Consider the following 45,499-nt stretch of genomic DNA (forward strand, 5'->3'; position numbering starts at 1 on the left):
CCAGGCAGCGGCTGTTCTTCTCGCTGGTGCTGATCACCAACCTCGGCCTGCAAGGGGCCCTGCTGGCCCGCAACGGCCTGCTGTTCGTGATCGCCTTTGAGCTGATCTTGGTCCCCACCACCCTGCTGATTGCCATCTGGGGCCATGAGCGCAGCCGCCAGGCGGCCATTCGCTATCTGCTCTTCGGCGCTGTGTCTGGGGTGGTCCTGCTGGCGGCCGTGCTCGCCCTGGACCTGCTCAACGCCAACGGCTTCAGCCTCGCCTACGACGACATGGCCACAGCTGTGCTCCCTGAGGGCTCCAAGGTCTGGATCCTGGGACTGCTGGTGCTGGCCTTTGGCCTGAAATTACCCGCGGTTCCCCTGCATGGCTGGCAGCCCCTGGCCTACAGCGAAGCCTCCTCACCGGTGGCGATGCTGTTGGCCGGTGCCGTCTCCAAGCTCGGGGCCTATGGCCTGCTGCGCTTCGGAGTGGGCTTCATGGGGGACACCTGGGAGGCCTGGGCACCGCTGATCGCCGTGGCGGGCACCGCCGGTGCGGTCTATGGAGCGCTCAACGCCATCGCCCAGACCGACATGCGCCGGCTGGTGGCCTACAGCTCCCTGGGGCACATGGGTCTGCTGCTGCTGGCCCTGGCCGCCGCCACACCCCTGAGCCTTCAGGGGGCCGTCGCCCAGGTGCTGGCCCACGGGGTGATCTCCTCGCTGCTGTTCTGCGTGGTGGGCCTGATCGAAGCCAAGACGGGTACCACCGAAATCGCCGAACTCTCCGGCCTGCTCAACCCCCTGCGCGGACTGCCCTTCACCCTGGGCATGTTCCTGCTGGCCCTGATAGCAGCGGCCGGTCTGCCCGGCATGGTGGGTTTCGTGGCCGAACTGGTGGTGTTCCAGGGCAGCTGGACTGTGTTCCCCCTGCCCACCCTCGGCTGCCTGTTCGCCTCCGGTCTCACGGCGGTCTACGCGATCCGCCTGTTCAACCGGGTGGGCTTCGGCAAACTCGACAACGCCAAGGCCTTCTACCCCGCCACCACCTGGGGCGAGCGGTTGCCGGCCCTGGTGCTCTCCGCTCTGGTGCTGGTGGGAGGCCTCTGGCCGCCCCTCACCCTGGGCTGGAGTGAATCGGTCACCGCGACCCTGGCTCGTCACCAACCCCTGATCGCCTCCCTTCCCGCCCCCTCCATCCTTCAGGAGCTCCCCTCATGACGGTGCTGACCGCGAAGCTCACAGCTCTCCCCCCCTCCACCCACCCCTTCGCTGAAGTGGTGCAGCGGCTGGAAGCCGGTGGCTCGATGCTGCCTGACAGCCCGGAAAATCTGATGCAGATCATCGGCATCTACAAGGCCTATGCCGTGCCGATGGACTTCTATTGGCGTGATCTGCTTTACATCGCCGAGCGGGTGTTTCTCAATCCCCTGCCAGCCTTCAAGTATTTCCCCAGCCAGGAGTATCTCGATCTTCCTAATTCCTATGCCGGAGAGACCGCCGACCTGCGCATCTGGCGGGGAGAGGCCGGGGCGCACCCCGAGTTGCTGGAGTTCATGGAGAAGGGGGAGACGCGGCGGATGCCCAAGCTGCTCCACCACCTCTGGCACGATCGCATCAACATGGAGTTCGCGGAGGCCTGCATGGATGCCATGTTCTGGCACCAGGGCATGGGCGGACGCTTCTACGACTACCTGGAGAGCGACACCTACAAGGCCAACGCCGATCGGGCCATCAAGGCCTACTTCAAGGGCAACCCCCTGATGCTGGGGCTGCACAAGCTCTTTCCGGAAATGTTCCTGGAGCAGGTGCGCAAACTCAGCTACTACGCCAACCTGGGCCTGTTCTGGGAGGTGATGGCACCGGTCTTCTTTGAGATGAGCGACATCTACGACGAAGGAGGCTTTTCCGGCGTGCCCGCCGCGATGGACTTCCTGGTGAATGGCATCTTCGCAGTGGCCGGTCGGCCGATCTATCACCACGTTTACATCAACGGAGAGTGCCTGGAGATCATCCCTAAGTCAGAGGGTTTCACCTGGCTCTACGAAGCTGCTCTGCCCTATGTGGAGGCAGTCTTCTATCGCACAGCACCCTTTCGCGGCACCAAGTCGTACAACGCTCAGGCGGGTCAGGTGCCGGCGGATCAGGCGGATTTTCACTACGGCATTCTCTATGCCGATGTGTTCCCGGTGGGCTCAGCCGGCATCCCCCCCACCCTGCTGATGCAGGACATGGTTCATTTCCTGCCTCCCTATCTCAAGGAGATCTATCTCCAGCACCGCCGTGGCGAGGAGGATCAGTTGATTCAGCTGGGCATCACCTTCCAGCGCTCCATGTACAACGTGACCTCGGCGGTGATCCAGGCCCTCAGGGCTGCGCTGTTCTATCCACTCGATGATCCTGACCCGGAGCATCTTCTGGCCAATCGCCGTTTCTTCGAAAGCCAGATGGATCGCTTCCTCCGGCCCGAAGCTCGCCTGCGCGATGTGCAGACCCAGGACTACCGCTGAGCTGATTCACCGCCCCTCTGCCCACCATCCCCGTGCCTGACATTCTCGATACTGCCCGTGCGGCCGGCTGCTTTCAGACCCTGCTGGCGGCTGTTGAAGCCGGCGGGTTGCTGGAGGCCCTCGCCAGCCCTGGCCCCTTCACGGTCTTCGCCCCGGTGGACGATGCCTTTGCGGCGCTGCCGGCTGGCACCGTTCAGACCCTCGTGCAGAACCCGCCGCAACTGGCGCGAATCCTCAAATATCACGTGCTCTCTGGCCACTACACCCGCGAGCAACTGATCGCTCAGGCGGAGTGGACCACACTGGAGGGGGCACCGCTGCCGATCCGTCGCTTCGATCCCTTCGAGGTGAAGAACGCCAGCGTGAATGCCGCCGATGTGATCTGCGACAACGGCATCGTGCACGTGATCAACCGGGTGATGCTGCCAGGCTGAATTCCCCACTCAGAGCGGTGCGGCTCCCTGCATCAGCCAGAGCCCGTGCAGGCCCTCCCAGACCAGATAGGCGCTGATCAGCAGCGCCAGAACACCCACAACCCATTCGCCGTGGTGCTCCATCCAGCCCTCGAGGCGGCTGAGGGGCGTACGGATGCCACCTCCGGTGGCCATCCAGGCCAGCGGTGGCAGCAGCAGCAGGGAACTGGCCACCAGTACAAACACCCCAGTGAGTTCCAGATCCGTGCCCACTCCTGGCTGGTTGATCAACAACAAGCCGGCCTCCTTGAGATAGAAGACCAGATTCTCGGGGGTGAGCAGGGCACTGACTGCTCCAATCAGCACCAACATCGGTGCGCTGAAGTCGGGCAACTGGCCGATCAGACGCATCGCCATGCCCTGCTCGTCGATGGCAGCGGCAGGGGTGAGCTGATAGAGGCCAAGGCCCATCAACACGGCCGCTCCCACCAGGTCGATCATCACCTGCCCGCGCTCTCCATGGTTAAGACCGAGGGCGAGGCGGTCACCCACCGCCATCAGGGCCACGATCGCCAATCCATTGGCACTGGCCCAACCGCTCACAAAGGCCAGGGCACGCCTGAGCGGCGATTGTCCGAGCAGAAGAAGCACCACCACAGCAATATGCAGTGGACTGAAGGCGATGCCGAACCCGAACAGGGACGTCTGACTGAAAAGTGCCGCAGAGCTGAGGTGCGGAGCTGGACCGAGCAGTTCAAGGCTGGGCACGGGATCGCCGGTACCGTTGTGGTCTCAGAGACCGTAATGGTCCGGCAATGCCCTGTGCGAGGGGTGGTTTCGGCTCAGAGAGCGATGGTGCCCGTTTCCGAGGTGCGGATGCGCACGGCTTTCTCCACGGTCGTCACGAAGATCTTGCCGTCTCCGATCTCGCCGGTGCGGGAAGGGCCGGCAATGGCTTCGATGGCGGCATCCACCTTGTCATCGTCGACGACCACTTCCACTTTCACCTTGTTGATGAATTCGACGGTGAATTCAGTGCCGCGATAACGCTCAACCTGTCCCTTCTGGCGACCGAAGCCCCGGCAATCCGTAATGGTCATGCCGATAATGCCGGCATCGACAAGAGCCGTCTTGACATCGTCGAGCTTGATTGGGCGGATGATGGCTTCAACCTTTTTCATGATGAAAGATGGTGGGACAACAACGTGAGTGTGATGGAAGCACGGACGGGGTTCGCCGTTCGTGCGGGCAGTCCTGCGAACAATGCGGGTCAGGCCCGCTCTGCTCTGTAGCTGTCGAAACAGAATGCCCCGCTTGGGGCTGTTTGGGGTGAATCGGACGCTCCGCACGGCTGCTGAGGCCATCCCGGCCCACCAGCTGGATCTGTGGGTGTGAGAGCTGCTGGTGCTGGGCTCAGAGAATCTGGGCCAGAAACTGGCGGCTGCGTTCGTGCTGGGGGTTGGTGAAGAAGGTCTCCGGAGGAGCCTCCTCAACGATCTGCCCCTCCGACATCAGCACCACCCGGTGGGCCACCTCGCGGGCGAAGCCCATCTCATGGGTCACCACCACCATCGTCATGCCATCGGCAGCCAGGTTGCGCATCACCTCCAGCACCTCGCCCACCATCTCCGGATCGAGGGCACTGGTGGGCTCATCGAAGAGCAGGATGCGCGGCTCCATGCAGAGCGAGCGGGCGATGGCCACCCGCTGCTGCTGGCCGCCCGAGAGCTGGCCCGGATATTTACGGGCCTGCTCGGCGATGCCCACCCGCTCCAGCAGAGCCATGGCCTGGGCTTCCACCTCGCTGCGCCGGCGCTTGCGCACCACCACCGGCGCCAGGCTGAGGTTCTCCAGCACCGTGAGGTGGGGAAAGAGATTGAACTGCTGAAACACCATGCCGGTGTCGCAGCGGATCGCATCGATGTTGCGCAGGTCGTTGGAGAGGACGATCCCATCGACGCTGATGCTGCCCTCCTGGAACTCCTCGAGGGCGTTGAAGGTGCGGATGAAGGTGCTCTTGCCGGAGCCCGATGGGCCCATGATCACCACCACCTCGCCCTTGCTCACGCTCAGGTCGACGCCACGGAGGGCATGAAAGCCATTGGGATACCACTTCTGCACCCCGCAGGCCTCGATCATCGGCTGGGTGGACGGCATGGTTCAGGCGGGGGAATGGGTGGGATCGAGGCGACGCTCCAGGGCCCGGCTGCCCAGCCCGAGGGCGGCGCAGCAGCACCAGAACAGCACAGCCAGGGTGAGATACACCTCAGCGTTCTTGCCCAGGAACTCGGGATTGGCCATCACGGTACGGGCCGTGCCGAGCAGGTCGAGCAGGCCGATCAGTGACAGCAGTGTGGTGTCCTGCAGCAGCGAGATGAATTGCCCCACCGCCGCCGGCAGGGCGATGCGCAGGGCCTGGGGCAACACCACCCGCTGCAGGGCCTGGGGCATCGAGAGCCCCAGGGAACGGGCGGCCTCCAGCTGGCCGGGGGGGACAGCGGAGAGGCCGGCGCGCACCGCCTCGGCCAGGTAGGCCCCGCAGAAGAAGGTGAGCACCCAGGCGGCCCGCCAGACCCGATCCGGCGCCCAGCCGCCGGGGAGCATGTAGCCAAGAATGTTCTGGCCCAGGAACAGCAGGGTGATCAGCGGTGCACCGCGGATGAACTCGATGTAGAGCACCGAGCTCCAGCGCAGCAACGGCAGGTCGCTGCGGCGCCCGAGCGCCACCACCACGCCGATCGGAAAGCTCAGCAGGATCGCGAAGCTGGCCATCAACAGGGTGAGCAGCAGGCCGCCCCAGTTGGAGGGGGACACCTGGGACATCCCCAGGCCGCCAGCGATCAGCACCATGCCCAGCAGGTAGAGCAGCGGCCAGCTGAGGGGCACCAGCTTCAGCAGCCGCGGCGGCCAGCTGCGGCCCCAGTGGCCGGCGATCCAGCGCATGGCCACCAGCAGGCCGGTGATCGCCCACCAGCGCACCTGCAGGGGGAAGCCCAGGGCCAGGGCCGCCGGCAGCCAGGCCGCCAGGAAGCCGAGCAGCGCCACCGCCAGGCGGTCGTTGAAGGGCCAGAGCTCACCGCTGCGATCCGCCCGTGGGAAAGCCCGCAGCAGACCCCAGCTCAGGCCGCTGAGGGCCGCCACCAGCACCACCAGCAGCCAGAGGCGCCACTGCTGCTCGATGGGGTAACGGCCGACGGCGAAGAGGGTGGTGTTGACCTGGATCACGGCCCACTGGGCCTGGCCGAAGGCCCAGCGCAGCAGACCCACTGCCGAGGCCAGGATCAACAGGATCAGCAGCGCCGAGACCAGACCGTCGCCGCGGCTGGCGAACAGTTCCTGGCGCAGGACACCGGCCCAGCTGCGCTGAACCGATGGCGGTGCCGGACTGGCAGGCCGCAGGGGCGGGGTGGTGGCGGAGCCGGGGGGTAGGGCGGTCACCGGCTCAGCGCTCCCGGATCTGCACCAGCTGGTTCACACCGTTCATCACAGCGGAGATCAGCAGATCGATGATCAGGTAGGAGCCCAGCAGCAGCAGGAACACCTCGAGGGCCCGGCCGGTCTGGTTGAGGGTGGTTTCTGAAACGGAGTACAGATCCACGTAGCCCACCGCCACGGCCAGGGCGGAATTCTTGGCCAGGGAGATGTACTGGCTGTTGAGGCCGGGCACGATCACCCTCAGGGCCTGGGGCAGCACCACCGAGCGCATGCTCGCGCTCCAGTGCAGGCCCAGGGAGGTGGCCGCCTCCCACTGACCCTGCGGCACCGAGGCGATGCCACCCCGCACCACTTCAGCGATGAACGCACCGCTGTAGGTGATCAGGCCAGTGAGCAGGGCTGTGAACTCCACCGACAGGCGCAGGGGGGCCTGCCAGACCCCATTGACCAGCTCCGGGCCCTGCCAACTGAAGCCCTGGGCGAACCAGGCCAGGTACAACCCCGATTTCGAGACGACGACGCCGGGCAGCTGAAAGGCGGCGGTGCCGTTGGGCAGAGCCAGAAACACCACGAAGTACCAGAACAGCAGTTGGAGGAGCAGGGGGATGTTTCGGATCACCTCCACATAGACCCGGGCCAGCCGCCGCAGCAGCCCATTGCTGCTGAAGGAGGCCATGCCCACCGCCGTGCCCAGCAGAGTGGCCCCCACCAGACCCACCACAATCACCCGCAGGCTGTTCACCAGCCCCACCAGCAGGGCACGCCAGTAGGGCATCGAGGCGTCGAAGGGAATCAGGCTCTCGGCCACATCGAAACTGGCCGGCTGGCCCAGCCAGCGCCAGCTCAGCAACAGCCCGGCGCCGGTGAGGTTGCGCACCAGGTTGCCCACCAGCAGGCTGATCACCAGCAGCAGCACCAGGCCCACCACCGCCTGGACGATCCAGGGCACCACCCGGCGATCACGCCACCAGGGAATTCGCTCGAAGGTGCCGCTCAACGGAAGGGAGGCGAATAGATCAGGCCGCCCTCGGTCCAGAGGCGGTTCTCAGCCCGCTCCAGCTTGAGTGGCGAGCCGGTGCCCACGTTGCGCTCGAAGATTTCGCCGTAGTTGCCCACCGCCGCGATCGTCTTGGGAACGAAATCGGCCGGCAGACCCAGTTGCTTGCCGAAATCACCCTCCACCCCCAGGAAGCGACGCAGGTCGGCCTGGTTGGTGTTGGCCTTGGCTTCGGCCACCTTGGCGGCCACATTGGCCTTGGTGATACCCAGCTCTTCGGCCTGGAAGAGGGCGAAGACCGTCCAGCGCATGGCATCGGCCCAGGCGGGGTCGCCATTGACGCTGGCGGGGGTGAGCGGTTCCTTGCTCATCACCACCGGCAGGAGGGTGTGCTGATCGGGGTTCGGGAAGCTGCTGCGCTTGGCCGCCAGCTGGGAGCGGTCGCTGGTGACGGCCACGCAACGGCCCCCCAGGTAGGCCGCATAGGTCTGGTCACCGGTCTGGAACTTGAGCGGGGTGTAGGAGATGCCCTGCTCGCGCATGCGGTCGGCCAGGTTGAGCTCGGTGGTGGTGCCGCTCTCCACGCAGATCGGCTTGCCGTCGAGATCCTGGAGGGTGGTGGCACCACTGGCCACCGGCACCATCACCCCCTGACCGTCGTAGAAGGTGGTTGGACCGAAGGAAATGCCGTTGCCGCCGGCCGAATCGCGGCTGAGGGTCATGGTGGTGTTGCGGGCCAGCATGTCCACTTCCCCGCTGGCCAGGGCGGCGAAGCGCTCACTGGAGTTGAGGTCGCGGAATTCCACCTTGGCCGGGTCGCCCAGCACCGCCGCCGCCACGGCGCGGCAGGTGTCGGCATCGAGGCCGCTGTAGGTGCCATCGGGGCCGAGGAAGCTGAAGCCGGGCAGCTTGCCGTCCACCCCACAGACCAGTTTGCCGCGGCCACGGATGGTGGAGAGCTTGACGCTCTGGACACCGCCGCCGCTGCCGCTGTCATCGGCGCAACCACCGAGGGCGAAGGCCAGCAGCAGGGGCAGGGCGAGGAGCCAGCGGGGCGAGGGTTGCATCTACAGGAGCCGAGCAGTGGGCGCAGTTTGCCAGCTCTGCCACGGACATGCCGCTAACCCGGGCTGATAATGATGCGACTCCGGAATCGATGGGTGCCAGGCAGCGCCAGTTCCCCCTCCAGGCCATCCACCCCCGCCCCCACCAACCCCATCCGTGAACTGCTGGAGCCCTTCCAGCAACGCTGGACACGGCTGACGGTGCCCCAGTTCACGGTGCTCACCGGCCTGCTGGTGATCGCCGTGGGCACCCTGCTGATGGCCCTGCCCGTGTTCTCCTCCGAACGCGTCGGTCTCTGGGAAGCGCTGTTCACGGTGATCTCCGCCATCACGGTGACCGGGCTGACGGTGGTGGATGTGGGTCAGGAGCTCACCTTCCCCGGGCAGGTGCTGCTGGCCCTGCTGATCCTCACCGGCGGCCTGGGGTTGATGGCCATCACCACCTTTCTGCAGGGTTTCGTGCAGCGGGGCTCGAGGTTGCGGCGGCGGCTGGATCGCGGCCGCGCCATGGACGAGTTCGGCGTGGGTGGCATCGGCAGCACCTTCCACTCGATCCTGATCACCGCCGCCTGGGTGATCGGCATCGGCACCCTGGTGCTCTACACCATCGGTTTCCGCGACATTCCCCTGCCGCGGGAGCGGCTGTGGGCGGCGCTGTTCCACTGCATCAGCGCCTACAACAACGCCGGCTTCGGGCTCTGGAGCGACAGCCTGATGGGCTACAGCGCCAACCCGGTGGTGAACCTGGTGATCATGGTGATGATCGTCTCGGGCGGGATCGGCTACCGGGTCACCAACGACCTCTGGCAGAACCGCTTCAAGGTGCGCATGATCCGCAGCTTCAGCCTGCACACCCGCCTGGTGCTGCGCTGCACGATCGCTCTGATCCTGATCGGCGCCGCGGGGTTGCTGTTCACCGAGCACTTCACCCGCTCCAGCGGACTGACGCCGCTGCCCTGGTGGCAGGAAGTGCAAGTGGTGTTCTTTCAGTCGGTGAGCACCCGCACCGCCGGCTTCAACACCGTGCACATCTCCGTGGAGGGAATCTCGGAAGCAGGCCTGCTGTTGATGATGACGTTGATGTTCATCGGCGCCAGCCCCGGCGGGACCGGCGGCGGCATCAAGACCACCACCTTCGCCAGCCTGGTGGCGGCCACCCGCTCCACCCTGCGGGGGGAGGACACGGTGGTGATCCGGCGCCGCACCATCTCCGACAAGGTGGTGCTGCGGGCGGTGGGGGTCACCCTGGCCTCGCTGCTGTTCGTCTTGCTGATGGCCCTGGTGCTGGGCCTGGATCGCGGCGTGAGCACCGAGGGGCAGGCGTTCTCCTTCCTGCAGAAGTTGTTCACCTGCATCTCCGCCTTCGCCACCGTGGGCCTGGATCTGGGGGTGACCGCCGAGCTGAACCGCTGGGGCCAGCTGGTGCTGATGGTGGGCATGTTCGTGGGGCGGATCGGCATCCTGCTGCTGCTCTCGGCGATCTTCGGCAGCCACCCCACGTCGAAGATTTCGTATCAGCACGAGGAGCTCTACCTCTAAGAGCACCTGCTCCGAGCTGTTGGAGCTCCAGGGAGGCCGAGCGCCGGGGCTGAGAATGGGTCCATCTCTGCGCGAGCGCGGCTCCATGGCGGCCATTCCCCAGCAACTGCTGATCCGCCGCCCCGACGACTGGCATGTGCATCTGCGCGATGGCGCCATGCTGCGGGCCGTGGCGCCGGAAACAGCCCGGGTGTTCCGGCGGGCGATCGTGATGCCCAATCTGCTGCCACCGATCACCACTGCTGCTGCGGCAGCGGCCTACCGGCAGCGCATCCTGGCGGCGGTGGACGCCAGCACTGGCTTCGAGCCCCTGATGACGGCCTATCTCACCGACACGATCGCGGCGAGTGAGCTGGAGCGGGGCTTCGCCGAGGGGGTGTTCACGGCCGCCAAGCTCTATCCGGCCCGGGCCACCACCAACGCCGAGGCCGGGGTCAGTGATCTGGCGCGCATCACGCCGGTGCTGGAGGCGATGGAGCGGATCGGCATGCCGCTGCTGATCCACGGCGAGGTGACCGATCCCGACGTGGATGTTTTCGACCGGGAGGCCGTGTTCATCGAGCGCCATCTTGAGCCTCTGCTGCAGCGCCACCAGGGGCTGAAGGTGGTGTTCGAGCACATCACCACCTCCGAAGCCGTGGCCTTCGTGGCAGCGGGGCCCCCCACCCTGGCCGCCACGATCACGCCCCACCACCTGCAGATCAACCGCAACGCCATGTTCCAGGGCGGGTTGCGGCCAGACGCCTACTGCCTGCCGGTGGCCAAGCGGGAACTGCACCGCATCGCCCTGCGCGGGGCTGCCACCTCAGGAGAGCCGCGCTTCTTCCTGGGCACCGATTCGGCGCCCCACTCGCGCCAGGCGAAAGAGTCGGCCTGCGGCTGCGCCGGCATCTTCAATGCCCCCCACGCCCTTGAGAGCTACGCCCAGGTGTTCGAGCAGGAGGGCGCCCTGGAGCGGCTGGAGGCCTTCGCCTCGGAGTTCGGGCCCCGCTTCTACGGCCTGCCGCTCAACGAGGACAGGATCGAACTGGTGCGCCAGCCCCTGGAGGTTCCCCTGAAGCTGGAGCTGGGGGGCCAGGGGGAGGTGGGGCAGCCTCTGGTGCCGTTTCAGGCCGGCGAGACCCTGTCCTGGCAGATCAAATTCACCAGCGATTGATCTGGCGCAGGGGCTCAGGCGATTGGGCCCAGGCGATCCGGTTCAGGGGATCAGGCTGGTCTGGGCCGCCGGGCTGGGCACCAGGCCCAGGGCCCGGGCGAGGTGGGGCAGGCTGATGCCCTGGATGAACAGGTTGACCACCACCACGATGAAGATGATGCTCTCGGCGTTGCGGCTGAGTTCGTCGATGATGGCGGGGTCGATGCCACGGATTCTGGGGATCGCCAGGCTGAGGTCATGGGCGAGGGCGAGGGGAACAGCGCCACGCAGGCCACACCACGACACCAGCATCGATTCCTTGAAGCTGAAGGGGGAGAATGGCTGAAACATCAGCACACTGATGGGGCGTGCCACCAGCATCAGCCCCAGGGCCGCAAGGATGCCGATCGGCAGGGCGTCGATCAGATCGGGGGGATAGACCAGCAGACCGAAAACCAGGAAGATCGTGATCTCCGTCATCGTGTTGAAGGGGAGCAGCACCTCCTGAATCGTGATGTGATTGATCCCAGGCGAACGGTAGGTCGTGTTGGTGAGAAACAGCCCGGTCACGTAGATGGCAATGAATCCGGAACCCCCGAGCAAACTGGTCACGCCGTAGACCACAAACGCCACTGACATGGCCACCACCAGCAGCTGAGAGCGATCCTCCACCAGGTAGTTCACAACGAAGCGAGCCAGGTAGCCGAAGATGAAGCCCACCACCAGGCCGGCACCGATCTGCTGCAGAAAGAGCCTGATCTGAGTGAGCACCGTGCTCTCCAGGCTGGTGGTCCCGGCGGCGGCCCCGGCGCTCACGAAGATGCCCACCACCAGCCCGTAGAAAAGCAGGGCAGAGGGATCATTCACCGAAGATTCGAATTCCAGCAGGTGCTGCAGCCGCAGGGGAACCTGGCGCCGCACCGATCGCAGCACACTCAAGGTGGCTCCCGCATCGGTGGAGCCCAGGCAGGCGGCGATCAGCATCGCGGCGCCGATCGGAATGGCTTCGACGCCCCCCAGGGTGAGGGAGTTGGCCCCGGGGGAGGCCAGGAACCAGATCACCCCACCCAGCAGCAGTGAAGACACCACCACCCCACCGATGGCCAGGATGATCCCGTATTCGAAGAATCCCCGGATTGCCGCCAGATCAGTCTTAAGCCCGGCGTAGAAGAGCAGCAGGGCCAGGCCCAGCAACTGAAAGTTCGCCGCCTGGGCATGGGTGATGCTGAGGCTGCTGACATTGATCGAGAGGCCCAGCAGCAGCACCCCGAGAATGGCTGGGATGCCGATCTTGGGTGAGAAGCGGCTGATGGCCAGAGTGCCGAGAAACAGAACTCCGATGAACAGCAGATGCGCCTGAATGGGGAATTCCAGTGCATTGGGCTGCTCCGTGGCAGCGCCAAGCAGGATCTGGCTCAGGCTGAGGGTTGGGGCAAGAAGCATCCGCGAATCAACGGCAGGGCAAGGTGGATTGGGTGGGGGCCGCCAGCAGATCGGCCTGGTCCTGGCTGAGGCGATTGGCCGCACGCAGGGAACTGGTGATGCGCTCGATGCCCACCACCGCATGGCAGGCATAGCCCTGGGCCTCCAGACGGGCGATGGCCTGGCCGCCGTGGTCGATGAACACCACCACATCGCGCACCTTCAGGCCCGACGACTCCAGCTTGGCGATGCCCTCCAGCACGCTGCCACCGGTGATCAGAATGTCATCGACGACCACGACGGTTTCGCCCTCCTCGAAATCCCCTTCGATCAGGCGGCGGGCCCCGTGGGCCTTGACCTCCTTGCGCGGATAGATCAAGGGCACATGCAGTTGCAGCGACAGTCCTGTGGCGGTGGGCAGGGATCCATAGGGGATACCGGCGATGCGGTCGAATTGCAGCTGGGCCAGGGGCTGGGCATAGGCATGCAGCACCCGGTGAAACAAATTGGGATCAGAGATGATCCGGCGCAGATCAATGTAGTAATTGAAGACGGCACCGGAGGCCTGCACGTACTCTCCGAAGAGCAGGCAGCCGATATCAAACAGATCCACCAGCAGCTCATCGAGGCGCTGGTCGTCCAGGCGCTGATCTTCGAGCCGCCCCAGCTCAAGGACCTCGGCAGCGGAGGGTGCGCTGGCAGTGGTCGTTGGCGCCGCTGATCCGCCGCGGGGCGTCGGCAGCCAGAGATCACAGCGATCGGCCGTGCCGCCGTCCCAGTTCGCCCGCATCGTCTCGATCTGCTGGCGCAGGGCCCTGGTGCCCGCCGCCATGCCCTCCTCCACCAGCAGGTGCTGGGGGAGCGGCAGCAGCAGGCCATCGGCTGAACTGTTGAGGCCCGCCTGCAGCAGGGCCTCCAGCCGCTCTTCCTCGCCCCAGAGGCTGCGCAGGATCAAGAAGCGCTCCGGGGCTTCCCGCCGCACCCGTGCCAGCACGGCCGGATCGCTGGTGCCCACCTCCAGCAGCAGGTGCTCCGGGGTGCCCCAGAGCTGGGTCTCCCGCACGATCGTGATGTAGAGGGGGTCGTCTTCGTTGGGGTGGTGCTGCACCACCCGGGCCCCGGGATTGGAACTGTGGCAGGTGAGCACCACCGCCCGGTCGGGATAGAGCAGAAAGGGGGCGGCGATGTCCTGCCCCGCCAGCGGCGAGAGGGTGACCGCATCGACGCCGAGGTCACGGAAGAGGTAGTGGGCCAGGGCCGAGGAGCTGTTCAGATCGCCATGCTTGGCATCGAGAATCAGCGGCAGCTCCAGCGGCACCAGCTCACGCACCTCCCGCAGCAGCTCCAGGCCGATGGGCCCCAGGGCCTGGTAGAAACCCAGGCTCGGCTTGTAGGCGCAGACGCTGTCGGAGGTGGCTTCGATCACCGCCTTGATCCAGCGGCGGGCCTGGGCCAGGAACGAGCCGCTGCCGGCGTTGTGGCGCGTCCAGGTCTGAAGCATCTCCGGGTTGGGATCCAAGCCGGTGATGAGCAGCGACTGGCGGCTGGCCATCGCTTCGGTGAGTTTGACGAAAAAGCTCATGGCCCCTGCCCCTGGGTCAGCATGGCAGTGCAGGCCACCCCCCGGCCGCTCAACCCCGCGCCAGGTGGTTCATGCGGCTGATCAAGCTGGAGGGAATCTCCTTCGGGCAGACGGCTGAGCACTCCAGCTGGTTGCCGCAGGTGCCAAAGCCCTCCGCCACCATCTGCTCGCGCAGGCGCAGGGAGCGCTGCTGGGCCTCGGGCTGACCCTGGGGCAGCAGCTCGAGATGGGCCAGCTTGGCCGCCACGAACAGGCTGGCCGAAGCATTGGGACAGGCCGCCACGCAGGCGCCGCAGCCAATGCAGCTGGCGGCCTCAAAGGCCTGGGCGGCCTGCTCCCGAGCCACGGGCAGGGCATTGGCCTCCGGCGCGCTGCCGATGTTCACCGACAGGTAGCCCCCGGCCATCAGCAACCGATCGAAGGCAGAGCGGTCCACCACCAGGTCCTGGATCAGGGGGAAGGCGCGGGCCCGCCAGGGCTCGAGGGTGAGGGTCTGGCCATCGCTGAAGTCGCGTAGATAGAGCTGGCAGACGGCGGTGCCGCTGCGGGGCCCGTGGGCCTGGCCGTTGATCAGGAAGCCGCAGGACCCGCAGATGCCCTCGCGGCAGTCGTGGTCGAAGGACACCGGCCGCTCGCCCGCCAGCAGCAGCTGTTGGTTGAGCCGATCGAGGGCCTCCAGCAGGGAAAGGTCGGGGCTCAGGTCCTTGAGCGGATAGGTGAGAAAGCCGCCGCCGGGCTGATCCTGACGCTGTCGCCAGATCCGCAGGCGCAGGTTGATGCTGGTGGGGCCACTCATCGGTAACTCCGGGCCGTGGGGCTGATCGATCGGAACTGCAGCGGTTCTTGATGGCGGATCGGTGCTCCATCCGCCTGCCACTGCCAGGCGGCGATGTGGCTGAACTGGTCGTCGCGGCGCAGGGCCTCACCGCTCGGGCTCTGGTGTTCCTCGCGGAAATGGGCTCCGCACGACTCCTCGCGCGCCAGGGCATCGCGCAGCATCAGATCCGCCAGCTCGAGGTAATCCTGCAGCTGCAGGGCCTTCTCCAGCTCGGGATCCAGGGGTGTGCCGGGATCGACCAGCAGCAGATCCCGATCGAAGCTGGCCCGCAGGGCCGCCACCTCCTCGAGGCCTGAGCGCAGCCCCTGGGCCGAGCGGCTGATGCCGCAGCTCTCGATCAGCAGGGCCCCCAGCTGACGGCGCAGGACTTCCGCCGGCTGGCGGCCGCCGATGGAGCGCAACGCGGCGATGCGCGCTCGCACGCCCTCCGCGGCCTCGCGGCAGGCGGGATGGCGTTCGTCGAGCTCGGGGTGGGGATGTTCGGCCAGCCAGGCCGGCACCGTGGCCGGGGCGATGAACAGCCCATCGGCGAGGCCCTGCATCAGGGCGCTGGCCCCCAGGCGGTTGGCGCCATGCTCGGAGAAATTCGCCTCGCCGAGCACGAACAGACCCGGAATTGTGCTCATCAGGTGATAGTCCACCCACAGACCCCCCATCGTGTAGTGGGGAGCGGGATAGATGCGCATTGGCTCCCGGTAGGGGTCGCTGCCGCTGATGCGCTCGTACATGGCGAACAGATTGCCGTAGCGCTCTTCGATCACCCCGCGGCCCTCGCGCTCGATCGCCTCCTCGAAATCCAGATAGATCGAGCGGCCGGCGGGCCCCACCCCATGGCCTGCCACGCAGAGTTCGCGGGCACGCCTGGAGGCCACATCGCGGGGCACCATGTTTCCGTAGCTGGGGTAGAGCCGCTCCAGGAAGTAATCCCGTTCCGCCTCCGGCACCTGGTCGGGGCGACGCTGATCCCCCGGCCGCCGCGGCAGCCAGACCCGCCCGTCGTTGCGCAGGCTCTCGCTCATCAAGGTGAGCTTGCTCTGGTCGGGGTCGCCGCTGGGGATGCAGGTGGGATGGATCTGGGTGAAGCAGGGATTCGCCATCAGGGCGCCGCGGCGGTGGGCGCGCCAGAGGGCGCTGGCGTTGGAGCGCACCGCGTTGGTGGAGCGGTGGAAGACGTTGCTGTAGCCACCGCTGGCCAGCAGCACGGCATGGGCCGTGTGGGTTTCGAGGGCACCACTGAGCCGGTGACGGCAGATGGCGCCGCGGGCCACGCCGTCGAGGCAGATCAGATCCAGCAGGTCGCGCTGGGGGCAGAGCTCCACCCGGCCCGCCGCCACCTGGCGCAACAGGGCCTGAACCACGCCGTAGAGGAGCTGCTGGCCCGTCTGGCCGCGGGCGTAGAACGTGCGGCTCACCTGCGAGCCCCCGAAACTGCGGTTGCAGAGGCTGCCGCCGTACTCACGGGCGAAGGGCACCCCCAGGGCCACGCACTGGTCGATGATCGATCCACTGATCTCGGCCAGCCGGTGGCAGCCGGCCTCCCGGGCGCGAAAATCTCCGCCGCGCACGGTGTCGCGAAACAGACGCTCAACGCTGTCGCCGTCGTTCTGATAGTTGCGGGCGGCGTTGATGCCCCCCTGGGCCGCCACGGAATGGGCCCGCCTGGGGCTGTCGTGGTGCGTGACCAGCCTCACGTGATACCCCTGCTCGGCCAGGCTGGCGGCGGCCGAGGCGCCCGCCAGGCCACTGCCCACCACCAGCACCCGGAAGTGGCGCCGGTTGGAGGGCGCCACCAGGGATAAATCCTGGCGGCGCCGGCTCCAGGCCTCAGCCAGCGGACCCGATGGCAGCTGGGGATCGAGCCGCATCAGATCCCAGCGACCTCCAGGGCGACTGCGGATCGCAGCATCAGGGGCAGCAGGGCGAAGCCACCCCCGACCACGGCCGCCAGGGTGCGGCCGGCCAGGCGCAGCCCCGTGGCGTTGTGCTCGTCGAGCCAGCCGAAGCTGCGGCTGAGGCTCTCGGCACCATGGAACAGGTGCAGGCCCAGGGCCACCCCCGCCAGCACGTAGAGGAGCAGGGCCCAGGGGGAGGCCAGCGCCAGGTCCAGGGCCTGCCGCTCCAGCCCATCCCCAGGCCGGGGCCAGCGCAGCTGAGCGAGGTGCACCACCAGAAACAACAGCAGCAGAGCCCCACTGACGGGCGCCATGCGGCCGGAGAGGGCCGCCAGGGGCTGCCCACGCCTGCTGCGCCACTGGCTGTAGGCCACCATGCCCCGGGCCCGGCGGTTGGCGACCAGCCGTTGAACGCTGAGCCCCAGGTGGCCGAGGGCGACCAGCGCCAGGCTGATCTCCAGGGGCAGCAGCCAGGGGGCGTGATGCAGGGCTGTGGCGTAGCGCTCGAAGGCCGCTGGATTCAGCAACGCCAGACCCGCCCCCAACCCATGGCCCAGCACGAACAGAATCAGAATTGTTGCTGTGATCGGAATCAACTGGGCCATGCCGCTGCTTGAACTCCAGCCCACGCCATGGCCATTATTGGCCCTCAGGAGGCTGAGCGGAGGCACCTCCAGGGACCGTTTGCCGTCAGGCGCCGGGCTGCTGGCAGCGCTGATCCTGGCTGTGGCCCCTGGATGCTCCTGGGCGAGGCCAGAGGCCCCGGTCGCTGAAGCCGCAGTCAACGAGGGCGGCGTGCGCCGCACGGTGCTGGTGCGCGGCCTGGAGCATCCCTGGGGCCTGGCCTGGCTGCCCGCTGGCGACCTGCTGATCACTGAGCGCCCCGGTCGGCTGCGGCTGGTGCGTCAGGGCGTGCTCGACCCCAGACCGATCGCCGGACTGCCGCCGCTGCTGGCCATGGGCCAGGGCGGCCTGCTGGATGTGGCCGTGCACCCGCGCTTTGCCCGCAATCAGCTCGTGTACCTCACCTTCTCGGCGGGTGAGGCCCAGGCGAATCAGACCCGCCTGGTCCGGGCACGGCTGGTGGATCACCGCCTCGAAGATCTGACGCTGCTCTACGCGGTGACGCCGCTCAAGCCCGGCAGCCAGCACTTCGGCTCGCGCCTGCTCTGGCTGCCCGATGGCACCCTGCTGCTGTCGGTGGGGGATGGGGGCAACCCGCCGATCGAGCTGGAGGGCCAGGCGATCCGGCTCAAGGCCCAGTCGAAGGCCAGCGGTCTCGGCAAGGTGCTGCGGCTCAACGATGATGGCTCCATCCCCGCCGACAATCCCTTTCGCTCGGATCCGGACGCCGATCCAGCCCTGTGGAGTCTGGGTCATCGCAACATTCAGGGTCTGGCCCACGACCCGCTGCAGGGGCGGATCTGGTCGAGCGAGCACGGGGCCCGTGGCGGCGACGAGCTCAATCTGCTGGTGGCGGCGGGGAACTACGGCTGGCCGGCGGTGAGCCACAGCCGGGAGTACTCGGGCCCTGAGATCACTCCGCTCAGGAGCGCACCGGGTTTTGTCGATCCGCGCTTGGTCTGGACGCCGGCCATCGCCCCCTCGGGTCTGGCGGTGGGCAGCGGCCGGGCCGTGGCCGCCTGGAAGGGCAACCTGTTTGCCGGCGGCCTCGTTTCAAGGGACGTGCGCCGCATCGAGCTGGGTCCCGGCGGAGAGGTGCTGAGGCAGAGCGTCCTGCCGGTGGGGCAGCGCGTGCGCGATGTGCGCGAAGGACCCGATGGCCACTTGCACGTGCTCACCGATGGGGCCGGCGATGGAGCCCTGATCCGGCTGGAGCCGGCGGAATCGGCTCTGCCTACATTGCCAACAGGCTTGCGGCAGACAAGGTGAACGAAACGGCAGGTGATGGTCCGGCCCGCTCCTATCCGGTTCCCCCGGATGAAGCGCTGCGGCTGCGCGAGCTGCAGCGCCATCAACTGCTGGATCAGCCCGGCGATCTTCACTTCGATCGGATCGTCAAGCTGGCGAGCGCGATCTTCGACATGCCCATCGCCCTGATCTCCCTGGTGGATCACGACCGGCAGTGGTTCCTCTCCAGGGAGGGGCTGGAGGTGAGCGAAACCCCGCGGGAGGTGGCCTTCTGTGCCCACGCCATCACCAACGACGAGGTGATGGTGGTGCCCGATGCCCTTGAGGACGAGCGCTTCAGCGAGAACCCCTTGGTGCTCTCAGCCCCTGGCATCCGTTTTTACGCCGGGGCTCCCCTGCGCACCAAGGACGGCCACAACCTGGGCACGCTCTGCGTGATCGATCAGAAACCGCGGCAATTCAGCCTGGAGCAGAGGCAGCAGCTGCGCCTGCTGGCCGATGTGGTGATGCGCGAGATCGAATGGCGCCACGACTCCAGCCTCTGTCCCGTGACAGGGCTCTCCAACCGCGGTGCCCTGTTCAGCGTGGGGCAACGGGAACTGGAGAACGCCCGGGAAACCGCTGAACCGATGGCCCTGATCTGCCTCGACATCGACAACTTTCGTCAGATCAACAACCGCTGGGGGCATCCCGCCGGCGACCGGGTCCTGCTGGATTTCAGTGGGCTCTGCAGGGGTTTCCTGCGGGAGCAGGATTTCATCGCCCGCCTGGGGGATGAGGAGATCGTGATCCTGCTGATCGGCCAGAGCGGCGCAGTGGCTCTGCAGATGGCTGAACGGATCCGGGACGCCACCAGCCGGATGAACGGAGTGTTCTCGCGCTCCGGCTACCACCTGAGCATCAGCGGCGGGGTGTCAGCGCTTGCCCACGACGACACCAGTTTCAGTGACCTGGTGCAACGGGCCGAACGGGCCCTGGAGCTGGCCAAGACCAATGGTCGCAACCAGATCGCCTCACTGCTCAGGTCATGACGGCATGCAACCGGCCCAGCACCTGATCAGCTGATGGGGTTATGTTGTTTGAGTCAGGCCGAAGCCGGCGAGCCGCGCAGCTCGCACAGGGTCTGATCCAGCACCGCGCCAGTCCCTTGCTTCCCGGGACGGCCATCAGGTTCCCAACGCCACCCGCCATGCCGGTCCCCCCAGGATCTGCGAGTGGCACCCGGTGCAGAAACCATATCCAGATCACACTTGATTTCTCCATGACCATTTCCTTGTCCTCGGCAGGCCTTGCGGCCACCGAACGCCCCAGCCTTCGCTCCAACCTCCGCTCCAGTCTTCGCAGCAGCAGTCAGCGCAGTGGCCGCCAATCCCCAGGCTCCCAGCATCCGACTCCCCCCAGCTGGGAAGACCTGCTCGGCCGCCGCTGATTCACCCAGCGGAATTCCCCAGCCCGCGTCATCACCGGCATGCTGTTCGAGATTCACCACTCCATCCGCTTCCGCTACGAGCGGCCGGTCTTTCTTGAGCCGATGACGGTGCGGCTCAGTCCCCGCCAGGACGTGACCCAGCGGCTGATCTCCCATGAACTGACGGTGAGTGAGCCTCCAGCAGGCCACAGCTTGATTCTCGAGCCCGATGGCAACGATGCGCGGGTGCTCTGGTTCGACGACAAGCGCGAACAGCTGCACCTGCAGGTGAGTTCGGTGGTGGAGACCCTGCGCTCCAATCCCTTCGACTGGATCCTCACCCACCCCCAGGCCCAGCGGCTGCCGGCGGCCTACCCAGCCGCTGAGGCGCGATCCCTCGCACCCAGCTGCTCCAGAGCGGGCACCAGCGATCCAGGCTCCGGTCCGGTGGGCCTTTGGGCCGCTGGCCTCGCCGCCCGGGTGGAGCACTCCACCCCAGACTTCCTGATGCAGCTGGCCGATGACATCCACCACGGCTTCCACCACATCGGCCGGCTCGATGGCGAACCCTTCAGCCCGGAGGAGACCCTCTCGGGCCGCACCGGGGCCTGCCGCGACACGGCGATGCTCTATGTGATGGCCTGCCGCAGCCAGGGTCTGGCGGCGCGATTCGTGAGCGGCTACTCCATGCATCACCCGCCGGAGGTGAGTGAGCACGAACTGCACGCCTGGGCGGAGGTGTATCTGCCGGGCGGTGGCTGGCGGGGCTACGACCCCAGCCTGGGGCTGGCGGTGGCCGATGGCCATGTGGCCCTGGCGGCCTCCCCTGACCACCTGATGGCGGCTCCCACCACCGGCACCTACCGCGGCACGGATGTGGGTTCGCAGCTGAGCTACGTCATTGAGCTCAAGGTTTCAGGCCCAGGCTCCGATGCCGGCGAAGCGGCGGCATAGCCGCCGTAGGGGGTGGCCGGCGCTGCTGCGCTGATGGCATCGAGTTTGGCCGCCAGCACTGCATCCGCCCGGGTGAGACCATCCACCTTGTGGGTGTAGATCACGGCCTCGGCCCGTCCCCAGCCCAGGGAAAAGTCGGCATGGTGGCCCGCCGCCTCACAGACCGCTCCGGCCCGGTTGATCCAGTCGAGGGCGGATTGAAAATCAGCAAATGACCATTGCTTGTGGAAATGGTGGTGGTCGACCACCTGCCAGCCGCTCAGGCTGGGCAGCAGGGCATCCAGCTCCTCGCTGGTGAGGGTGGGGGCGCCATCGCGGCAGGGTACACAGCGCTCGTTGCTCAGGTCCATGGCGGTGCGGATCGGGACACCAAGTCTGGCGAAAGAGGCTCAACAGTGCCTCGCTAGGTATTTTTCCTCAGGAATGGAGCCCGTTTTGACTGACTCCAGTGACGATATCTTTCAACCCTTGGCCATTGGCGTGGCCGAACCCTTTTCTCCAGAGACTGACTTGACTGAATTGCCCCCAGATCGCGGCAAAAGTTTGCTCAGAGCAAGCACCCGCACCAGCGGAGGTTTAGGCTGATGTGTATCCGTGAGCTGCTGAACGCCGGATCGATCTCGGCCCACGGATGATCGGATCGACCCAGTCTCCAGACCAGGATCCCAACGATCCAATCCCCTTGAAAACCGGTTCTGAATGGCCATGACTGAAGCAGCCTCCCTGACGGTCGGCGAGCTTGAGGCGAATTATCACCTCTACTGCAAAGCCATGAAAATGTTGATCAAGGAGGAGAGAACCTCCCAGGAGATCCAGCGCACCGTGTGCTGGAGTCGGCTGGAAACACTTCATAATTGTCTACCCAGCATGTACAAAGCTCCCGACTACCTGTTCACGCTGTTGCGGCGTGAGCATCTGCAGAAGAAGGAAGCGAAATAGGCGGCGGCCGGCAGCGGCTTGCCAGCGTGCCCGCACTGCTACAGGCTGAGGAGCCCTACCTCAGCCTTGAGCGGATGAACCTTGGAGCCCTCAGCAGAATTGCGGTGTCACTGCGCTCCTCGGGCGTATCCCCCCGAATCGGTGTCGTCCTGCTGGCATTGATGGCCCTCGCTGGCCTCGGCCAGGCCGCTGCCTTGGCCGAGGACGAGGCCGCCCAACCCGTTGAAGCCACGGGTACTCCGGCGAAGGAGGCCGGCCCGGAGGCGGCTGAAGCCCCCACCGCCAGGGAGAAGGAACTGCTGGAGCAGATCCGCCGTTTGAAGGCACCCCGCTGGCGCAGCTTCGGGGCCTGCCAATACGACTGGACCACATGGCGTCTCAGTGCCAAAGGGGTGCGCACCACCACGTTCCGTTGCGGTGAGCCGCCGATCACGGGCAATGTGGCGGTGTTCTGCCCCAGCCTGCGCATCAGCCGCCAGGTGGCCGATGCCCAGTGGGAATCGTGGCGCCTGCCGCTGAGTGCGGGCGAATCGGCCGCCACCGGTGGCGAAGACCAGATGGTGGCCAGTCTCTGCGCCAACGCCCGGCCAGCCCCGAATGCCGCCACAGAAGCGCCGGCCCAGCCAGGCGCCGTCAACAAGCCGAAAGCCAGCCCAGACCCAGCCAAACCTGCCACGAAACCAGCGGCCAAGCCAAGCGCCACACCCAAGCCCGCCCCCCAGCAAGCGCCCTGAAACCCAGGCCATTTCAGGGACAGCGGAGGGTTGCCAGCAAAGTGACAGCCATCGCCGACTCATGGGGTGGCCTACCAATGCTCTCAACTGATCATGTCGAGAACAGGCAGGCTGAAAGTCTTGTCGAAGAATGGCCATAAAGGTGCATGCATACAGCCGGAAACAGACGAAACCAACCCGTCCTCGCCGGCCAGTTTTCAGGAAATTTCTCTCACAGCCTGCTGGGCCGCTAGTGCCGACATAGAGATTGATGCTTCCATTGCTGTTGAAGTCCAGACCGGACAGCATGCTATCAATGCTGACATCGCGCAATTCGGCGCCTCCATTGTCATAGGGGCGACGGGTATTTTCGCTATACAGAATCAACGCCCAGAGCTGGCCAGCCGGCACATCTTTGGCCACAGTTAATCGATAGGTACAATCAGCCTGAAACAGGCAGCCTCGGCTGTCCCATTTTGTCGTCATATTAACTCTTGATTAGGTAGCTAGCGCTGAGGTGGTCTGGGTTTTCTAGACAGGGCCCATCGGTAACCTTTGAGGCGGGGCACCGCCCCGAGTTCAAGGCCAGGGTCGCCATGGAGGCGATCAGTGGTCGCAAGACGCTCCAGGAGATTGCCGCTGACCACGCGGTGCACCCGATCCAGGTTGAGGTGGGTCCCTTTTATTGAACAGTTTCGGCCCCTGACATCCGGGGTCCAGCAAGAAGGGCGCGAGAACGGCTTCAGCGAGGCCGGGCTGCGGGCCCGGTGATGTCGATCCAGAGGCTGGTGTCGAGCAGCAGGGTCACGAGGCGAGCTCCTGATCCCGCTGGCACTCGCCGCTGGGGAAGCGCTGCTGCAGGGCCTCCTCCATCAGGCGGCGGATGGCAGGGCCCTTCTTGCGCTCACCCGTGAGATCCAGAATTTCAGCCATCTCCTTTCCTGACAATTCGACAGTCACTTTCATGCTTTCAAGGCTGCACTCTCAGACTTTGAGCCAGCATGACAGCTGCGCACGATATCGAGCGGGCTATGGAGATCGGGCTGAGTGGTCATCAGCGCTTGGCAGCCGCCCTTCAAGCGCCCTCGGCAGGTGGGCCCAGATCCGGCAGCCCCTCGATCCAGCGATCGACGATTTCGCGGGTGCGGCCCAGGCGTTGCATCCGCACCAGGGCCACATCGAGGGGGCGCTCCAGGGAGCTGCCGCTGGGAATCACGATTCCGTAGGGTTCCGTGGCCAGGCTGAATGGCGCCAGTTTCAGTCGCTGCTCTTGATTCCGCAGCAGGTGATATTTCAGGGCCGGCCGATCGAAGATCACTCCCTCCACCCGGTTGGCGCGCAGCAGGCTGATCGCCTCCTCGAGGGAGTCGGCCTGGGTGAGCTGGGCGCCGTACTGGGTTCCCCATTTCACGCTGGTGGTGCCGCGCACCACCGCCACCGGAGCTCCGCTCAGGTCGGAGGGCTCCGACAGCCGGGTTCCCCCCAGCCGGGCCAGGGAGATCGTGAAGGCCGAGGCCAGGCCGGCGGTGATCGAAGACACCGCGATCAACGAAACCACCATCCAGACCCCACTGATCCAGCGACCGACGCCGGTCACCGGGGCCCGGTCGCCGTAGCCCACGGTGGTAAGGGTGACGAGGGCGAACCACATGCCGTTCCCCACCCCGCGCAGGTAATGACGGGGGAAATGGTCGGGGTTGGTGCGGTGCTCCGCCAGCCAGATCAGATTCCCCACCGTGAACAGGCAGATCAGCAGCACTCCGGCCGAGGAGAGGGCTGCCCAGCCGAAGAACGGGCGAATGCGCCGCCACAGGCCCGGTGAGCTGTCGGACACGAGCAGGCCCACATGACTGATGAAGTAGGGCTGGGTGAATTCGACGCCCTCGATCATCAGCCGATCCGGCGTGATGCTGATCGGGCCGATCGCCACATCCAGGTCTCCGGTGGCCACGTTCTCGATGCTGGCTGCGGTGGAGATCTGGGGCAGCAGCTCATAGGGCAGCCCTTCAGCTGAGGCGAAATCCCTCCAGACGTCCACGCTGATGCCCTGGGTGGAGGGCCCCTGGGAGATCACGAAGGGGGCCGAGCCGCTGACGCCCACCCGCAGGGTGCGCGCGGCTGCCCTGGAGCCCCCCGCGCTGAACCCGAAGGGAAGCCCCCCCCAGGTCACGCTCAGGCCGACCAGCCCAAAGACAAGACGGAGGAGCGGACGGCTGCAGGAGAACGGCAAGGGCATCCAACAAAAGCTGTGCGGCGGACGATCTGGAGCGATGGGGGCAGGGGGACTTGAACCCCCACAACGTCGCCGTCTGCGGATTTTAAGTCCGCTGCGTCTACCAATTTCGCCATGCCCCCGGCAAGGAGATCCTAGATTTGCGTCACCTTGCCTCCACGGTCGTGCCGTTCCCCGGGTTGCTGAGCTCCTTGACGATGGACCTTGGGTTGATCTCCACTGACACTCTGCTGGTGCTGGGTGCCTATCTGGTGCTGGGCGGTGCCTACCTGGTGGTGGTGCCCCTGGCCCTCTACGCCTGGATGCACAAGCGCTGGACCGTGATGGGCAAAATCGAGCGCACGTCGGTCTACGGGCTGGTGTTCCTGTTCTTCCCCGGGCTGATCCTGTTCGCTCCCTTCCTGAATCTGCGCATGGCGGGTCAGGGGGAATGAAGCGGGGTCAGGCGCTGCTGATCGGGCTGGGGGTCTTCCTGGCAGGTGGCCTGGGCTACGTGGGCTTCAAGGCCGCCGGCTTCGAGGGTTTTTCGGCCGGCATCGCCGCCGAAGCTGTGCTGATTCTCGGGGTGATCGGCTGGACGGGCTCCTACCTGCTGCGGGTGGTTACCGGCAAGATGAGCTTCATGGAGCAGCGCCGTCGCTACCGCGCTGCCTTCGATGCCCTCACCACCGAGGAGCTGCAGAAGGAATTCGACGCCCTCTCCCCCGCCGAGCAGGAGAAGCTGCTGCGGGAGATCGGCCAATGGCAGGACGACGCCGCAGCCTGACCCCATAGGCTCAGGGCTTGCCCGCCTCCGCCACACGGCTCCGATGAGCGCCGCTCCCGCCACCCTCGCCAGCACTCCGATCCAGCGGCGCTTCGCTGGGCTCCAGCAGCAGGGGCGCTGCGCCCTGATGCCCTTCCTGATGGCGGGCGATCCCGATCTGGCCACCACCCGCGCCACCCTGCTGGCCCTGGAGGCCGAAGGCAGTGACCTGATCGAGCTGGGGATCCCCTACAGCGATCCGCTGGCCGACGGGCCGGTGATCCAGGCCGCCGCCAGCCGGGCCCTCGGCGCCGGCACCACTCCCGGCGCCGTGCTGGAGATGCTCGCCAGCTTGAAGGGTGAGCTGAGCCTGCCCGTGGTGCTCTTCACCTACACCAACCCGCTGCTCAACCGCGGTCTCGAGGCCTTCTGCCGCGACGCCGCCGCCGCCGGTGCCGCCGGGCTGGTGGTGCCCGACCTGCCGCTGGAGGAAGCGGAGCGCCTCTCGCCGATTGCCACCAGCCACGGCCTTGACCTGGTGCTGCTGGTGGCACCCACCACCCCCGCCGAGCGGATGGCGCGGATTGCTGAGGCCAGCCGTGGCTTCACCTATCTGGTGAGTGTCACGGGAGTCACCGGTGTGCGCACCAGCCTGGAGAGCCGGGTGGGTGATCTGGTGCAGCAGCTCAAGGGCCTCGGCCCCAGGCCGGTGGCGGTGGGCTTCGGCATCTCGGGTCCCGAGCAGGCCCGGCAGGTGCGTGACTGGGGCGCCGATGGAGCGATCGTCGGCAGTGCCCTGGTGAAGGTGATGGCAGCAGCCCACCAGCAGGGCTCCGATCCCGCCGCCGCCGCCGCTGCATTCATCGCCGGCCTACGCCGGGCCCTCGACGCCTGAAACAGCCCATGGCACCAGACGACTCGCCCATGGCTCTGCCCTTCTCCGAGACCTGCGAACGCAACAAGGAACCGATCCTGGAGGCGCTGCGCCAGTGGTTGGAGGAGGGACAGCGGGTGCTGGAGGTGGGCTCCGGCACCGGCCAGCACGCCGTGCACCTCTGCCGCCACCTCAAGGTGGTGTGGCAGCCCAGCGACCGGGCCATCAACCTGGCTGATCTGCGCCGCCGCTGCCAGCTCGAGGGTCAGGCCAGCGGCCAGCTGGGGTGGCTGCTGGCCCCCGCTGAGCTGGATGTGCTCCAGCCCCACTGGCCCGCAGGCCCCTTCGATGCGGTCTTCAGCGCCAACACGGCGCACATCATGCCCTGGAGTGCCGTGCCCTCCTTGCTCGAGGGCAGCGCCAGGGTGCTGAAGCCTTCGGGGCTGCTGCTGCTCTACGGCCCCTTCCATGAGGGCGGCCGTCACACCAGTGCCAGCAACGCCGCCTTCGACCAACACCTGCGCAGCCTTGATCCCGCCATGGGTGTGCGCGATGTCCGGGAGCTCAGCGAGCTGGCCGCCGGCTGCGGATTGCAGGCCATTGATGATCGGCCCATGCCCGCCAACAACCGGCTCCTGGTGTTCCGCCGCAAGGCCGCAGCGGAGCCTGATCCCCGACCATGAGCAGCGCCACGGCGGTGCAGGTGGCCCTGCTGGGGATGCCCAACACCGGCAAGTCGACGCTGTACAACAAGCTCACCGGCGGCCACGCCCGAGTGGCCAACTGGCCTGGGCTCACGGTGGATCTGCTGCGCGGATCCCTGCCCACCGACAGCAGCGGCCGCCCCTTCGACCTGATCGACCTGCCCGGCATCCACGACCTGCGCGGCAGCAGTGAGGATGAAGCGGTGGTGCGCCGCTTCCTCAGCGCCACCCGCCCGGATCTGGCGGTGGTGGTGCTCAATGCCAGCCAGGCCGACACCCAGCTGCGGCTGGCCCTGGAGTTGCAGGCCACCGGACTGCCCCTGATCCTGGCGTTGAACATGGGCGATGAGGCCCGGCGCTTCGGCGTGCGCATCGACCACCAGCGCCTGGCCGCCGACCTGGGCTTGCCGGTGCTGGTGATCAGTGCCCGCCAGAGCCAGGGACTCGACACACTGCTGGAGCGCATCCACGGCTTTGCCCAGCTGGTGCCGGCCCCCACCAGGCTGCTGCCTGAGCAGGAGCTGGAGGAGCATCAGGCCTGGCTGGTGGCGGGCTGCATCGCCGGCCACGACCAACCCCTCTCGGATCCAGGACGGGACCGCCTCGATCGGCTGTTGCTGCACCCCCTGCTGGGGCTGCTCAGTTTCTTTGTGGTGATGCTGGCGGTGTTCCAGCTGATCTATGCCGTGGGCGGGCCGATCCAGGCCTGGCTGGGCAACCTGTTCGACGGCCTCGAGGCCCAGCTGCTGCAACCGGCCCTGCAAAACCTGGGCCTGCCCGATTTCTTCAGCCGGCTGCTCAGCGAGGGCCTGTGGATGGGCGCCACAACGGTGATCAGCTTCATGCCGATCATTTTTCTTTTCTACATGATGATCGCCCTGATCGAAGATTCGGGCTATCTGGCCCGCTCGGCCTTTCTGATGGATGGGGTGATGCACTGGCTGGGCCTCGATGGCCGCAGCTTCGTGCTGCAGATCATGGGCTTCGGTTGCAATGTGCCGGCGATCATGGGCACCCGGGTGATTCGCGACCGGCCCCAGCGCTGGCTGGCGATGCTGATGATTCCGTTTTCGCTCTGTCAGGCCAGGCTGACGGTGTTCGTGTTCATGGCCGGCGCCTTCTTCCCCAGGCCCTGGTGGGCAGCGGGGACGGTGATCTTCGGCTTTTATGTGGTCAGCTTCGGCGCCGCTGTGCTCACGGCCCTGTTGTTCAAGCGGGTGTTCCCCAGCCAGGGGGGCTTTGTCCTGGAGTTGCCCCCATACCGGGCCCCCAGCCTGGCCACGGTGTTCAGCCGCGCCTGGCGCGAGATGGTGACGTTCTTCTTCACCACCCGGCGCTTCATCATCCTGGGGGTGATCGCCATCTGGCTGCTCAACAACCTGCCCCCCGGGGTGGATCACCTCTCCGGCCAGTCACTGGCGGGCCAGATCGGCCGGCTGGTGCAGCCGCTGCTGGGGCCGATCGGCATGAACCCTGAGCTGACGATCTCGCTGATCTTCGGCTTCATCGCCAAGGAAATCCTGCTGGGGGCCATGGCGGTGATCTATGTCACCCGCGAGAGCGCCCTGGCCAGCGCGGTGGTGGGGGCGATCCGGCCGCTGCAGGCCCTCAGTTTCATGATGTTCACCCTCCTGTACACCCCCTGCCTCTCGACGGTGGCGGTGCAGCTGAGGGAAAGCCGCAGCGGCCGCTTCGTGGCGTTGTCGCTGCTGTGGTCCTTCAGCCTGGCCTGGGTGATGGCCTTCCTCCTGTACCAGGGAGGGCTTCGTCTCGGTCTGGGCTGAGGCTGAGGGGCAGCGCCTCCATCTCGGCGCCATCCGAGCGGCGCAGCATGAAATCGAGCAGACCCATGCGCAGATGCAGGATCCCCCCGGGGCTGCCCCGGCGCATCACCAGCAGCTGGCAGCCCGGCTTCACCCCCATGGCCCGCAGTCGGGCCTCCAGGCCGGGACGGCTGGGAAGAGTGAGCAGCTCCAGGGGCTGAGCGAGGGGCGCGTCGGCCAGGTTCATGTCCTGGTTCAGAGCTGGTTCAGGGCCGGGTGCACTTAAGCAGTGCGGTGATCAGAGAAGGCTGTGGAGCAGCAGCTCGCCGAGGCTGGCCGTGAGCACCCCCAGCAGCAGCAGGCGGGTGCTGCCGCCCAGCAGGCGGGAGCAGATCAGGAAACGGATGGGAATCACAACGGGGTCTCCCTGGAGTTGACAGTCAGGTGCCGGTGCAGCGCAGGTCCTGCTCAGCGGCGGCGGATTGATCAGACGCTGGCGGGCTCAAGCTGCTGGAGTTGATCCAGCGCCAGGGCAAAGGGTGGCGAGCCATGGCGGGAGAGGGGCCAGCGGCGCACCCAGCAGGTGCTGGCGTCGGCGTCGATGCTGATCACTTGATAGGTGTGCTCAGGGCTGCCGCTGAGCCGGACCATCTGGCCTTGGTGAAGAGTCATGGGAAACAACGAGTGTTCTGGATTGGCTGGGCCTCCAGTGCCTTGAAGCCGCAGAGGCTTGAACCGGAGTGTGACGGCGGCCCGGGGCAGACCCGGAAGCCCTGCCAACGTAAAGGAGTATTTCAGCAGCTTGACAGCCAGTTGCTTTTCAGTAATCACTGTTGGCAGATGAACACGCCAGGCTGTCCGGTGATGCATCAGGCTGGTTTCACGATTAGCCACAGCCATGCCCCAGACCCTGCGCAAACCTGTCTCTCCACTGGCCCGTGCCCGACCCGTTGAGCAGGAGCCGCGCAAGGGATTCGGATCCGGCCCAGCCCCTCGCTCCAGCGGCGGCCGCGCCAAAGGCCAGGCCAGGGGCGGCAAGAAACGCAATCCAGCCCTGAGCAAGGCCGATTGGGGTCCCCTCGGCAAGCACCCCGACCTGGAGGCCATCGTGGCCCGACAACGGCTGCACCTGCCCCGTTGCGGCCGCATCACCGCCACCGCTGTGACCCGAGCCTGGAAACTGGCCGCCGCCGAACACCATCCCGACCGTGGCGGCCAGCACGACACCATGCAGCTGGTCAACGGTGCCCGCGACCTGCTCCTCGGCCGGGGCGTCGAGAGCTGAGGGGTTGAGCGGTGCAGGTCCTGCCGTCAGAGTGCTGGACAGATCGATCAGCGACTGACCATGGCCAGATTCGTTCTCTGGGGCACCTACAGCCCTGACGTCCTTGAGCGCCGGGGCCCCTTCCGTGAGGAGCATCTGGCCGGGCTGCAGCAGCAGAAGGAGCAGGGGCTGCTGATCACCCTCGGCCCCACCGCCTGCACCACGAGGGTGTTCGGCCTCTATGAAGCCGAGAGCCAGGAGCAGGTGGAGGCCCTGGTGAAGGGGGATGTGTACTGGCGCCAGGGGATCTGGACCAGCGTGGAGGTCTACCCCTGGATTCAGGCCTTCTGAGCTGCAATCCAGTTGAGCTGAGCCTGCTGCCACACCCAGTCGGCCACGGCCTCCGCTCCCCCTGGCCCCAGCACCTCCCCGTAGCCCGACATCTGGCCGAGACCGGCTGAGGCAATGGCGGCGATGGCCTCGGGGCCGCTGATGCCGTTGCGCTCCAGGGCCTTGAGCTTGAGGGTCTTGCCGCGACGCAGGATGTTGCCGCCGTTGATGTGGCAGCCAGCGCAATGGTTGGCGAACAGGCTCTCGCCGGACGCGCCCCAGGCCGGCCGGGGCCACCAGAGCAGCAGCACCAGGCCGATCAGGACCAGGAACCCCAGCCAGCGGCGCCAGGCCGGGGGGCTGCAGGGGAGTGATTGAAGTGAAGACATCCGGGTGCTGGGGCGCCAGGCGCTTCAGTCTGCTGGTTGTTCAGCCTTCAGGGCGCGCAGGTAACGGGCGTAGAGATCCTGCGGTGAGCGGTAGCGCTGGGGCAGCGAGCTGTGCAGGGCGCTGAGGTGATGCCAGCAGAGGGTGCGCTCGATGCGCTCCAGGCTGCGGCCTTCGGCCACCAAGCGGCGCAGGGCCTGGCAATAGGCCGAAAAGCCCGCCTCCAGTTCCCCGATGCTGAGCGGTCGTGAGCCTGTCATGGCGATCCCCGGCGCTCTCCGTGCGGACACGGCCAAACGCTGAACCTGATTCCACGCTATGCAGCAGGCCCTGCGCCACTGGCCCATCGGCAGGGGCTGAAACAATGTTGTTTCAAATCGCTGGGCCGGCCCGATACCCTCCCTGCAGTCAGCCAGGTGTCAGCCGATGCCAAGCCTGCGCCCCCTCGCCCTCCAGGATCTTGAAGCGGTACGCGAGGTGTACCGCGATGCGGTGCTCAGCCTGGCCCCTCAGCTGTACAGCCCCGAGCAGGTGAAGGCCTGGGCTGAGGTGGGGCTCCAGGGCTCCACCCTCGAAACGATCCTGCAGCAGGGGATTGGCCTGGCCAGCTGCTCCGGCGCCGGTGAGGTGATCGAGGCCTTTGCGGTGCTGGAGCCGGCCGATCGCATCTCGCTGCTCTACTGCCGCGGCAGGGCCAGCCGCCAGGGCCGCTGCACGGCCTTACTCCGGGCCCTCGAGGCCTTGGCGCGGGGCTACGGCAGCCGCCGCCTGCGCACCGAAGCCAGCTTTCTCTCGCGACCCCTCTTCGAGCGGGAGGGCTGGAGCGTCGACTGGATCGAGGAGCTCAGCATCGGCTCGGTGCCGTTTCGCCGCTTCCGTATGGTCAAAGATCTTCCTTCCGGCTGAGACCCCGCCATGGCCGAGGAGCAGCTGCAGGCCTTCCTCGAGAAAGTGCGCCAGCTCAACGCCTTCGTGGCCCAGAGCGAGGCGCAGTCGGAGCTGCGTGCGGCCCTCGCCGCCTGCTCCAGTCACCACCAGGTGGTGGCCCTGGCCCGGGCCCAGGGCTATGACATCGGCAAGCGCTGGGGCGAACCCATCGCAGCGGCACAACCGGGGCCGAGCGCGGGACCCGGAAACCTGCTGGACAGCCCCTGCCCGCCGGCGGGGGAGGAGCGGCTGGACCTGCTGCTGCAGAGCCCTGGCCTGCGCCTGGAGCGGATTCACTCCTGCGCCCACAGCACAACCAGCGGCCTGTGGTACGACCAGCCGCAGAGCGAATGGGTGCTGCTGCTGCGCGGCAGTGCCCGCCTGCGCTTCGAGGACGAAGCTCAGGCTCGGGAGCTGTCCATGGGCGACAGCCTGTTGATCGCCCCCCGACGCCGCCACCGGGTGGTGGCTACTGATCCGGATCCCGGAACACTTTGGCTCGCCCTCTTCTGGACACCTTCTCCATCAGGGTGGAGGAACGCACCAGCCAGTACCCCGCCGACAGGCTCACCACCGTGATCCCCAGTCCCACCAGCAGCAGGGGTTTGTCCTCCGCACCCGGCTGGAGCACGATCACCTTCCGCGCCACGGCGGTGAGGGCGGTGAGCAGCACCAGCTCGATCTGCACCACGTGGTGGCGCAGGTAGGCGGTGACGTTCTGCAGCACCTCCAGGGCAATCAACACGGTGAGCACATCACCGAGGATTTTGATCAGATCGTTGCCCAGCCAACCGGTGCTGGGGTTGAAGAATTCCTGCCACACCTGAATGATCAGCTGGGTGGTGGCAGCGATCAGCACCACGCAGAGCAGGATGGAGAGCGCCTTGGCCAGCTGGCGCTCGAAGCGATCGACGAGAGCGAGGAACGCTTCGTCATCAAACAGGCCGGAGAAGCGGCTCATCAATTGCTGAAGGGCTCGAAGCTGGGTCGGGCGGGGGTGTCGCCCGGTGGGTTCACCAGCTTGGTGCCGCAGGTGACCGAGCCATCGGTGGGATCGGTGACGCAATCAGTGGGCTCCACCTGGGTGGGAACTCCCACGCGACTGCCCGGGCCGAGGTTGTAACGCAGGCTCTGGGCCCGCAGCACCGATGGCACCAGTGCCAGAAGGGCGACAGCCAGCAGCAGCAGGTGCGCGGCTGAAGCTGAAATCAGGCCTGGGCTCGCCAGGGTCTTGGGGGTCGGGGGTGCCATGGAGGGCAGCGTGGCTCCTGCCACTCTGCCTTCCGGCGGCTAAACGCGCCGGTCTTGTCGGATCTCCTCAAGGAGGAGATCCAGCTGACTCTGGGAAATCTCCTGGGTCCCGCTCGAATCGCCCATCTCCCCTGCGTCCTGTTGCCAGAGGTCCTCGATGCCGCAGAGCCGGGCGGCCAGCGCACTGAGGCCGCCCTGGGCGTGCAGTTGTTGGAGGGTGTCCAGCAAGACCGGCATGCGGATCGACTCAGCCCGCAGGGCCCGGCGCAGGTCGGCCTGGGTACGCCCCTGGTGACGCAACCAGTCTTTGAGGAAGGTCTGCAGATCCTCCAGCTGCTCCCCGTTCAGGGGGGCTCGGCTGGCAGCAGGATCTGCCGGAGAGATTCCGGCAGACGAGGCGTGGATTGACGAAGTGCTGTGATCTGGCATCAACGGCCGGGAGGGAACCAGCGATCCAGCTTGCGCCGGGCCCTGGAGCGGATGTCTGGAGTCAGATGGCGCCCCGTCAAACCGAGCAGTGCCGTGAGCGCCACCAGATCATCGCTGAAGCCAGCGGCAGGGATGAAATCGGGGATGAGATCAAAGGGCAGCAGCAGGTAGGTGAGGGCGGCAAGCATGGTCAGCCGCACCTGGTTGGGGGTGCTGCCATCCAGCAGCAGTTCCAGACACTCCAGCGCTGGCAGGGCGATGGCACGGCCGGCTTTGCGCAGCAGCCGCTGCAGGATCCCTTCGTCGATGACGGTGCTCTCCAGCACTTCGGTCTCAACGGTGGTCTGATCTCCAGTGTCTGAGCCCCCCCCAGACGACGATCCATCGGAGAAGTCTGAAAGGCTGGCGTCGGTTGGGGCCATGGCTCGCTTGGGGAGCATCGGACAATGACATCATCATCAACCGGCCCTGAGCAGACAAGGAGGATTTCAGGCCAATTTCGTGCGGTGATCCGCTCCTAGATCACCTCCACAAGGCCGCTCTGAACACCGGCCTTGCGCAACTTACGCAGGGCCCGCTGCACCACCTGGCGGCAATATTCGCGACTGCAACCCAGCTGGCGGGCCACCTCCGCCAGGGTGCGCCATTCGTGGCTGCCATCGAGCCCGAAGCGCAACATCACCACCGTGCGCTCACGGGGGGTGAGGCTCGAGGCCTCAAGCAAGGTCCAGACCGAAGCGTTGCGCTCAGCCAGCTCGGCCCGCTCCATCGGCGGCAGTTCATCGCTGGGCAGCACATCCACCAGTTGCGAGGCATCCGACTTCGAGTTGACCGCTCCCTGCAGGCTGACCGTGATGCTGCGCAGTTCACAGGAGAGCAGATCTTCCACCTCCTTGAGCGGCAGATCCATGCTGACAGCCAGCTCCCTCGGCGAAGCGCTCTGGCCGTTGGCCTGCAGCAGCCGTGCCTTGGCGGCGCGCAGTTTCGTGAGCTTTTCGTTCACGTTCACCGGGATGCGAATCGTGCGGCTCTGGGTGGAGAGGGCGCGGTTCAGGCCCTGGCGGATCCACCAGTAGGCATAGGTGCTGAAACGATGACCACGGGTGGGGTCGTACTTCTCAACGGCACGCACCAGACCCAGGCTTCCCTCCTGGATCAGATCGAGCAGATCCAGACCCTTGCCCTGATAGCGCTTGGCCAGATTCACCACCAGGCGCAGATTGGCTGTGATCATCTGATCCTTGGCCCGCTCACCCGTGCGGATGGTGCGGCGCTCCCCCTCGCTGTAATCACAGGCAGCGCCGCTGCCTCCCGCCTGGGCGCAGCGTTCGTTGAGCGCAATCATCGCCTGAACTTTGCGCCCAAGGGTGAGCTCTTGGTTTGGGGTAAGAAGTTGATGACGGCCGATCTCTCCGAGAAAGGCACTCAACGAACTGGCCATGTTCCACCCCGAGGCTTTGTTGAATCTAGAGCGAAAGTTCTTTTCGCCCTGAATCACCAGAAAGGTTTCCAACTTCCAACTTGCTTCGGTATTCAGCACTGATGGGGACTGGGCGTCAAGGGCATGCCGCCGCTGCGATCCGCGCCACCGGCGACTCGGCTTCACCCCTCGCTCGCTACTGTCGTTTCTCTGATCGAGCAAGGCCCTGGCCATGACAGCCCTGGTTCATCTGCCTGCCGCCCTGGTGCTGCCCACCGGCGTGCTGCCCAGTGCCGCTGTGGCCTACGTCCACTACCTCAGTTTCATGGTCTGTTTCGGCGCCCTGGTGCTGGAGCGCCGCCTGATCCGGCCCGATCCCGATCGCTCGGTGGCCATCACCATGGTGATCACCGACATCGTCTATGGGATCGCGGCTCTGCTGGTGTTGCTCAGCGGCATCCTGCGGGTGCTGCACTACGGCCAGGGCAGCAGCTTCTACACCGAAAATCCGCTGTTCTGGTGGAAGGTGGGCGTGTACCTCACGGTGGGTGCCCTCTCGCTCTATCCCACGGTCACCTACATCCTCTGGGCCCTGCCGCTGCGCCGGGGCGAGCTGCCCAAGGTGAGCCAGAGCCTGGCCACACGCCTGGGCTGGATCCTCAACATCGAGCTGGTGGGCTTCGCCACCATCCCCCTGCTGGCCACCCTGATGGCCCGCGGTGTCGGGCTGCCGGGCTGAGGGGGGCGCGTGCCCAGTTCCTCCACCATTCGGAGCCTGGCGCTGATCGCGCTGCTGCTGGCGGCTCCGCCGGTGAAAGGGGCCGCTGACGGGGCTGCTGCCGCTGCTGAGCTGAGCTGCCCCATCGCCACCTCCAGCCGCCCCCTCAGGCCGCAGCCCCCAGGTCCAGCCCTGGCAGCCCCGACAGCCCCGGCAGCAGCCTCAGGTCCTGACTACCGCCATCTGCTGGCGACCACACCCCTGGGCTGGCCCAGGCTCGATCGCTGGTGCGTCTGGGTGCAGCCCCTTGGGGAGCCCGGCCCCGGCCTTCGCTTTGAGCAGCGCTGGCAGCAGGCGGTCGATGGCGCCCTGGGCAGCTGGAGTTCAGAACTCAGCCTGGTGATGGTGAGCGATCCCGCCCGGGCCCAGATCCTGATCCAACGGCGACGGCCGCCACTCCTCGATGCCCAGGGCCGCCGACGGGCCAGCCATGGCCGCGCCCTGCTGGAACTGCGGGAGGTGGAGCGCCAGGGGAGCTGGCGTCCGGAGCCCCGGGTGACGGTGCTGCTTAGCCCCGATCAGCGTCAAGAGGCCCTGCAGGCCACGGCGCTGCATGAGCTGGGCCATGCCATCGGCCTCTGGGGACACAGCGATGACCCCGGCGATGCCATGGCGGCGGTGCCCGGCGCCCAGCCGGTGCTCAGCCTCAGTGCCCGCGACCGGGCCACCGTGCGCTGGCTGTACCAACAACCCAGCCGCTTCGGCCAGCCGCCGCCCTAGGGCGTGCTGCGCTGGTGTTGGTGACCAGGAGAACGGGCCGGCTCCACCGTCAGCGGCACCGGCGGCGTGGCGGGTGCGTTCAGTTGCACCAGTCCATGGCCCTCGAGGCCGGCCCACCACACGCCCATGGTGGTGACCCCAGCGGTGAGCACCCCCATGTTCACCACCGCCGCCGACACCAGACCCATCGAGACGGCCCCCAGGCTGATCACCCCCATCGGCACCACGCCGATGGCCACCACGCCCATGGGGACGATCCCGATCGAGATGATCCCCAGGGGTGCGACGCCCGTGGCCAGCAGCGGCGGTCGGCCTCCGCAGTTGGCCGTGTTGTCCTGGGGCGAAGAAGGCAAGGGGAGCGGGCCAAGGTGTTTCGACCCTATGCGCGGCCTCAGCGGCGCCGCGGAGCGCCACGGCGGGCGGCGAGCACCTCCAGCACCCGACGCCACTGGACTCCGTGCTGGGCCAGGGCCACCTGGAGGTGAAAGATCAGGTCGGCGGCTTCGCCGGCGATGGCGTCGGCCTCGTCGTCCTTGCAGGCCATCACGAACTCGGCACTCTCCTCACCGATCTTTTTGAGAATGCGGTTGTCACCCCCCTCCAGCAGGCGGTTGGTGTAGCTGCCCTCCACAGGGTGATCGCGACGGTCCTCGATCTGCCGAGCCAGTTCGGTGCAGGCATCAGCCGGTGGGACGCCGGCAGCCGAAGCGCTGATCGCCTCGCCGCCGGCGGCTGTGAAGAAGCAGCTGCGCTGGCCCGTGTGGCAGGCCACATCGCCCACCTGCTCCACCGTCAGCAGCAGCACGTCGCTGTCGCAGTCGTAGCGGAGCCCCCTGAGCCGCTGCAGATGGCCGCTGGTGGCGCCCTTGTGCCAGAGCTCGGCCCTGGAGCGGCTCCAGTAGTGCACCTCGCCCGTGGCCAGGGTCTGCTGGATCGACTCCCGGTTCATCCAGGCCAGCATCAGCACCGCCCCATCGAGCCAGTCCTGGGCGATGGCGGGGATCAGACCGGCCCCATCGAAGCGCAGCTGATCCAGCCAGGCGGCGGGATCGGCCCCGGTCGGGCTGGGGGGCTGAAATGATGCCTCCAAGGAAAGGGAGTCCGGCTGATGCGATCCTCTCCCATCCCGGCGATGGCCCCGTTCACCTGCTCGAAACAGTTCAGCGGTTATCCCTGCTGCCACCGCCAGTGGCGGCACCGGGGCCACTGCCGCTTCGTGCACGGCTACAGCCGCAGCTTCACCTGCTGGTTCCGGGCCAGCCAGCTGGATGCCAACGGCTTCGTGGTGGACTTCTCAGGCCTCAAGCCACTGGAGGCCCAACTGGCCGGGCAGTTTGATCACACCTTCCTGGTCAACGCCGATGACCCGCTGCTGGAGCAGTGGCGCCACTTGCATGATCTGGGGGCTCTGGATCTGCGCGTGATGGCCAACGTGGGCATGGAGAGCAGCGCCGAGCTGGTCTGGGGCTGGGCCAACGAGCTGCTGCGCGAGCGCGACGCCGGCCGCAGCTGCTGCTGGAAGGTGGAGGCGCGCGAGAACGAACGCAACGCCGCCTGCTATGAGGCCAGCCCCAAGTGGTTTGCCCAGGGGGGATTGTGATCGCGGTGGAGAGGCTGGCCACCACCTGGGCCCTGTTTCAGGCCCTGCTGGTGGAAGCCATGCCCTTCCTGTTGATCGGGGTGACCCTCTCCACCCTCGCCCGCTGGATCAGCCCCGGGGGGAAATGGGTGCGGGACCTGCCCGCCCACCCGCTGCTGGGACCCCTGAGCGGCGCGGCCCTGGGCTTTGCTCTGCCCGCCTGTGAGTGCGGCAACGTGCCCATGGCCCGGCATCTGCTGGTGAAGGGAGCCCCGATCGCCACTGCCCTGGGCTTTCTGTTCGCAGCACCGGTGCTCAATCCGATCGTGCTGGCCAGCACCTGGGCCGCCTTTCCCAATCAACCCTGGCTGCTGGCGGCACGGCCCCTGGGGGCCGTGCTGATCGCGGTCTGCCTGGCCACGCTGCTGCGGCTTCTGCCCGAGCACGAACTGCTGCAGCCGGCCCTGCTGGAGGAGCGGCGGTTGAGTCAACCCCTGGCGGAGGTGACGCTGCTGGAGCGTCGCAGTGGCCTGATCGGAGTGTCGGCGGACACTGCCGTTCCCACCCTGGAGGGATCCAGCCGTCGTCCCCCCCTGGGCCAGGTGCTCTCCCACGGCGGCAGCGAGTTTCTGGAGCTGGCCCTGCTGCTGGTGATGGGTTGCGCGATCGCCGCGCTGGTCCAGACCGTGGTGCCGCGCCAGTGGCTGATCGCCGTCGGCGGCACCCCCACCCTCTCGATCCTGAGCCTGATGCTGCTCAGCCTGGTGGTGTCGGTGTGCTCCAGCGTGGATGCCTTTCTGGCCCTGGGTTTCGCCGCTCAGGTCACCCCCGGGGCGGTGCTGGCCTTCCTGCTGCTGGGGCCGGTGATGGACCTCAAGCTGGTGGGGCTGTTCAGCATCCTGTTGCGGCCACGCGCCATCCTGCTCACGGCGGGGGCGGCGTCCCTGGTGGTGTTACTGATCGGACAATGGGTCAATCTGCTTTTGCTCTGAGCCCTGGCCGGCTCAAGGCCCTGGCCCTGGCGCTGTGGGGCGTCGCGCTGCTGCAGAGCGCCCTGAGCGGACGCCTTGATCTGCTGCTGCGGGCCGTGTTCCATCCGCTGGTATGGGGCAGCGGGATCCTGCTGCTGCTGCTGGCCGCGGTGGAGATCAGCGGCCGCTGGCGTGATGGCAGCCGCAGCAGCGGCCGCTGGACGTCGCTGCTGAGCATCGGCGCGGCCCTGGCGGTGCTGGCCCTTCCCCCCAGGCCGTCCTTCGCCGATCTGGCCGCCAACCGCCAGGCCAACCTGCTGGAGGAGCCGGGCCTGAGCTTCGTGCTCCCCCCCGCCCAGCGCAGCCTCACCGACTGGGTGCGCTTGCTACGCAGCGAACCGGATCCCCGGCTCTACGCGGGAGATGCGGTGCGCATCAGCGGTTTCGTTCTGCCCATGCCCGGCGAGGAGCCGCATCTGGCTCGCCTGCTGGTGCGCTGCTGCCTGGTGGATGCCGTGCCGGTGGGGCTGCCGGTGCGCTGGCCCGCCGGCGAGCCCCAACCACGGGCCGACCAGTGGCTGCGCCTGGAGGGGGTGATGGTGAGCGAAACGGTGGGCGAGCGCCAGCGCAGCGTGGTGGAAGCCAGGCTTGTGGAGCCGATCCCCAGGCCCCGCCAGCCGCTGGAGCCATGAGCAGGTCTCCGCTGCGTTGGTGGCGCCGGCAGAAGCGCCTGAGGTTGATGCTGATCGCCGCTGCGGCCGTGGCCCTGCTGCAGCAGCAAGTGCTCTGGCACCGGCCCCCACGCCTGCTGGAGCTGCGCCAGGCCAGCGCCAGTTCCGGGCCAGCGGCCCTGAGCCTGCGCTTCAGCCGGCCGATGCAGCCGTCCAGCGTGGCCTCGGACAGCCAGTTGCAACCGACTCTGCCCTTCAGCATCCAGGGGGAGGGCAATCCGCTGTTGCTGTTGCCCGCCGTCGGCTCCCGCATTGAAGAGCCCCTGCAGTTGCGACTGGAGGGGCGCGACCAGCGGGGGCTGGCCCTGCCCCCCCAGCGCTGGTTCTGGGATCCCCGCCCCGACCTGCTGGCCGTGGTGCCCGTGCCCGGAGGCGAACAGGTGCGACTGCGCACAGCCGGGGGGGTCTGGCGGCCCCTCACCCCCGTATGGTCCGCCATCCCCCAGACCGTGGCCCTCGGTGATGGCTCGGGTCTTGGCGTGGTCAGCCGCGACCTGCAGGGGGGCCATCGGGTCTGGAAGCTGGACCTGAAGCGCCGGCACCTGGCCCAACGCTCCAGCGAACTGGCTCCAGCCCAGGTCGAGGCCCTCGAACCCTTCAGTTCCGAGACCTTCGTTTTCGCCAATCTGAGCAGCAACACCAGTGGCGATCTGCTGGTGCAGGCGGCCGCCCAGACCCCGGGCCGCGAGCTCCCCCAGGAGGAGGTGGTGCTGTGGGAGCGCAACGGCAGCCGTCGCCGTCTGGAGCTGGATCCGCGCGGACCGATTGCCCTGGTGCCCCAGGGAGGAGCCCTGGTGGTGCCCGAGGCCGATGGTCTGGCGCTGAGGAGCTTGCCGCCACTGCCGGAGCGCCGCCAGCTGCTGCCAGGCAGCCGCGATCTGAGCAGTTTCTGCCCGGTGGCGGGCCGGGCCCTGCTCAGCCGCCACTGGCCCGACTTCCGCCGCTCCCTGGAGCTGGTGGAGCCGGCGCAGGCGCCCAGAACCCTCTGGCTGGGTTCGGAAGCCCTGCTCGCCAGTGCCTGCTCCAGGGGAGGCGAGCGGGTCTGGGCGCTGCTGCTGGATGGAATCGAGCGACCCGAACTGACCGTGCTGGCCCTCAGCCGCGGGGGGGGCGAACGGCGGCAGCGGCTGGAGGGCTGGGAACTGGAGCCGGGCACCGGCCTGAGCTACGACCCCACCACCGACCGTTTGCTGCTGGCCCTGCGGCCGCTGCAGCCGGCCGCAGGGCTGCCGGGCCGGCCCCCCGTGGAGTCGAGGGCGGCACTGATCGATGCCACCAGCCTGGAGCTGACCCTGCTCCAGGGGCCGGTGCGGCAGGTGAGCTGGCTCTCACCGGGCTGAACCTCGCCGGCTGAGCACCAGGGGCAACAGCAGCAGGCTCAGCACCCCGATCAAGGGTCCAGGCGGCAGGTTGATGGCCGGCTGGATCGCCAGCACAAAGCCGCAGCCGGCCAGCAGGGCCCCGATCAGGGCCGCCCGCACCAGGGCCTGGCGCAGGCTGATCGCCCCCTCCAGGGCCAGCAGGGCCGGGGCGCCCATCAGGGCGATCACCAGCACCACCCCCACGGCTGTCATGGCGCTCACCACCGTGAGGGCGGTCACGAAGGTGAGCAGCAGGCGCAGGCGCCCCACCGCCAGCCCGGAACTGGCCGCTCCGAGGGGGTCCACGCCCAGGAACACCAGCTGGCGATAGCGGAAGCAGAGCAGCCCCAGCACCGCCAGCAGCGACAGGCCAGTGCGCAGCAGGTCCGGCGCTCCAGCCGCGAGCAGATCACCGAAGAGCACCGCTTCGAGGTTCACCCGGATGCGCAACAGCGGAATCAGCAGCACCCCAAGGCCCAGAAACCCGGCCAGCACCGTGTTCAGCACCGCCTCATCGCTACGGCCGCCGGAGCTGGCGGGCCGGCTGAAGCGCTCCGCCAGCAGGGCGCCGGCCACACCGCTCACCACCCCGCCCAGGCCAGGGTCGAGGCCCAGCGCCAGGGCCACCGCCAGTCCGGGCAACACGGCATGGGAGATCAGATTGGCCTGGAACAGGCGCCCCTGCACCAGCAACAGGGTGCCTGCCAGGGGACAGAGCAGGCCGCTGAGCAGGGCCAGGGCCAGGGGCAGCATCCACCAGGTCGCGGTCATCGGGCTGCTGCGGAGAGGGGGAACCGGGGCGGTCTGCATAGGATCCCGCCCAGGGGCCCGAACAGACACCGATGGATTCCGAGGCGGCCAGCCAGCAGCTCAACGCCAAACAGGTGAGCGTGCTGGCGATGTTGCGCGAGAGCAGCGAAGAACTCTCCGGTCAGGAACTGCACCAGCGGCTGCGCCTCAACGGCCAGCCGATTGGACTGGCCACGGTCTACCGGCACCTGCGCCAGCTCCAGCGCCTCGGTCTGGCCCGCTGCCGTCACCTGCCCAGCGGTGAGGCCCTCTATGCCCCCCGGGAGCGGGACACCCATCACCTCACCTGCGTGTCCTGCGGGCTGACGCTGCCGCTGGACCACTGCCCGATGCATGGCATCCAGCCCCAGCCGGAGGCGGCCCAGGGCTTTGAGTTGTTGTTCCACACCCTGGAATACTTCGGCCGCTGTCCGCGCTGCCGCGCCTCCGCCAGCGCGGAGGCCTGAACACATCGCCATCAGCCGCAGCAATGGTTGCCCAGGCGCAGGTCGCCGAAGGAGTGACGCACGGAGGCCGGGGGGCCATCGGCCAGCAGCCGCCGGTCGATCACCAGCACGCGGTCGTAGGCGTCGAGGTCATGGCCCCAGTCGTGGCTGCTCACCAGCAGGGTGAAGCCGGCGTCGCGCAGCTGGCCCATCACCTGCAGCAACTGGGTACGGGAGGGCGGATCAATCGCCGCGCAGGGTTCATCCAGCAGCAGCACCGAGGCAGGCTGCACCAGCAGTCGCGCCAGCAGCGCCCGTTGCTGCTGGCCGCCGGAGAGCTGATCAAGGCGGCGCGAGGCCAGGGCATCAATGCCCACCCGCTGCAGAGCCGCCTCGACGGCACAGCAGCCGGGGCGAGCGGCCATCAGCCGGCCCAGACCCACCAGCTCGCGCACGCTGATCGGAAAGTTCCAGGCAATTTCCCCCCGCTGGGGCATCAGGGCCAGCTGGCGTCGGGCCAGGCGGGGGGTGAGTGCGGCGCCATCGAGCAGGAGTTCACCGGAGAGCAGGGGGATCTGGCCTTCGATCGCCTGGAGCAGGGTGCTCTTGCCGGCGCCATTGGGTCCCACCAGGGCGGTGAGGGTGCCGGGCTCCAGGCAGAAGCTGATGTCCTCCAGGGCCAGCCCCTCGCCGCGGCGCACGCTGAGATGACGGGCCTCAAGGGCCATCGGCGCCGGCAGCGGGGACATGTGATCGCAACCTACCGACGACCGAGGCGGCCAGCAGCGGCCGGCGCCGCGACAGAGAAGACCGGAGCAGCGCCCGACAGGACCCTGCAATGAGAACTGTTATCATTCTTAAGTCTTGCCTGCACTCTGTGCGCCGCAGTCCGCGATCCATGGCCACCGCCCCTGGCTCCAGCTCCAGGCCAGCTCTTCGGCGCCAGCCGCTCCCAGCGGCGCCGCTGCTGGTCTGCGCCGGCCTGGGGTTGTTCCTGCTGGCCTGCAGCCGAAGCCCGGAGGCGCCCCAGGTGGTGGCGGCCGATGGTGTGCTCTGTGATCTCAGCCAGCGGCTGGCCGCCGGCGAGCTGAGCGTGAGCTGCCTGCTGCAGCCCAGCGATGATCCCCACGACTTCCGGCTCAAGCCCGAGCAGAAAGCCCAGATCAGCGGCGCCGGGCTGCTGCTGATCAGCGGCTACGACCTCACGCCCGCGCTGGCGGGTCTGCCGGGGGCGGTGGCCGTATCTGAGCAGGCGGTGCCCCAGCCCCCCGCGCTCACGCCGAAAGACGACCACAACCACGCCAGTGATCAGAGCGCCAGCAGCCACGATCACGATCACGGTCACGATCACGGTGGCCAGGACCCCCACCTCTGGCACAACCCCCGCCAGGCAGCGGCCATGGCGGCAGTGATCGCAGACCAACTCAGTCAGCTGGATCCACCCACAGCGGAGGGAATCCAGCGGCGCTCCAGGGCCATGGGCGCGCTGCTGGAGCGCCTTGACGCCTGGAATCGGGTCCAGTTCAACTCCATCCCCAGGCCCTGGCCGCCCCTGGCCAGCAGCCACCGCGCCTTCGCCAGCCTGGCTCTGGCCTACGGCCTCGATGAACTGCCCCTGGTGGATGCCAGCAGCACCAGTGAGGCCCTGCGTCCCGACGCCTTCCGCCAGGTGGTCGAGAGCCTCCGTGCCGGCGCCACCCCCCGCCTCTTCGCCGAGCAGAGCCCCCCCGCCAGAACCCTCCAGCGCATCAGCGAACTCAGCGGCGTACCGATCGCTGCGGTGCCCCTGGCCGCCGATGGTCTGGCCATGGGGCCCGACGGTCCCCTCAGCCTCATGGCCACCCTGGTGCGCAACACCTGCACGATCGTCGACGGCTGGGGCGGCCGTTGCGACCGCAAGGGGGGCGAGGCCCTGGTGAAGGCCTGGTCGCAGATCAGCTAATGGCTCACTGCTGCTCACCAACAGGCCCTGGGCCATTGGCAACTTGCTGATCAAGTCGTCGTGATCAACCAGCGACGTGCCTTATCTCACAGAGCGATGTTGATGCTCGAGGCCGGGCCCCATGGAGCCAATTTCAGAATGAATGGTTGCGTTGAACATTCTGTGGCTCCAATGCTCAAAACACCCGCTGCCATTGCCCTTGGCCTAGGGCTTGGTAGCACTGGCGGAACCGTGAGTCTTCCCTCTGTCCATGCCAGCACCAGGGCTGACGCGACAGCCTCTGAGATGGGATCCCACTGCAATCTCCAGCCGGCCTCACTGGCGTGGCCTGTCGATGCGGAGGCCGGGGTTGGAGGAGAAAAGACTATGGCCAGGAGCAAGGGTGAACAGGCCAATGCTGATTTCAAGGATCAGATGAACCCACAGCCATGGCTGGCAGCGCTGCGCAGCGGGGGCCATGTCATCTGTTTTCGTCACGCTCAAACGGACAGACTCTTTGAAGCCGCCACCGGCATCTACCCCGATCCACAGGGAATGGCCTACGTGCTGACGCCCCATGGCAGTGGCGGCTTCACTGCGCAGGCCAATCGGCTCCCGAATGAGTGGGCCAAGCTTTCAATCATCGGGCTAAGGCCAAAGGGCGGAGACTGGCCCGCCCATCACCAGGGCGACCACGCCACAGCACCAACCGGCGCAGAACAGCGAAGAGTCAATCGATAACCATTATCATTCTCATGTCGAATCCTGAGGGCCCGACCCGAAGCCCCCACGCGTCGGGCTGCATCCTCCAGGCCACTGTTGAACCCTTCGCCACCGATGACCCACCCGCTGCTACGCCTGGTCGCTCCCGCCTCCCTGGCCCTGCTGTTTCCTGTTGCCCCCCCCGAGGCCATGGCGGCTGAGCTCAACCTCGACGGCATCAACCGGTACGCCCAGAACTCCGTCAACACCAGCTGGGACCAGGTCACCAGCATCACCCAGTTCTCAGATGTGCAGCCCACCGAGTGGGCCTACCAGGCGCTCTCGAACCTGATCGAGCGCTACGGCTGCGTCGCTGGTTACCCCGATGGCACCTTCAGAGGCAGGCAGCCCCTGAGCCGCTGGGAAGCCGCTGCTCTGCTCAACGCCTGCCTCGATCGGATCACCGAAGTGACCGACGAG

General features: G+C 67.1%; 57 protein-coding genes, 1 tRNA gene and 1 pseudogene (1 of these 59 cut by a window edge). 30 read left to right on the forward strand and 29 right to left on the reverse strand.

From position 1 onward, the window contains the following. The 3 genes in view from KQ304_RS12290 to KQ304_RS12300 are tightly spaced (at most 32 nt apart) and all read left to right on the forward strand, a layout consistent with a single transcriptional unit that may run on beyond the window. A protein-coding gene (locus KQ304_RS12290) for an NADH-quinone oxidoreductase subunit M (protein WP_259737343.1) crosses the window boundary here: on the forward strand, positions 1-1,202 show its 3' portion. It extends 280 nt beyond the left edge of the window; the window shows 1,202 of its 1,482 coding nt (coding positions 281-1,482); its start codon lies beyond the left edge, outside the window; the stop codon is at positions 1,200-1,202. Further along, the gene (locus tag KQ304_RS12295) at positions 1,199-2,491 is read left to right on the forward strand and encodes a CO2 hydration protein (RefSeq protein WP_259737344.1); all 1,293 of its coding nucleotides are present in this window, start codon (positions 1,199-1,201) and stop codon (positions 2,489-2,491) included. The genes KQ304_RS12290 and KQ304_RS12295 overlap by 4 nt, the downstream gene beginning before the upstream one ends. A gap of 32 nt (positions 2,492-2,523) precedes the next feature. Next, positions 2,524-2,925, forward strand: coding sequence for a fasciclin domain-containing protein (locus KQ304_RS12300; protein ID WP_259737345.1), 402 nt, complete (start codon positions 2,524-2,526; stop codon positions 2,923-2,925). 9 nt (positions 2,926-2,934) lie between these two features. Here KQ304_RS12300 and KQ304_RS12305 read toward each other — a convergent pair whose 3' ends face one another. The 6 genes from KQ304_RS12305 to KQ304_RS12330 form a co-directional block, all read right to left on the reverse strand. Beyond that, on the reverse strand, positions 2,935-3,672 hold the full coding sequence (locus KQ304_RS12305) for a GAP family protein (RefSeq protein WP_259737346.1): 738 nt from the start codon (positions 3,670-3,672) through the stop codon (positions 2,935-2,937). Between the two features lie 74 nt (positions 3,673-3,746). Next, the gene (locus KQ304_RS12310; protein ID WP_259737347.1) at positions 3,747-4,085 is read right to left on the reverse strand and encodes a P-II family nitrogen regulator; all 339 of its coding nucleotides are present in this window, start codon (positions 4,083-4,085) and stop codon (positions 3,747-3,749) included. Between the two features lie 232 nt (positions 4,086-4,317). Next, positions 4,318-5,061: an amino acid ABC transporter ATP-binding protein gene (locus KQ304_RS12315; RefSeq protein WP_311133912.1), complete on the reverse strand. Its 744-nt coding sequence runs from the start codon at positions 5,059-5,061 to the stop codon at positions 4,318-4,320. Positions 5,062-5,064: 3 nt separating this feature from the next. Then, a complete protein-coding gene (locus tag KQ304_RS12320) occupies positions 5,065-6,342 on the reverse strand; it encodes an amino acid ABC transporter permease (protein ID WP_259737348.1) in 1,278 nt (425 codons plus the stop codon). A 4-nt stretch (positions 6,343-6,346) separates the two neighbouring features. Next, entirely contained in the window at positions 6,347-7,336 is a 990-nt protein-coding gene (locus KQ304_RS12325; RefSeq protein WP_259737349.1) for an ABC transporter permease subunit, read from the reverse strand. Then, complete coding sequence (locus tag KQ304_RS12330; protein WP_259737350.1) at positions 7,333-8,403, reverse strand: amino acid ABC transporter substrate-binding protein; 1,071 nt, start codon at positions 8,401-8,403, stop codon at positions 7,333-7,335. The genes KQ304_RS12325 and KQ304_RS12330 overlap by 4 nt, the downstream gene beginning before the upstream one ends. 198 nt (positions 8,404-8,601) lie before the next feature. Between KQ304_RS12330 and KQ304_RS12335 the strand changes: the two genes are divergently transcribed. Together KQ304_RS12335 and pyrC are read left to right on the forward strand one after the other, a co-directional pair. Continuing rightward, positions 8,602-9,939, forward strand: coding sequence for a TrkH family potassium uptake protein (locus KQ304_RS12335; RefSeq protein WP_259737408.1), 1,338 nt, complete (start codon positions 8,602-8,604; stop codon positions 9,937-9,939). A gap of 85 nt (positions 9,940-10,024) precedes the next feature. Continuing rightward, on the forward strand, positions 10,025-11,095 hold the full coding sequence (gene pyrC / locus KQ304_RS12340) for a dihydroorotase (protein WP_259737409.1): 1,071 nt from the start codon (positions 10,025-10,027) through the stop codon (positions 11,093-11,095). Positions 11,096-11,137: 42 nt separating this feature from the next. Here pyrC and KQ304_RS12345 read toward each other — a convergent pair whose 3' ends face one another. Genes KQ304_RS12345 through KQ304_RS12365 form a run of 5 tightly spaced genes read right to left on the reverse strand, consistent with a single transcriptional unit; the run spans position 11,138 to position 17,413 of the window. Next, positions 11,138-12,517 carry a cation:proton antiporter gene (locus tag KQ304_RS12345; protein ID WP_259737351.1) on the reverse strand — a complete coding sequence of 460 codons (1,380 nt, stop codon included), beginning with the start codon at positions 12,515-12,517 and terminating at the stop codon, positions 11,138-11,140. 7 nt (positions 12,518-12,524) lie between these two features. Next, entirely contained in the window at positions 12,525-14,078 is a 1,554-nt protein-coding gene (locus tag KQ304_RS12350) for a bifunctional orotidine-5'-phosphate decarboxylase/orotate phosphoribosyltransferase (RefSeq protein WP_259737352.1), read from the reverse strand. A gap of 49 nt (positions 14,079-14,127) precedes the next feature. Beyond that, on the reverse strand, positions 14,128-14,874 hold the full coding sequence (locus tag KQ304_RS12355; protein ID WP_259737353.1) for a succinate dehydrogenase/fumarate reductase iron-sulfur subunit: 747 nt from the start codon (positions 14,872-14,874) through the stop codon (positions 14,128-14,130). After that, entirely contained in the window at positions 14,871-16,781 is a 1,911-nt protein-coding gene (locus tag KQ304_RS12360; RefSeq protein ID WP_259737354.1) for a fumarate reductase/succinate dehydrogenase flavoprotein subunit, read from the reverse strand. Before KQ304_RS12360 ends, KQ304_RS12355 begins: the two co-directional genes overlap by 4 nt. After that, positions 16,781-17,413 carry a succinate dehydrogenase gene (locus KQ304_RS12365; protein ID WP_259737355.1) on the reverse strand — a complete coding sequence of 211 codons (633 nt, stop codon included), beginning with the start codon at positions 17,411-17,413 and terminating at the stop codon, positions 16,781-16,783. The genes KQ304_RS12360 and KQ304_RS12365 overlap by 1 nt, the downstream gene beginning before the upstream one ends. Positions 17,414-17,450: 37 nt before the next feature. Between KQ304_RS12365 and KQ304_RS12370 the strand changes: the two genes are divergently transcribed. The 4 genes from KQ304_RS12370 (at position 17,451) to KQ304_RS12385 (ending at position 21,042) form a co-directional block, all read left to right on the forward strand. Further along, complete coding sequence (locus KQ304_RS12370) at positions 17,451-18,701, forward strand: PQQ-dependent sugar dehydrogenase (RefSeq protein ID WP_399229376.1); 1,251 nt, start codon at positions 17,451-17,453, stop codon at positions 18,699-18,701. Beyond that, a complete protein-coding gene (locus tag KQ304_RS12375) occupies positions 18,698-19,711 on the forward strand; it encodes a sensor domain-containing diguanylate cyclase (RefSeq protein WP_259737357.1) in 1,014 nt (337 codons plus the stop codon). Before KQ304_RS12370 ends, KQ304_RS12375 begins: the two co-directional genes overlap by 4 nt. A 230-nt stretch (positions 19,712-19,941) precedes the next feature. Continuing rightward, positions 19,942-20,109, forward strand: a complete 168-nt coding sequence (locus KQ304_RS12380) for a hypothetical protein (protein ID WP_259737358.1) — start codon at positions 19,942-19,944, stop codon at positions 20,107-20,109. A 39-nt stretch (positions 20,110-20,148) separates the two neighbouring features. Continuing rightward, a complete protein-coding gene (locus KQ304_RS12385; RefSeq protein ID WP_259737359.1) occupies positions 20,149-21,042 on the forward strand; it encodes a transglutaminase family protein in 894 nt (297 codons plus the stop codon). Here KQ304_RS12385 and KQ304_RS12390 read toward each other — a convergent pair. Then, complete coding sequence (locus KQ304_RS12390; protein WP_259737360.1) at positions 20,982-21,392, reverse strand: 4a-hydroxytetrahydrobiopterin dehydratase; 411 nt, start codon at positions 21,390-21,392, stop codon at positions 20,982-20,984. The genes KQ304_RS12385 and KQ304_RS12390 overlap by 61 nt on opposite strands. Positions 21,393-21,741: 349 nt before the next feature. Between KQ304_RS12390 and KQ304_RS12395 the strand changes: the two genes are divergently transcribed. Together KQ304_RS12395 and KQ304_RS12400 are read left to right on the forward strand one after the other, a co-directional pair. After that, positions 21,742-21,981 (forward strand): DUF3136 domain-containing protein, encoded by a 240-nt coding sequence (locus KQ304_RS12395; protein ID WP_259737361.1) that lies wholly within the window; start codon positions 21,742-21,744, stop codon positions 21,979-21,981. Positions 21,982-22,142: 161 nt separating this feature from the next. Then, a complete protein-coding gene (locus KQ304_RS12400) occupies positions 22,143-22,715 on the forward strand; it encodes a hypothetical protein (protein WP_259737362.1) in 573 nt (190 codons plus the stop codon). Positions 22,716-22,922: 207 nt separating this feature from the next. Here KQ304_RS12400 and KQ304_RS13735 read toward each other — a convergent pair. The 4 genes and pseudogenes from KQ304_RS13735 to KQ304_RS12420 form a co-directional block, all read right to left on the reverse strand. Further along, positions 22,923-23,180: pseudogene (locus tag KQ304_RS13735) on the reverse strand (DUF1214 domain-containing protein); the annotation flags it as partial. A 318-nt stretch (positions 23,181-23,498) separates the two neighbouring features. Further along, positions 23,499-23,627: a hypothetical protein gene (locus tag KQ304_RS12410; RefSeq protein WP_259737364.1), complete on the reverse strand. Its 129-nt coding sequence runs from the start codon at positions 23,625-23,627 to the stop codon at positions 23,499-23,501. Between the two features lie 142 nt (positions 23,628-23,769). Continuing rightward, positions 23,770-24,930: a transporter substrate-binding domain-containing protein gene (locus KQ304_RS12415; RefSeq protein WP_259737365.1), complete on the reverse strand. Its 1,161-nt coding sequence runs from the start codon at positions 24,928-24,930 to the stop codon at positions 23,770-23,772. Between the two features lie 35 nt (positions 24,931-24,965). Next, positions 24,966-25,049 (reverse strand) — tRNA-Leu (locus KQ304_RS12420). Positions 25,050-25,124: 75 nt separating this feature from the next. Between KQ304_RS12420 and KQ304_RS12425 the strand changes: the two genes are divergently transcribed. Genes KQ304_RS12425 through feoB form a run of 5 tightly spaced genes read left to right on the forward strand, consistent with a single transcriptional unit; the run spans position 25,125 to position 29,034 of the window. Further along, complete coding sequence (locus KQ304_RS12425; protein WP_259737410.1) at positions 25,125-25,361, forward strand: NAD(P)H-quinone oxidoreductase subunit L; 237 nt, start codon at positions 25,125-25,127, stop codon at positions 25,359-25,361. After that, a complete protein-coding gene (locus KQ304_RS12430) occupies positions 25,358-25,693 on the forward strand; it encodes a DUF3007 family protein (protein ID WP_259737366.1) in 336 nt (111 codons plus the stop codon). The genes KQ304_RS12425 and KQ304_RS12430 overlap by 4 nt, the downstream gene beginning before the upstream one ends. A 43-nt stretch (positions 25,694-25,736) precedes the next feature. Next, positions 25,737-26,567 carry a tryptophan synthase subunit alpha gene (gene trpA, locus KQ304_RS12435; RefSeq protein ID WP_259737367.1) on the forward strand — a complete coding sequence of 277 codons (831 nt, stop codon included), beginning with the start codon at positions 25,737-25,739 and terminating at the stop codon, positions 26,565-26,567. 8 nt (positions 26,568-26,575) lie between these two features. Further along, entirely contained in the window at positions 26,576-27,229 is a 654-nt protein-coding gene (locus KQ304_RS12440; RefSeq protein WP_259737368.1) for a class I SAM-dependent methyltransferase, read from the forward strand. Further along, positions 27,226-29,034, forward strand: coding sequence for a ferrous iron transport protein B (gene feoB, locus KQ304_RS12445; RefSeq protein ID WP_259737369.1), 1,809 nt, complete (start codon positions 27,226-27,228; stop codon positions 29,032-29,034). The genes KQ304_RS12440 and feoB overlap by 4 nt, the downstream gene beginning before the upstream one ends. Here feoB and KQ304_RS12450 read toward each other — a convergent pair. Further along, positions 28,970-29,260, reverse strand: coding sequence for a ferrous iron transport protein A (locus KQ304_RS12450; protein WP_259737370.1), 291 nt, complete (start codon positions 29,258-29,260; stop codon positions 28,970-28,972). The genes feoB and KQ304_RS12450 overlap by 65 nt on opposite strands. A 239-nt stretch (positions 29,261-29,499) precedes the next feature. Then, positions 29,500-29,664 carry a hypothetical protein gene (locus KQ304_RS12455; protein WP_311133913.1) on the reverse strand — a complete coding sequence of 55 codons (165 nt, stop codon included), beginning with the start codon at positions 29,662-29,664 and terminating at the stop codon, positions 29,500-29,502. 247 nt (positions 29,665-29,911) lie between these two features. Here KQ304_RS12455 and KQ304_RS12460 point away from each other — a divergent pair, with 247 nt between their 5' ends. Further along, positions 29,912-30,298, forward strand: a complete 387-nt coding sequence (locus KQ304_RS12460; protein WP_259737372.1) for a molecular chaperone DnaJ — start codon at positions 29,912-29,914, stop codon at positions 30,296-30,298. 60 nt (positions 30,299-30,358) lie between these two features. Beyond that, positions 30,359-30,628 (forward strand): YciI family protein, encoded by a 270-nt coding sequence (locus KQ304_RS12465; RefSeq protein WP_259737373.1) that lies wholly within the window; start codon positions 30,359-30,361, stop codon positions 30,626-30,628. Here KQ304_RS12465 and KQ304_RS12470 read toward each other — a convergent pair. Further along, positions 30,616-30,996: a c-type cytochrome gene (locus KQ304_RS12470; protein WP_259737374.1), complete on the reverse strand. Its 381-nt coding sequence runs from the start codon at positions 30,994-30,996 to the stop codon at positions 30,616-30,618. The two genes, KQ304_RS12465 and KQ304_RS12470, sit on opposite strands and share 13 nt — an antisense overlap. 24 nt (positions 30,997-31,020) lie before the next feature. Further along, positions 31,021-31,254 carry a DUF3136 domain-containing protein gene (locus KQ304_RS12475; RefSeq protein WP_259737375.1) on the reverse strand — a complete coding sequence of 78 codons (234 nt, stop codon included), beginning with the start codon at positions 31,252-31,254 and terminating at the stop codon, positions 31,021-31,023. 166 nt (positions 31,255-31,420) lie between these two features. Here KQ304_RS12475 and KQ304_RS12480 point away from each other — a divergent pair, with 166 nt between their 5' ends. Further along, positions 31,421-31,900 carry a GNAT family N-acetyltransferase gene (locus KQ304_RS12480; protein WP_259737376.1) on the forward strand — a complete coding sequence of 160 codons (480 nt, stop codon included), beginning with the start codon at positions 31,421-31,423 and terminating at the stop codon, positions 31,898-31,900. 9 nt (positions 31,901-31,909) lie between these two features. After that, a complete protein-coding gene (locus tag KQ304_RS12485) occupies positions 31,910-32,500 on the forward strand; it encodes a Nif11 domain/cupin domain-containing protein (protein WP_259737377.1) in 591 nt (196 codons plus the stop codon). Here the strand turns inward: KQ304_RS12485 and KQ304_RS12490 are convergent. The 5 genes from KQ304_RS12490 to KQ304_RS12510 all read right to left on the reverse strand — a co-directional run bounded on the left by KQ304_RS12490 (position 32,391) and on the right by KQ304_RS12510 (position 35,042). Then, positions 32,391-32,882 carry a phosphate-starvation-inducible PsiE family protein gene (locus tag KQ304_RS12490; RefSeq protein ID WP_259737378.1) on the reverse strand — a complete coding sequence of 164 codons (492 nt, stop codon included), beginning with the start codon at positions 32,880-32,882 and terminating at the stop codon, positions 32,391-32,393. The genes KQ304_RS12485 and KQ304_RS12490 overlap by 110 nt on opposite strands. Beyond that, the gene (locus tag KQ304_RS12495; protein ID WP_259737379.1) at positions 32,882-33,172 is read right to left on the reverse strand and encodes a hypothetical protein; all 291 of its coding nucleotides are present in this window, start codon (positions 33,170-33,172) and stop codon (positions 32,882-32,884) included. Before KQ304_RS12495 ends, KQ304_RS12490 begins: the two co-directional genes overlap by 1 nt. 39 nt (positions 33,173-33,211) lie before the next feature. Beyond that, positions 33,212-33,601, reverse strand: coding sequence for a hypothetical protein (locus KQ304_RS12500; RefSeq protein ID WP_259737380.1), 390 nt, complete (start codon positions 33,599-33,601; stop codon positions 33,212-33,214). Then, entirely contained in the window at positions 33,601-34,023 is a 423-nt protein-coding gene (locus tag KQ304_RS12505) for a YkvA family protein (protein ID WP_259737381.1), read from the reverse strand. The genes KQ304_RS12500 and KQ304_RS12505 overlap by 1 nt, the downstream gene beginning before the upstream one ends. 95 nt (positions 34,024-34,118) lie before the next feature. Beyond that, positions 34,119-35,042: a sigma-70 family RNA polymerase sigma factor gene (locus tag KQ304_RS12510; protein WP_259737382.1), complete on the reverse strand. Its 924-nt coding sequence runs from the start codon at positions 35,040-35,042 to the stop codon at positions 34,119-34,121. 211 nt (positions 35,043-35,253) lie between these two features. Between KQ304_RS12510 and KQ304_RS12515 the strand changes: the two genes are divergently transcribed. Next, entirely contained in the window at positions 35,254-35,760 is a 507-nt protein-coding gene (locus tag KQ304_RS12515; RefSeq protein ID WP_259737383.1) for a DUF2214 family protein, read from the forward strand. A gap of 9 nt (positions 35,761-35,769) precedes the next feature. Beyond that, entirely contained in the window at positions 35,770-36,519 is a 750-nt protein-coding gene (locus KQ304_RS12520) for a matrixin family metalloprotease (RefSeq protein WP_259737384.1), read from the forward strand. Here the strand turns inward: KQ304_RS12520 and KQ304_RS12525 are convergent. Further along, complete coding sequence (locus tag KQ304_RS12525) at positions 36,516-36,872, reverse strand: hypothetical protein (RefSeq protein WP_311133914.1); 357 nt, start codon at positions 36,870-36,872, stop codon at positions 36,516-36,518. The genes KQ304_RS12520 and KQ304_RS12525 overlap by 4 nt on opposite strands. A 38-nt stretch (positions 36,873-36,910) precedes the next feature. Next, a complete protein-coding gene (gene hisIE, locus KQ304_RS12530; protein ID WP_259737385.1) occupies positions 36,911-37,609 on the reverse strand; it encodes a bifunctional phosphoribosyl-AMP cyclohydrolase/phosphoribosyl-ATP diphosphatase HisIE in 699 nt (232 codons plus the stop codon). A 42-nt stretch (positions 37,610-37,651) separates the two neighbouring features. On the opposite strand from hisIE, the gene KQ304_RS12535 reads away from it, so the two are divergent. From KQ304_RS12535 to KQ304_RS12550, 4 genes are read left to right on the forward strand one after another with little or no spacing between them, the layout of a single operon-like run. Continuing rightward, a complete protein-coding gene (locus KQ304_RS12535) occupies positions 37,652-38,119 on the forward strand; it encodes a 6-carboxytetrahydropterin synthase (protein WP_259737386.1) in 468 nt (155 codons plus the stop codon). Positions 38,120-38,124: 5 nt separating this feature from the next. Beyond that, positions 38,125-39,090: a permease gene (locus KQ304_RS12540; RefSeq protein WP_259737387.1), complete on the forward strand. Its 966-nt coding sequence runs from the start codon at positions 38,125-38,127 to the stop codon at positions 39,088-39,090. Beyond that, positions 39,066-39,761 (forward strand): TIGR03943 family putative permease subunit, encoded by a 696-nt coding sequence (locus tag KQ304_RS12545; protein ID WP_259737388.1) that lies wholly within the window; start codon positions 39,066-39,068, stop codon positions 39,759-39,761. Before KQ304_RS12540 ends, KQ304_RS12545 begins: the two co-directional genes overlap by 25 nt. Next, on the forward strand, positions 39,758-41,140 hold the full coding sequence (locus KQ304_RS12550) for a hypothetical protein (RefSeq protein ID WP_259737389.1): 1,383 nt from the start codon (positions 39,758-39,760) through the stop codon (positions 41,138-41,140). The genes KQ304_RS12545 and KQ304_RS12550 overlap by 4 nt, the downstream gene beginning before the upstream one ends. Here the strand turns inward: KQ304_RS12550 and KQ304_RS12555 are convergent. Beyond that, complete coding sequence (locus tag KQ304_RS12555; RefSeq protein WP_259737390.1) at positions 41,129-41,932, reverse strand: metal ABC transporter permease; 804 nt, start codon at positions 41,930-41,932, stop codon at positions 41,129-41,131. The two genes, KQ304_RS12550 and KQ304_RS12555, sit on opposite strands and share 12 nt — an antisense overlap. Before the next feature lie 71 nt (positions 41,933-42,003). Between KQ304_RS12555 and KQ304_RS12560 the strand changes: the two genes are divergently transcribed. Further along, the gene (locus tag KQ304_RS12560; RefSeq protein WP_259737391.1) at positions 42,004-42,417 is read left to right on the forward strand and encodes a transcriptional repressor; all 414 of its coding nucleotides are present in this window, start codon (positions 42,004-42,006) and stop codon (positions 42,415-42,417) included. Between the two features lie 11 nt (positions 42,418-42,428). On the opposite strand, the gene KQ304_RS12565 is transcribed toward KQ304_RS12560, so the two are convergent. Beyond that, on the reverse strand, positions 42,429-43,145 hold the full coding sequence (locus KQ304_RS12565; RefSeq protein WP_399229361.1) for a metal ABC transporter ATP-binding protein: 717 nt from the start codon (positions 43,143-43,145) through the stop codon (positions 42,429-42,431). A 149-nt stretch (positions 43,146-43,294) separates the two neighbouring features. Here KQ304_RS12565 and KQ304_RS12570 point away from each other — a divergent pair, with 149 nt between their 5' ends. The 3 genes from KQ304_RS12570 to KQ304_RS12580 form a co-directional block, all read left to right on the forward strand. Beyond that, entirely contained in the window at positions 43,295-44,338 is a 1,044-nt protein-coding gene (locus KQ304_RS12570; RefSeq protein ID WP_259737392.1) for a metal ABC transporter substrate-binding protein, read from the forward strand. Positions 44,339-44,704: 366 nt separating this feature from the next. Beyond that, positions 44,705-45,058 (forward strand): hypothetical protein, encoded by a 354-nt coding sequence (locus tag KQ304_RS12575; RefSeq protein WP_259737393.1) that lies wholly within the window; start codon positions 44,705-44,707, stop codon positions 45,056-45,058. A gap of 96 nt (positions 45,059-45,154) precedes the next feature. Further along, positions 45,155-45,499: iron uptake porin (locus tag KQ304_RS12580; RefSeq protein WP_259737394.1), on the forward strand; the 345-nt coding region annotated here is incomplete at its 3' end.

The sequence above is a fragment of the Synechococcus sp. CS-1329 genome (genome assembly GCF_025128055.1).
GTDB lineage: Bacteria > Cyanobacteriota > Cyanobacteriia > PCC-6307 > Cyanobiaceae > Regnicoccus_A.

Bases quoted from the DNA above. Each gene is read 5' to 3' on its own strand.
- KQ304_RS12390 (WP_259737360.1), bottom strand. From the start codon at position 21,392: ATGGACCTGAGCAACGAGCGCTGTGTACCCTGCCGCGATGGCGCCCCC.
- KQ304_RS12345 (WP_259737351.1), bottom strand. From the start codon at position 12,517: ATGCTTCTTGCCCCAACCCTCAGCCTGAGCCAGATCCTGCTTGGCGCT.
- KQ304_RS12350 (WP_259737352.1), bottom strand. From the start codon at position 14,078: ATGAGCTTTTTCGTCAAACTCACCGAAGCGATGGCCAGCCGCCAGTCG.
- KQ304_RS12560 (WP_259737391.1), top strand. From the start codon at position 42,004: ATGGATTCCGAGGCGGCCAGCCAGCAGCTCAACGCCAAACAGGTGAGC.
- KQ304_RS12440 (WP_259737368.1), top strand. From the start codon at position 26,576: ATGGCACCAGACGACTCGCCCATGGCTCTGCCCTTCTCCGAGACCTGC.
- KQ304_RS12490 (WP_259737378.1), bottom strand. From the start codon at position 32,882: ATGAGCCGCTTCTCCGGCCTGTTTGATGACGAAGCGTTCCTCGCTCTC.
- KQ304_RS12575 (WP_259737393.1), top strand. From the start codon at position 44,705: ATGGCCAGGAGCAAGGGTGAACAGGCCAATGCTGATTTCAAGGATCAG.
- KQ304_RS12505 (WP_259737381.1), bottom strand. From the start codon at position 34,023: ATGGCCCCAACCGACGCCAGCCTTTCAGACTTCTCCGATGGATCGTCG.
- KQ304_RS12460 (WP_259737372.1), top strand. From the start codon at position 29,912: ATGCCCCAGACCCTGCGCAAACCTGTCTCTCCACTGGCCCGTGCCCGA.
- KQ304_RS12565 (WP_399229361.1), bottom strand. From the start codon at position 43,145: ATGTCCCCGCTGCCGGCGCCGATGGCCCTTGAGGCCCGTCATCTCAGC.
- KQ304_RS12365 (WP_259737355.1), bottom strand. From the start codon at position 17,413: ATGGCCCAGTTGATTCCGATCACAGCAACAATTCTGATTCTGTTCGTG.
- KQ304_RS12295 (WP_259737344.1), top strand. From the start codon at position 1,199: ATGACGGTGCTGACCGCGAAGCTCACAGCTCTCCCCCCCTCCACCCAC.
- KQ304_RS12550 (WP_259737389.1), top strand. From the start codon at position 39,758: ATGAGCAGGTCTCCGCTGCGTTGGTGGCGCCGGCAGAAGCGCCTGAGG.
- pyrC (WP_259737409.1), top strand. From the start codon at position 10,025: ATGGCGGCCATTCCCCAGCAACTGCTGATCCGCCGCCCCGACGACTGG.
- KQ304_RS12395 (WP_259737361.1), top strand. From the start codon at position 21,742: ATGGCCATGACTGAAGCAGCCTCCCTGACGGTCGGCGAGCTTGAGGCG.
- KQ304_RS12570 (WP_259737392.1), top strand. From the start codon at position 43,295: ATGGCCACCGCCCCTGGCTCCAGCTCCAGGCCAGCTCTTCGGCGCCAG.
- KQ304_RS12510 (WP_259737382.1), bottom strand. From the start codon at position 35,042: ATGGCCAGTTCGTTGAGTGCCTTTCTCGGAGAGATCGGCCGTCATCAA.
- KQ304_RS12535 (WP_259737386.1), top strand. From the start codon at position 37,652: ATGGCCCCGTTCACCTGCTCGAAACAGTTCAGCGGTTATCCCTGCTGC.
- KQ304_RS12480 (WP_259737376.1), top strand. From the start codon at position 31,421: ATGCCAAGCCTGCGCCCCCTCGCCCTCCAGGATCTTGAAGCGGTACGC.
- KQ304_RS12400 (WP_259737362.1), top strand. From the start codon at position 22,143: ATGGCCCTCGCTGGCCTCGGCCAGGCCGCTGCCTTGGCCGAGGACGAG.
- KQ304_RS12500 (WP_259737380.1), bottom strand. From the start codon at position 33,601: ATGCCAGATCACAGCACTTCGTCAATCCACGCCTCGTCTGCCGGAATC.
- feoB (WP_259737369.1), top strand. From the start codon at position 27,226: ATGAGCAGCGCCACGGCGGTGCAGGTGGCCCTGCTGGGGATGCCCAAC.
- KQ304_RS12385 (WP_259737359.1), top strand. From the start codon at position 20,149: ATGCTGTTCGAGATTCACCACTCCATCCGCTTCCGCTACGAGCGGCCG.
- KQ304_RS12330 (WP_259737350.1), bottom strand. From the start codon at position 8,403: ATGCAACCCTCGCCCCGCTGGCTCCTCGCCCTGCCCCTGCTGCTGGCC.
- KQ304_RS12355 (WP_259737353.1), bottom strand. From the start codon at position 14,874: ATGAGTGGCCCCACCAGCATCAACCTGCGCCTGCGGATCTGGCGACAG.
- KQ304_RS12450 (WP_259737370.1), bottom strand. From the start codon at position 29,260: ATGAACCTGGCCGACGCGCCCCTCGCTCAGCCCCTGGAGCTGCTCACT.
- KQ304_RS12455 (WP_311133913.1), bottom strand. From the start codon at position 29,664: ATGGTCCGGCTCAGCGGCAGCCCTGAGCACACCTATCAAGTGATCAGC.
- KQ304_RS12425 (WP_259737410.1), top strand. From the start codon at position 25,125: ATGGACCTTGGGTTGATCTCCACTGACACTCTGCTGGTGCTGGGTGCC.
- KQ304_RS12465 (WP_259737373.1), top strand. From the start codon at position 30,359: ATGGCCAGATTCGTTCTCTGGGGCACCTACAGCCCTGACGTCCTTGAG.
- KQ304_RS12380 (WP_259737358.1), top strand. From the start codon at position 19,942: ATGACCATTTCCTTGTCCTCGGCAGGCCTTGCGGCCACCGAACGCCCC.
- KQ304_RS12515 (WP_259737383.1), top strand. From the start codon at position 35,254: ATGACAGCCCTGGTTCATCTGCCTGCCGCCCTGGTGCTGCCCACCGGC.
- KQ304_RS12410 (WP_259737364.1), bottom strand. From the start codon at position 23,627: ATGGCTGAAATTCTGGATCTCACGGGTGAGCGCAAGAAGGGCCCTGCC.
- KQ304_RS12495 (WP_259737379.1), bottom strand. From the start codon at position 33,172: ATGGCACCCCCGACCCCCAAGACCCTGGCGAGCCCAGGCCTGATTTCA.
- KQ304_RS12555 (WP_259737390.1), bottom strand. From the start codon at position 41,932: ATGACCGCGACCTGGTGGATGCTGCCCCTGGCCCTGGCCCTGCTCAGC.
- KQ304_RS12310 (WP_259737347.1), bottom strand. From the start codon at position 4,085: ATGAAAAAGGTTGAAGCCATCATCCGCCCAATCAAGCTCGACGATGTC.
- KQ304_RS12485 (WP_259737377.1), top strand. From the start codon at position 31,910: ATGGCCGAGGAGCAGCTGCAGGCCTTCCTCGAGAAAGTGCGCCAGCTC.
- KQ304_RS12430 (WP_259737366.1), top strand. From the start codon at position 25,358: ATGAAGCGGGGTCAGGCGCTGCTGATCGGGCTGGGGGTCTTCCTGGCA.
- KQ304_RS12360 (WP_259737354.1), bottom strand. From the start codon at position 16,781: ATGCGGCTCGATCCCCAGCTGCCATCGGGTCCGCTGGCTGAGGCCTGG.
- KQ304_RS12315 (WP_311133912.1), bottom strand. From the start codon at position 5,061: ATGCCGTCCACCCAGCCGATGATCGAGGCCTGCGGGGTGCAGAAGTGG.
- KQ304_RS12545 (WP_259737388.1), top strand. From the start codon at position 39,066: ATGGGTCAATCTGCTTTTGCTCTGAGCCCTGGCCGGCTCAAGGCCCTG.
- KQ304_RS12475 (WP_259737375.1), bottom strand. From the start codon at position 31,254: ATGACAGGCTCACGACCGCTCAGCATCGGGGAACTGGAGGCGGGCTTT.
- KQ304_RS12415 (WP_259737365.1), bottom strand. From the start codon at position 24,930: ATGCCCTTGCCGTTCTCCTGCAGCCGTCCGCTCCTCCGTCTTGTCTTT.
- trpA (WP_259737367.1), top strand. From the start codon at position 25,737: ATGAGCGCCGCTCCCGCCACCCTCGCCAGCACTCCGATCCAGCGGCGC.
- KQ304_RS12470 (WP_259737374.1), bottom strand. From the start codon at position 30,996: ATGTCTTCACTTCAATCACTCCCCTGCAGCCCCCCGGCCTGGCGCCGC.